Source organism: Pseudomonas sp. DR48, assembly GCF_019823085.1.
Taxonomy (GTDB): Bacteria; Pseudomonadota; Gammaproteobacteria; order Pseudomonadales; family Pseudomonadaceae; genus Aquipseudomonas.
Genome location: NZ_CP081946.1, coordinates 6221548 through 6278586, shown reverse-complemented (window position 1 = coordinate 6278586; position 57039 = coordinate 6221548). Strand labels below are relative to the sequence as shown.

Below are 57039 nucleotides of genomic sequence, written 5' to 3'. Positions count from 1 at the left end.
CGACACCCAGCAACAGGCTCAGCGATAGCGCGGCAAGGGCAGGGCGCAGCAGGCGACGTCGGGCACGCGGCATGGGGTCGATCCTTATAGTTATGACCCCATTACATGCCAGTCCAGGCGCATTGGGAATGCGACGATAGACAGGTAAACCAGTACTAAAGTAGTAATTTTGCCCTGTTCAACGAAGATCAACTGTGGGAGCGGGCTTGCTCGCGAAAGCGTCAGTTCAGTCACAACGATGTATTTGACACGCCGCTTTCGCGAGCAAGCCCGCTCCCACAGGGAAGATGTGCTGTCAGGTGGCTTTGCGCAGGGCCGCGTGTTGCGGGTTGAAGGTGAGGACCGCGAGCAGGGCGAATATCAGTGTCAGCGCCATGCACACCGACAGAGCCAACAAGTTGAAGCGTTCGTACAAGGCAAACCGCACCAGCTCCACCGCATGGGTGAACGGGTTCAGCGCGCACAGCCAGTACAACCACTCGCTGGACTCGCGCATCTTCCACAACGGATACAACGCCGACGACAGGAAAAACAACGGGAAGATCACGAAATTCATCACCCCGGCAAAGTTCTCCAGCTGGCGGATCGCGTTGGACAATAACAATCCCAGTGCACTGAGCATCAACGCCACCAGCAACAGCGCCGGCAAGGCGATCAACAGGCCCATGGCTGGCGGCTGCACGCCATACAGCCAGGCAATGGCCAGGAAGGCGTACACCTGCAACAGCGAAATCAGCGACGTAGCCAACAGTTTGCTGCACAGCAGAAAGGTCCGGGGCAGAGGGCTGGTCAGCAGCACACGCATGCTGCCCATCTCCCGGTCGTACACCATCGACAGTGAACCTTGCATGCCGTTGAACAACAGGATCATGCAAGCCAGGCCCGGGATGATGTAGACCTCGTACGGAATGTAAGTGTCATACGGCTCGATGATCGCGATCCCGAGTGCCGCGCGAAAACCGGCGGCAAACACCAGCAGCCATAACAGCGGTCGTACCAGGGCGCTGAGAAACCGCGTGCGTTGCAGCACAAAGCGCAGCCATTCGCGCAGCACGATGCCGCTGAAACATTGCCAATAAGCGTTCATCAGGCAGCTCCTGAAGTAGTCAGGCGAGTAAAGGCCGAACCGAGGTCGCCGCCATGTTCCAGGCTCAGCGCATCCGCTTGCCCGCTGGCCACCAGTCGGCCCTGATGGAGAATCAGCAGGTCGTCGCTCGGTTGCACTTCGTCCAGCAAATGGGTGGTCCAGAGCACGCTGATGCCGTGCTCGCGACACAGACTGCGGATGTGTTGATTGAGCGCCAGGCGGCTGGCCGGGTCGAGGCCGACGCTGGCCTCGTCGAGCAGCAACAACCGTGGCTGATGCAGCAAGGCGCGGGCGATTTCCACCCGGCGACGGTGGCCGCCGTTGAGTTCACGCACCCGCTCCCGACGTCGTTCGGTCAGCGCCTGACGCGCCAGCTCGGCCTCGACCCGCAATCCGGTCTGACGCCGGGACAGGCCGTGCAGCGCGGCGTGATAACGCAGGTTTTGTTCGACGCTGAGGTCCAGGTCCAGCGTGCTTTGCTGGAACACCACGCCCAATTGCTTGAGTGCCGCACGCGGCGTCTTGCGCAAGGAACAGCCGCCCACCTGGATCTCGCCGCGTTGCAGATCATAGAGCCGGGTGAGCAAGGCAATCAGCGTCGATTTGCCTGCGCCGTTCGGCCCCAGCAACGCCGCAAACCGCCCTGGCATCAGGCTGAAACTCACCTGCCGCAAGGCTTCGCGCGCACCGTAGGCAAAGCTCACTTCGCTGACATCGAGTGCGTTCATGGCGTCACCACCACGCCCCACGGATAGCGCCCGACCTTCACCGATTTGATGACTTTGAGGCTGTCGACATCAATCACCGACACATCGCCGCTGACGCCGTTGGTGGCCAGCAGCTGTTTTTGATCCGGGGTGAATGACATCTGCCACACGCGGCGGCCCACCAGCAGGTAATCGAGGATTTCGAAGGTCTTGGCATCAACCACCGCGACATGGTTGGCCGGGCCGAGGGCGACGAAACCGTACTTGCCGTCGGCGCTGAGTTTGATGCCCACCGGCTGGACCTTGTCCGGGTGGACGCCCTTGATCTGGAAGGTCAGGGTCTTGAGGATCTTGCGCGTCGCCACATCGAGAATCGTCACCGTGCCGCCGATCTCTGCCGAAGCCCAGAGCTTGGAGCCGTCAGGGGCAAACTCGACGAACCGTGGCCGCTGATCGACCAGGGTGCTGTCGGCCAGGGTCTGGGTGCTGGTGTCGATCCAGTGCAGCATGTTGGTGGTTTCGCTGGTGTTCACGGCCCACTTGCCATCGGGGCTGACGGCCATGCCTTCGGGCTCGACACCGACATTGATCTGGCTTAGCACCTTGGAGGTTTCGGTGTCGATCACTGTCACCAGCGCATCGTCTTCGTTGGAAACGTACAGCCAGCGATTGTTCGGGTGCAGGGCGAATTGCTCGGGGTCTTTGCCCGACGGCAGTTCCTTGATGATCTTGCGCGTGGCCACGTCCATCACCTGAACCCGGTCCGAATCGCTGGCGCAGATGTACAGCAGCTTGTTGTCGTGGGACAGCAGCAAGCCGCGCGGGCGCTGGCCGACGGGCAGGGTGTCGGTCACTTGCAGGGTCTGCATGTCGATCAGGCTCAGGTTGTTGTCCTTTTCGTTGGAGACCCAGGCGGTGCTGGCCACGGCGTGCCCGGCGGCAAGCAGCAGGGCGCAAGAGAGCAGGGTGCGGCGCATGGCGGATTCCTTTTTGTTGTCGTTGTTGTGAAGTGCCACATCAGGGAAAGCGGCAAGTGACCTCGGGCTTGTCGTAGCCCAGGCTGTCCATTTCGTTGAAAGGGTGGAGGAAACCGTCCTGAGGCGAGGTGCTGACCAGCGCCCGGGGTTGCACGATCGGGATGGGTTGGCGCAACTGGCCGTTCCACGGGCGATAGCTGAGCTTGCGGCCCTTGAAACCGTCGAGGGGCAATTGATCGCTGATTTCCAGGTTACGGATCGCCATTGGATCGACCTGGCGCAACTTGCTCACTGCGCTGGCGATGCTGCGCACGGCCATCCAGGCGGCGAAATCGCGGTCATTCATCCAGCGGCCGGTCAAGGCCTCAAAGCGTTTTTGCAGTTGGGCGGCGCCATAGGTTTCGACGGTTTTGTGCCAACCCACCGGGGTCAGGCCCTGAGTGCCGGCGACCGGTCTTGGGTACCAGGTCTGGTAGGGCACGTACTCACCGAAATCGCCGCGCTCATCCGCCACCAGCACCACGTCGTACTCGGCGGTCTGGGTGAACAGCGGCATGTCGGCCTGGGCGCTGCGGCGTTGGTCGTTATCAAAACTCCAGGCTTTTTCCGCCACCAGTTTCAGGCCGAAACGTTTGGCGGCGCGGCGCAGGGCGGCGGCGTAGGCCTGGTCGTCCGGCGTCGGGCCGACGATCAGCAGCGCCCGTTGCCATTTGCGCACCACCAGAAATTGCGCCAGCGCATCGGCCAGCATCGCCCGGCTGGGCAGGCTGTGCAGCACGTTCGGCAGGCAGTCGGTGGTGCGCAGGCTGTCGTCGGGGCTGCCGGCGTTGAACAGCAAACTGTCGGGCAGCACGGCGCTGAGTCGGCGCAGGGTTTCCACCGGCGCATTCACCACAAACAAGCGAAGGCCCTGTTCGTGCTGTGCCTTGGCCGCTTCGACCAATGCATCCGGACTGTCGGCATTCGCGCTGACCAGGCTGTAGCTGTGGTTGAGAAAACGCCCGGTGCTGTTGCTGTCGGTGATCGCCAGTTCGGCGCCACGAAGTCCGGCATCGACCGGTTCGGGAATGACGTTCGACAGCAGCGGGCCGGTGTCGGGGCGATAGCCCAGGTAACCGATTTGTACCTGTAGCGGCGCGTCGGCGGCCTGGCTCTGGGTCGCCAGCCCGGCGGCGCAGGCGATGGCCAGCAGGTAGATCAGGGCGTAAGGGGCAAGCTGGCGCATAAGGCACTCCATTACAGGTAGCGTCAGCATAGGAAGCCTGCGGGGCAGAATGAAATATGCAGAAAGTACCAGTGAGCCAGTACCAAGGTCGTAGCTCGCCCGGCAGAGGGCGGTTTCAACCTGGGGCGACGGTATTCGGGTTTGCGCCACAAAGCCTACTACCAAGGGACTAGAAGGCGGCCACCAAAGCAGCATGGGGATTGCGCGGGACGGTTCCTAAGATGGGTGCCATAGCCTCTTCCAAGAGGTTTTGCGTGCAATCCAGAGGGCATAACAATGACAACAAAACGCAGCGCCTTACTCGTTGCCGGACTGCTGGCCGGCTTTATCAGTGCAGGTTCCGTCTGGGCTCACGGCAACGTGGTGCCGCAGGCGGTCGCCACTCCGGGCCTGACCCCGATCAAGGATGCCGGCGTACCGGTCGATGCCGATGGCTGGGCCTCGGTGAACCCTTACCGCACGTCCCCGGAACACGACAAGGCCGTGGAAATCGGCTCCTCGGCGTACAACCAGAACTGCGCCGCGTGTCATGGCCTGGAAGCCAAATCCGGCGGCATCGCCCCCGATCTGCGCTTGCTCGATGTCGGCGACGCCGGTGATGAATGGTTCGTCGAGCGCGTGCGCCATGGCGCCGTGCGTGACGGTCGGGTGTACATGCCGAAGATGGCCGACTACCTGAGTCAGGAAGCCTTGTGGGCGGTGCGCTCCTACCTGGACAGCGTGCACGTCGAGGAGTAAGCCATGCGCCTGCTCACTGTGTTGATCAGCGCCGTGTTGCTGTGTTGCCAGGCTGCGCAGGCGCAAGTGCGTACCTTTGACGAGATGATTGCCGCCGGCGAGCTGAAAGTCGCGGTCTACAAGGACTTCGCACCTTACAGTTTTGAGCAGGCCGGACAGCCTCGCGGGGTGGATGTGGAACTCGCCGAAGCGCTGGCCAAATCCCTGGGCGTGCGCCTGACGCTGATCTGGGCGCCTGCCGGCGAGAAGCTCGATGACGACCTGCGCGATTACATCTGGCGCGCCAGTCAGTTGCACGATCTGCAGCTGGCCGACCTGATGATGCGGGTGCCGTACGACCGCGACTACGCGCAAAAACGCAATGAACTGGGTGAGCTGGAAAACGGCCATGTGGTGATGTTCGGCCCATATCAGACCGAGCAATGGCAAGTCGCTTATGACCGCCGCCGACTGGACAACGTCGCCAGCGTCGCGGTGTTCGAGCAGCACCCGATCGGTGTCGAAGTCGACAGCGTGCCGTCGTTTTACCTGACCTCGGTGTTCAACGGCATGCTCGCCGCCAAGACCCATCACTACCCCGGCGTGCCCCAGGCGTTCGCGGCCATGAAGGCCGGCGAAGTCGACGCAGTGATGGCCATGCGCGGCGAGATCGACTGGCAAGTGCATGAAGCGGCCGATCCGCAAGTGGCCCTGGCAGAAAACGCCTACCCGAACATGGGCAAGCAACTCTGGGAAATCGGCATGGCGGTGCATGAAAGCAACCACCAACTGGCCTATGCCGTGGAAGAGGCGCTGGAAACTCTGATTCGCGAGGGCGCGGTCAAGACCATTTATGAGCATTACGGCCTGCGTTATGACGTGCCCGAGATGTATCAATGAACTGGCGAGCGAGTTGCCTGTTGGCCTGCTGGCTACCTTTGGCGGCACAGGCTGCGGACATTGTTCCGGGCAAAGACCCGGTGCCGTCGGTGATGTGGGATTTCTACCACAAGCAAATGCTCGGCGACGCGCCGTTCGTGTTCGACGAGCGGGTCAAGCTGCTGGGGCCGCCATTCGCCGAAGACGCCCGGCAAGTGCCGCTGGAAATCGATGCCCGGGCGTTCAAGGGCGAGGTGGTGAAAATCCTCGCCTGGGCCGAGCTTAACCCGCTGCCGAAAATCGTCGACTTTCAACCGCTGGACCGCGTATTGCCGTGGCTGTCGATCCGCATCCGCATCGAGCAGGCCACGCCGTTGCGCGCGGCGGTGCTGACCCGCGACGGGCTGTGGCATGTCGGTTCGACCTTGATCGACGCTGCGGGCGGTGGCTGTACCGCGCCCAGCGTCGTGCGTACCCAGGCCGGATGGGAAGAACACATCGGCGAGGTGGTGGGCGGTCGATACCCGCGCGATGCATTCAGCCGTGTGCGCTTGCAGGTAGCGCACCCGATGGACAACGGCATGGTCAGCGGCATTCCGGAATTTTTCATCAACCATGCCGAGCTGCGCGATCAAAAGGATCAACTGTTGGCCCGTCTCGAACTGTTCCCGGCGGTCAGCGAAAACCCCAACCTGGCCTTTGATATTGAGGGGGCAGGGCAGACGCGCTTGTTACTGCGCGACAACAGCGGCAATCAATTCGATGCGGCCATACCCTGAGCCCAAGGAGCGTCTCATGCGCTGGATGCTGCTGTTGTTGATGGGCTTGGGTCTGCCGGCCCTGGCGGACCTCGACTACGCACTCAAGCCTCGGCAGATCGCCCAGGACACCTGGCTGCTGGAAGGCAGTACCGACAATTTCGCCCAGGCCAACGGCGGCAATATCGTCAATACCGGGTTCATCGTTACCGAGCGCGGGGTGGTGGTGATCGACACCGGGCCGTCGAAACGCTACGGCGAGGCGATGCGCAAGGCAATTGCCGCGACCACCGATAAACCGGTGATTCAGGTGCTGTTGACCCACCATCACCCGGACCACGTACTGGGCAATCAGGCCTTCAGTGACGTGCCGATCGGTGCGCTGGCCGGCACCGCCGATCTGCTGCATCAGCAGGGCGATGCGATGGCCGAGAACATGTATCGATTGGTGGGTGACTGGATGCGCGGCACCGAGGTGGTGTTGCCGACTCAGGTGCTGACACCCGGCGTGCACAGTTTTGGGAATCACGATCTGCGCCTGCTGAGCCTGGGTGGGCACACCGGCGCGGATCTGGCTATTCTCGACCAGACCACCGGCGTGTTGTTTGCCGGGGACCTGGTGTTTTATCAGCGTGCGTTGACCACGCCTAACAGTCCGGGGCTGTCGGTGTGGCTGGCGGACATCGCCACCCTTCAAGGCTTGCCGTGGACGTTGATCGTGCCGGGCCACGGTCCGGTGGCCATCGACCCGCAACCCTTCGAGCAAATGCGCGACTACCTGACCTGGCTCGACCAGCTCATGCGTGATGGCGCAGCCAATGGCAGCGCCATGACCGAGATGATCCGCAGCCCCATCCCCGAGCGCTTTGCCGGGATCAACCTGAGCCGCTATGAGCTGATTCGCAGTGTCAGTCACTTGTACCCGCGCTATGAACGCGCGCAGATGACCCGAGTCGATTCCGCCACGCCCCAGTGAACAACACAAATCCCTGTGGGAGCGGGCTTGCTCGCGAAGGCGGCGTATCAGTCGACATCATTGTTGAATGTGTCGGCCCCTTCGCGAGCAAGCCCGCTCCCACAGGGATCTTGTGTCGATCAAGAATTTCGGTGTCCATCTCCTCCGACCCTGTACTAAGGAACTAGCAATCTCAGCACTGCGGGCAATTGTTGCAAGGGCGGCGGCGGCCAAGAATCTGCACCAGACCGGGAAAATTTCCCGGGTATAACAAAAACCGCAGAGGTAGCCGTCATGACCCAACCCGCACGTCGCCAACCCTTCGTCTTGAGTGTGCTGCTCAGTGCCATGCTGCTGTCCGGCACCGCGCTGGCCGGTGTCACTGACCAGGACATTCTCCAGGACCCCAAGAACCCGGAGCAGGTCGTCACCAACGGTCTGGGCGTCCAGGGTCAGCGCTACAGTCCGCTGGACACGCTCAATGTCGACAACGTCAAGGATTTGCGTCCGGTCTGGGCGTTCTCCTTCGGCGGTGAGAAACAGCGCGGTCAGCAAGCACAGCCGATGATCAAGGACGGCGTCATGTACATGACCGGTTCCTACTCGCGGGTGTTTGCGGTGGATGCACGCACCGGCAAAAAACTCTGGCAATACGATGCGCGCCTGCCCGATGACATCCGTCCGTGCTGCGACGTGATCAACCGTGGCGTGGCGCTGTACGGCGACCTGGTGTTCTTCGGCACCCTCGACGCCAAATTGGTGGCATTGAACAAAGACACCGGCAAAGTGGTGTGGAGCAAGCAGGTCGCCGACCACAAGGAAGGCTATTCCATCAGTGCCGCACCGTTGGTGGTCAACGGCAAACTGATTACCGGCGTGGCGGGCGGCGAGTTCGGGGTGGTCGGCAAGATCTCCGCCTATGACCCGAAAAACGGTGAGCTGCTGTGGACCCGGCCGACCGTTGAAGGCCACATGGGTTACACCTACAAGGACGGCAAAGCGATAGAGAACGGCATCTCCGGCGGTGAAGCCGGCAAGACCTGGCCCGGCGATCTGTGGAAAACCGGCGGCGCGGCCCCTTGGTTGGGCGGCTACTACGACCCGGAAACCAATCTGCTGCTGTTCGGCACCGGCAACCCGGCGCCATGGAACTCGCACCTGCGTCCTGGCGACAACCTCTACTCCTCGTCGCGCCTGGCGCTCAACCCGGACGACGGCACGATCAAATGGCACTTCCAGAGCACGCCTCACGACGGCTGGGACTATGACGGCGTGAACGAGCTGGTCTCCTTCAACTACACCGAAGGCGGCAAGGAAATCAAAGCGGCGGCCACCGCTGACCGTAACGGTTTCTTCTATGTGCTGGACCGCACCAACGGCAAATTCATCCGTGGCTTCCCGTTCGTGGACAAGATCACCTGGGCCACCGGCCTGGATAAAGACGGCCGGCCGATCTACAACGAAGCCAGCCGACCTGGCGCGCCGGGCACCGAAGCCAAAGGCAGTTCTGTATTCGTAGCCCCGGCATTCCTCGGTGCGAAAAACTGGATGCCGATGGCCTACAACAAGGACACCGGGCTGTTCTACGTGCCGTCCAACGAATGGGGCATGGACATCTGGAACGAAGGCATCGCCTACAAGAAAGGCGCGGCATTCCTCGGCGCCGGCTTCACCATCAAACCGTTGAATGAAGACTACATCGGCGTGTTGCGCGCTATCGACCCGAAAACCGGCAAGGAAGTCTGGCGCCACAAGAACTTCGCGCCGCTGTGGGGCGGGGTGCTGACCACCAAGGGCAACCTGGTGTTCACCGGTACGCCGGAAGGTTTCCTGCAGGCGTTCAACGCCAAGACCGGTGAGAAAGTCTGGGAATTCCAGACCGGATCCGGCGTCCTCGGCTCGCCGATCACCTGGGAAATGGATGGCGAACAGTACGTCTCCGTTCTTTCCGGTTGGGGCGGCGCTGTACCGTTGTGGGGCGGCGAAGTGGCCAAGCGCATCAAGGACTTCAACCAGGGCGGGATGCTCTGGACGTTCAAGTTGCCTAAAGACCTTGTAGTGGCCAAGCACTGATTGCTGCACCTGATCGTTCCCACGCTCTGCGTGGGAATGCCTCAACGGACGCTCCGCGTCCGCTCTGGGACGCAGAGCGTCCCTGGCTGCATTCCCACGCGGAGCGTGGGAACGATCAACGTGGGAACGATCACCTACTACCAAATAACGAGAGTCCCCCTGCCAACGGCGCATTCGTCTGGCGCGCGGGGCTCTCTACTATCGATTCATCGCCTGTTTGCCGACAGGCATCGACCCAGACAGAGGCCCACCATGATCTACGCACAACCTGGAACACCTGGCGCCGTCGTGACTTTCAAGCCGCGCTACGGCAATTTCATCGGCGGCGAATTCGTTGCCCCGGTCAATGGCGAGTATTTCACCAACACCTCGCCGGTCACCGGTGAAGTGATCGCCGAATTCCCGCGGTCCAGCGCCGCTGACATCGACAAAGCCCTCGACGCTGCCCACGCTGCCGCGGATGCCTGGGGCAAGACCTCGGCGCAGGACCGCTCGCTGGTGCTGCTGAAAATCGCCGACCGCATCGAACAAAACCTGGAAATCCTCGCCGTCACCGAAACCTGGGACAACGGCAAGGCCGTGCGCGAAACCCTCAACGCCGACGTGCCGCTGGCCGCCGACCATTTCCGTTACTTCGCCGGTTGCATCCGTGCCCAGGAAGGCGGCGCCGCTGAAATCAACGAACTGACCACCGCCTACCACTTCCACGAGCCATTGGGCGTGGTCGGGCAGATCATTCCGTGGAACTTCCCGCTGCTGATGGCGGCGTGGAAACTCGCCCCGGCCCTGGCCGCCGGCAACTGTGTGGTGCTCAAGCCTGCCGAGCAGACGCCGCTGTCGATCATGGTCTTCGCCGAGCTGATCGCCGACTTGCTGCCTGCTGGCGTGCTGAACATCGTCCAGGGCTTCGGTCGTGAAGCCGGTGAAGCCCTGGCCACCAGCAAACGCATCGCCAAGATTGCGTTCACCGGTTCCACTCCGGTCGGTGCGCACATCATGCATTGCGCCGCCGAGAACATCATTCCAAGCACCGTCGAGTTGGGCGGCAAGTCGCCGAACATTTTCTTCGAAGACATCATGAACGCCGAGCCGCAGTTCATCGAGAAAGCCGCAGAAGGTTTGGTGCTGGCGTTCTTCAACCAGGGTGAAGTCTGCACCTGTCCTTCCCGGGCGCTGGTGCAGGAGTCGATCTACGAACCGTTCATGGCCGAAGTCATGAAGAAGATCGTCAAGATCAAGCGCGGCAACCCGCTGGACACCGAAACCATGGTCGGCGCCCAGGCGTCCGAGCAGCAATACGACAAAATCCTCTCGTACCTCAAAATTGCCCAGGAAGAGGGCGCCGAGCTGCTCACCGGCGGCGCGGCCGAGCGTCTTGAAGGCGACTTGTCCAGCGGCTATTACATCCAGCCGACGCTGCTCAAGGGCCACAACAAAATGCGTGTGTTCCAGGAAGAAATCTTCGGCCCGGTGGTGGGGATCACCACCTTCAAAGACGAAGCCGAAGCCCTGGCGATTGCCAACGACAGCGAGTTCGGCCTCGGTGCCGGCCTGTGGACCCGCGACATCAACCGCGCCTACCGCATGGGTCGGGCGATCAAGGCCGGGCGTGTCTGGACCAACTGCTACCACCTGTACCCGGCCCACGCCGCGTTTGGTGGCTACAAGAAATCCGGTGTCGGCCGTGAAAACCACAAGATGATGCTCGACCACTACCAACAGACCAAAAACCTGCTGGTGAGCTACGACATCAATCCGCTGGGGTTCTTCTAACCCGCAAGCACACCACAAACCAAATGTGGGAGCGGGCTTGCTCGCGAAAGCGGTCTGTCAGTCAACCAATGTGTTGGATGTGACGCCGTCTTCGCGAGCAAGCCCGCTCCCACATTGGTTTTGTGTGTGGTTTAAGGCCTTGCGACACCCCCTACCAACGCACGCCGCCGCCTCGTTCCAAAGTAGCATTCGGTCACTTGGCGCCCCGTGCATTAATGGCTTTACCGGAATTGCCCGGCACAAGAAGAGGATTGACCCATGTGGCATAAACCCGCGTTTACCGATCTGCGCATTGGCTTCGAAGTGACGATGTATTTCGCCAACCGTTGATTGATCACCCGGCCAGCTAATGGGTTGGCCGGGCCTGCTTTCTGGAGCCTGCCATGCACATCCGCGTTCTCGGTTCTGCCGCCGGTGGCGGTTTTCCGCAATGGAACTGCAACTGTCGTCAGTGCGCCGGTGTGCGCAATGGCAGCCTGCGGGCGCAACGGCGCACGCAGTCCTCGATTGCCCTGAGCGACAACGGTGTGGAGTGGGTGCTGTGCAACGCTTCACCGGACATTCGCGCGCAACTTGAAAGTTTTGCGCCCCTGCAACCGGCTCGCCGCTTGCGCGATACGGCGATTGCCGGGGTGGTGCTGATCGACAGTCAGATCGACCATTGCACCGGCCTGTTGAGCCTGCGCGAAGGTTGCCCGCATGACGTGTGGTGCACAGAGCGGGTGCATCAAGACCTGAGCAGCGGTTTTCCCTTGTTCCCCATGCTCAAGCACTGGAACGGTGGCTTGCAGTGGCAACCCATCGGGCTGGATCGCGAACCGTTCACCATCGCGGCCTGTGCACACCTGCAATTTCGTGCGATTCCCTTGGTCAGCAACGCACCGCCGTATTCGCCCAATCGCGGCAATCCGCAGCCGGGCGACACCATTGGTTTATTTATCGAAGACCGGCGCAATGGCGCCAGCGTGTTCTATGCCCCGGGTCTTGGGCAGATTGATGACGAAGTACTGAGCTGGATGCAACGCGCCGATTGCCTGTTGCTGGACGGCACGTTGTGGCGCGACGACGAGATGCGCGTGTGCGAAGTCGGCCAGAGTCTGGGCAGTGAAATGGGCCATCTGCCGCAAAGCGGTCCTGGCGGGATGCTGGAATTGCTTGAGCAATTCCCACGTCAACGCAAGGTGCTGATCCACATCAACAACACCAATCCGATCCTCGATGAAGACTCGGCCGAGCGCGCGTTGCTGGAGCGGCGGGGGATTGAAGTTGCGTTTGATGGCATGAGTATTGAGTTGTAGCGGCCGGCCCCTTCGCGAGCAAGTCCGCTCCCACAGTAGATCTGTTGCGTACACACATTCCCTGTGGGAGCGGGCTTGCTCGCGAAGAGGCCAGACCAAACACCGCAGAACGCTTTGGAGAACCGCAATGACCAACACCCCCATGACCCCCGCCGAATTCGAACAGGCCCTGCGCGCCAAAGGCGCCTACTACCACATCCATCATCCCTTCCACCAAGCCATGTACGCCGGCCGCGCCACTCGTGCGCAGATTCAGGGATGGGTCGCCAATCGCTTCTATTACCAAGTGAACATCCCGCTCAAGGATGCCGCGATCCTCGCCAATTGCCCCGACCGCGACGTGCGCCGTGAATGGCTGCAACGCATCCTCGACCATGACGGCGCGCCCGGCAGTGAAGGCGGCATCGAAGCCTGGCTGCGTCTTGGCGAAGCGGTGGGGTTGGACCGCGAGCAAATCCTCTCTCAGGAGCTGGTGCTGCCTGGCGTGCGGTTCGCCGTGGACGCCTACGTCAATTTCGCCCGTCGCGCGTGTTGGCAGGAAGCCGCCAGCAGCTCACTCACTGAACTGTTCGCGCCGCACATTCACCAGTCCCGCCTCGACGCCTGGCCCACGCACTATCCATGGATCGATCCGGCCGGCTATGACTATTTCCGCACACGCCTGAGTCAGGCGCGGCGCGATGTCGAGCACGGCTTGCGCATCACCCTGGCGCACTACGTCACGGTCGAAGGCCAGCAGCGCATGCTGGAGATTTTGCAGTTCAAGCTCGACGTGCTGTGGAGCATGCTCGACGCGATGAGCATGGCCTACGAGCTGGAACGCCCGCCGTATCACACCGTCACCACCGCGAATGTCTGGCACCGGGGGATCGCGCTGTGAACCCGATCGTGACACCACCCGGTCCGCCGCTCTGGCTGTTGGCAGAGCTGACTTATCGCTGCCCGCTGCAATGCCCGTATTGCTCCAACCCGCTGGATTTCGCCCGGCAGGGTGAAGAATTGAGCACCGAAGAATGGATTCGGGTATTTCGCGAAGCCCGGGAGATGGGCGCCGCGCAGCTGGGGTTTTCCGGCGGCGAGCCGCTGGTGCGCCAGGACCTGGCCGAGCTGATCAAGGCCGCGCGGGACATGGGCTACTACACCAACCTCATCACCTCGGGCATTGGCCTGACGGAACGGAAGGTCCGTGATTTCAAGGTTGCCGGGCTGGACCACATCCAGATCAGCTTTCAGGCCGCCGACGAGCAGGTCAACAACATGCTGGCCGGCTCGCGCAAGGCCTTCGCGCAGAAACTGGCCATGGCCCGGGCGGTGAAAGCCCAGGGCTATCCGATGGTGCTGAACTTCGTCACCCACCGGCACAACATCGACCAGATCGCGCAGATCATCGACCTGTGCCTGGAACTGGAGGCGGACTTCGTCGAATTGGCCACGTGCCAGTTCTACGGCTGGGCCGAGCTCAACCGCGTCGGCCTGCTGCCTACCCGCGAACAATTGCAGCGTGCCGAGCGCATCACCAACGAGTACCGCGAGCGGCTTGAAGCCCAGGGCCACCCCTGCAAGCTGATCTTCGTGACGCCCGATTACTACGAAGAACGCCCCAAGACCTGCATGAATGGCTGGGCCAACCTGTTTCTCGACATCACCCCGGACGGCACGGCGTTGCCGTGCCACAGCGCGCGGCAGTTGCCGGTAGAGTTTCCCAACGTGCGCGAGCACAGCATCTCGCACATCTGGACCGAGTCCTTCGGTTTCAACCGCTTTCGTGGCGATGACTGGATGAAGGAGCCGTGCCGTTCCTGCGATGAAAAACACAAGGACCTGGGCGGCTGCCGTTGCCAGGCGTTCATGCTGACCGGCGACGCCGAAAATGCCGATCCGGTGTGCAGCAAGTCGCCGCACCACGACGTCATCCTCAAGGCCCGCGATGAAGCTGACGCGCCGGGGCAGGGGATGGAACACCTGACGCTGCGCAACGAGAAAGCTTCGCGATTGATCTATCGCGGATAAACCAAACGCCACAATCCCCCTGTGGGAGCGGGCTTGCTCGCGAAAGCGGTGTATCAGGCAACATTGACGTCGACTGAACCACCGCTTTCGCGAGCAAGCCCGCTCCCACAGGGGGATGTGCGTTGAACGGCTATCCATTGGTCTGATTGCATTCGCAGCCGGATGCGTTAGTGTGGCTTTACCTTCCAAAACAATAAAAACAGGCTTTCCAATGAGCCAGAGTCTCAGCCAGCTGCGTAAATTCGTTTCGCCTGAAATCATCTTTGGTGCCGGCTGCCGGCACAACGTCGGCAACTGCGCCAAGACCTTTGGCGCGCGCAAAGTGCTGGTAGTCAGCGACCCCGGTGTAATTGCCGCCGGTTGGGTCGCCGATGTCGAAGCCAGCCTGCAGGCCCAGGGCATTGAATACTTTGTTTATAGCGACGTATCGCCCAATCCTCGGGTCGAAGAAGTCATGCTTGGCGCCGAGCTGTACAAGGAAAACCACTGCGACGTGATCGTCGCCGTCGGTGGCGGCAGTCCGATGGATTGCGGCAAAGGCATCGGCATCGTCGTCGCCCACGGGCGCAGCATCCTTGAGTTCGAGGGAGTCGATACTATCCGCGTGCCCAGCCCGCCGCTGATCCTGATCCCGACCACCGCCGGCACCTCGGCGGATGTCTCGCAATTCGTGATCATTTCCAACCAGCAAGAGCGCATGAAATTCTCGATCGTCAGCAAGGCCGTGGTGCCGGACGTGTCGCTGATCGACCCGGAAACCACCCTGAGCATGGACCCGTTCCTGTCGGCCTGTACCGGCATCGACGCCTTGGTGCACGCCATCGAAGCCTTCGTTTCCACGGGGCACGGGCCGCTGACCGATCCCCATGCGCTGGAAGCGATGCGCCTGATCAACGGCAACCTGGTGCAGATGATCGCCAACCCGGGGGACATCGCCCTGCGCGAGAAAATCATGCTCGGCAGCATGCAGGCCGGGCTGGCGTTCTCCAACGCGATCCTCGGCGCGGTGCATGCCATGTCCCACAGCCTGGGCGGGTTCCTCGATTTGCCCCATGGCTTGTGCAACGCGGTGCTGGTCGAACACGTGGTGGCGTTCAATTACAGCTCGGCGCCGGATCGCTTCAAGGTGATCGCCGAGACGTTTGGCATCGATTGCCGTGGCCTCAATCACCGGCAGATTTGCGGACGTCTGGTCGAGCACCTGATCGCGCTCAAGCACGCCATCGGTTTCCATGAAACCCTGGGCTTGCACGGGGTCAGCACCGCCGACATCCCGTTCCTTTCGCAACACGCCATGGACGACCCGTGCATCCTCACCAACCCGCGTCAATCCAGTCAGCGTGATGTCGAGGTCGTCTATGGCGAAGCCCTCTGACGAGCAGCAACGGGCGCTCGCCGGGTTATTGGGATTAGGCAGCCACTCGGCGCGCAAGAGCCACTACCCGGAACTCGCCGCGCGGCTGGACGAGCTGGAAGCGGAGCGCAATCGCTACAAGTGGCTGTTCGAAAACGCCGTGCACGGCATCTTTCAGGCCAGCCTGCTGCAAGGCATGCGCGCCGCCAACCCGGCGCTGGCGCGGATGCTCGGTTATCAGGACCCGCAAGAGGTGCTGTTTTCCCTGGCGGACCTGGCGAGCAACCTGTTTGTCGGCGGCGCCACGGAGCTTGCCAACATCGGCGAAATCCTCCGCCACCAGGGCAGCCTGCACGGTTATGAAACCCAATTGCGCCGCAAGGACGGCAGCAGCCTCGACGTGCTGATGAACCTGCTGCTCAAACCCGATCAGGAAGGGCTGGTGGAAGGCTTCGTCGCCGACATCACTGAACGCAAACTCGCCCAGCAACGCCTGCAGCAACTCAATGACGAACTGGAGCAGCGCGTCACCGCGCGCACCGACGAATTGCTGGAAGCCAACCGCAACCTGCAACAACAGATCACCCAGCGTAAACAGATCGCAGAAGCCTTGCGCGATGCACGGGACGCCGCCGAGGCCGCCAATCGCAGCAAGGACAAATACCTCGCCGCCGCCAGTCATGACCTGCTGCAACCGCTCAACGCTGCGCGCTTGCTGATCTCGACGTTGCGCGAGCGCAAGTTGCCGGAGGTCGAGCAGGTATTGGTGGAGCGAACGCACCAGGCCCTGGAAGGGGCAGAGGATTTGCTCACCGATTTGCTGGACATTTCCCGGCTCGATCAGGCGGCCGTCAAACCGGATGTCGCGTTGTACCGCCTCGACGAACTGCTCGCGCCGCTGGTCTCGGAGTTTCAGTCGGTGGCTGAGGCTGCCGGCTTGAACCTGCGGGTGCACATGGGCGACTACGCCATTCATACCGACTTGCGCCTGATGACGCGCATCCTGCGCAACTTCCTCAGCAATGCCTGCCGTTATACCGATGAGGGCAGCATTCTGCTGGGTGCCAGACGGCGCGGGGACATGCTGCGCCTGGAAGTCTGGGACACCGGGCGCGGGATCGCGGCGGACCGTATCGATTCGATTTTCCTGGAATTCAATCAACTCGATGTCGGCCGCGCCGCCGACCGCAAAGGCGTCGGGCTGGGGCTGGCCATCGTCGAACGGATCGCCAAGATCCTCGGTTATAAAATCGGCGTTCAATCGCGGCCGGGGCGTGGCTCGATGTTCAGCATCGATGTGCCGATTTCCCATGAGATTCCGTTGCCGATCAGTCTGGCAGCCCCGCAGCCGGGCGCGGGTAATCCGTTGCCGGGTCGGCGCCTGCTGGTGCTGGACAACGAAGTGAGCATCCTTGAAAGCATGAGCGCGTTGCTCGGGCAGTGGGGCTGCGAGGTGGTCACGGCGACGGATGAATCCTCGGCGCTGGCCGCCTTGAAGGGACGGGCGCCGGAGTTGATCCTGGCGGATTACCACCTCGACCACGGGGTGTTTGGCTCTGACGTGGTGCGGCATTTGCGTGAGCATTACAACGAGTCGATTCCGGCGGTGATCATCACGGCCGACCGCACCGACCAGTGCCGGCGCGCGCTGCAACGACTCGATGCGCCGCTGCTGAACAAGCCGGTGAAACCCGGCAAATTGCGCGCGGTGCTGAGTCAGATGCTCGGGTAGTCGAGCGGGCGATAGTGCAGGTTGAAGCCGAGTTCACTGGATTGGCCTTTTTCCAGCAGACGCAAACCTGGCCGCCCGGGCAGGTGGTGCGCGTTGACCGGGTGGCTCACCGGTTCGATGCAGAAAAACCCCAGGCCCGGCGGGCAGTAGAGCAGGTAGGTGTCGCTGCCGCTGGCCTGGCAATCGAGTTCGTAACCCAAGTCGGGTTGCTGGATCAGGCAATGGCCGTCCCATGCGCAGAAACCGTTGTCGACCAGCGTGTCCGGCAGGGCATTGAGTTGATCGAAGTCCCATTCGGCGGGCCGTTCGACCTGCGCTGTCGGCAGTCTCGACCCATCGCATAACCAGACCTGTTCAGCCTTGGCCTGTAGCCGGGTGTTCGCGGTGCGCGGAAAGTAGGGATGCAGCCCGAGTCCATGCCACGCTGGGTTTTCGGCCAGGTGAGTGACTTGCAGGTCGATGCTCAATCGACCCCCGCTCAAGTGAAACCGCTGCCGGGCGCGATAAGCGAATGGCGTCGAGCTGTCGAGTAGCAGCACCACTTCATCTTGCGTCTGCGAGACCACCCGCCACGGTTGTTGCCAGGCGCTGCCGTGAATCGGCAGCGGATCGGTGAGGCTGTTGGGTGCCAGGGCGAGCCAGCCATCGGGGCAGTCGAAGCCCCCTTGGGCGATGCGGTTCGACCACGGCACCAAAGGGTAGCAACCGAGTTTCCCCGGCAGGCCGGTGTTCAGCGCCTGGTCGTCGTTGTGTCGTAACAATGGCTGCCCGGTGCTGCGAATGGTCCAGTTGACGAGGCTGCCACCGAGTTCAGGGGCGAGGGTGAGGCGGGTGAATTCGTCTTCGAGTTCGAGAAGGTCTGGCGTCATATCGGTTGAGCTCTGATGGAAGGACACGGCGGATACGGCAGGTGTGTGCCCCTCGTTTTACCGAGGGGCACCTTTATCACAACACCAGATGCGGCAACCACAGCGACAGTGCCGGAATGTAGGTCACGGCCAGCAGCACCAGGAACAGCACGCCGTAGAACGGCAGCAGCGCTTTCACTGTTTTTTCGATGCTGACTTTACCCACCGCCGACCCCACGAACAGCACCGCGCCCACCGGCGGTGTAATCAAACCAATCCCCAGGTTCACCAGCATGATCATGCCGAACTGCACCGGGTCCACGCCGATGCCGAGAATCACCGGCATCAGGATCGGCGTCAGGATCAGGATCAGCGGCGCCATGTCCATCACGGTGCCGAGCAACAGCAGCATGACGTTGATGCACATCAGGATCACGTAACGGTTGTCCGACAGGGTCAGGAACATCGTGGTGATTTTCGATGGGATCTGCATCAGGGTCATGATGTAGCCGAAGCTCGCCGCGAAGCCGATCAGGATCATCACGATCGAGATGGTTCGCACCGTGCGGTGCATCAGCTTTGGCAGCTCGCTCCACTTGTAGTCGCGGTAGATGAACATGGTCACGAAGAACGACCACAGCACCGCAATCGCCGCCGATTCAGTGGCGGTGAAGATCCCCGACAAAATGCCGCCAAGGATGATCACCATCGCCATCAGGCCCCACATCGCTTCGCCGCAGATCTTCAGGGCTTCGCGCAGGGGAATGACTTCGCCCTTGGGGTAGTTGCGCTTTTTCGCGAAGATCAGGCACAGCACCATCAGGCACGCGCTCATCAACAGGCCCGGCACCACGCCGGCCATGAACAGCGAAGCGATCGACACCGTGCCGCCAGCGGCCAGCGAGTAGAGCACCGAGTTGTGGCTTGGCGGGGTCAGCAGGGCTTGTACCGAGCCGCTGACGGTCACGGCGGTGGCGAACTCCCTTGGATAGCCGCGACGTTCCATTTCCGGAATCAGCACCGAACCGACCGACGCGGTGTCTGCTACCGAGGATCCGGAGATCGCGCCGAAAAATGTCGAGGCCATGATGTTGACCAGCGACAAGCCGCCACGGACAAACCCGACCAGCACCCCGGCGAACGCCACCAACCGACGGGACATGCCGCCCTCGGCCATGATCGCGCCCGCCAGGACGAAGAACGGAATCGCCAACAGCGAGAACTTGTTCACGCCGCCGGCGACCTGAATCATCAGCGCCTGGAACGGGATGTCGATCCACCAGGCACCGATCAGGGCGGAAAGCCCCAGTGCATAGGCGACCGGCATGCCGATCAGGATCAACGCAATAAAACTGCCCAACAGAATCAACGCGTCCATTCAGGCAGCCCCTTCGCTTTCTTCAACCAGGTCGAAACGCACGACCCGACGATTGCTCTGGTCACCGAGCAGGAGTTTTTCCAGCACAAACACCAGCGTCAGCACGCCGCCAATCGGGATCGGCATGTACGTGATGCCGACGCGCAACGTCGGCAGGGCGCTCATGAACTGGTTCCAGGTGGACAGGCACAGCTTGGTGCCCCAGATCGCCATGAACAGGCAAATGGTCGCCATCAACAGTTGGGAAAAAACGCTCAACGCCTTGCGCATTGGCGGTGCCATGCGGTCGGTGAGCATCGCCACCGCCATGTGTGCCCCGGCGCGGTAACTGGCGGCAGCGCCGATGAAGGTGAACAGCATCATCAGCAGGATTGCGGTGGGCTCCGGCCAGCTTGAGCCAGTGCCGAGTACGTAACGGGCGAAGACTCCCCAAGGGATGATTAATGCAATGGCCAGGACGGAGAGCCCGGCGACCCAGATACAGGTCATGTAGAGCTTGTCATTGATGCGCAGCAGCAGATTCTTCATCGGGTTCCACCGTAACCGGGCGCGCGCGGACGTCAACCAACGTCAGCGGCGCCGGGCCTTTCATGAGTGCAGGGAGGGTTACTGAACGGCTTCGATGCGCTTGATCAAGTCAGCGTAAGGCGCGCCGTACTTCTCGCGGATCGAGGCGGTGGCCTCATAGAAAGGTTTCTTGTCGACGGTGATGAACTCGACACCGGCCGCCTTGAGTTTTTCCTCACTGCTGGCCGATTTGGCATCCCACAGGATGCGTTCCTGCGCCTGTGCGGCTTTGGCGGTTTTCTTCACCAGCACTTGCTGCTCGGGGGTGAGTTTGTCCCAGGTGATTTTCGACATCACGATCGGCTCAGGCAGGATCAAATGCCCGGTCAGGCTGTAGAACTTGGCGTTCTGGTAGTGGTTGTGTTCGAGCAGCGTCGGCGGGTTGTTTTCCGCGCCGTCGATCACTCCGGTCTGCAAGGCGCTGAAGATTTCGCCGGTGTCCATCGCAATGCCGTTGCCGCCCATGGCGTTGATGGTCTCGATGAACATCGGGTTGCCTTGGACGCGGATTTTCATGCCCTTGAGGTCTTCGAGTTTGCGTACCGGCTTCTTGGTGTAGATGTTGCGCGTGCCGCCGTCCATCCAGGCCAGGGCGACCAGGTTGAATTCGGAGTTGGTGATCTTGTCGAGGATCTCGTCGCCGACCTCACCGTCGATGACTTTGCGCATGTGCGCCTGATCGCGAAACACGAACGGCATGTTGAACACGTTCACGTCCGGGACCACCGGCCCGACGATGCCGAGGCTGACCCGGGCCATTTGAATGGCGCCGACCTGCGCCTGTTCAATCACCTCCTTTTCCGAGCCGAGCACACCGCCGGCGAACATCTTGAAGGTCAGCTTGCCGTTGCTGTCGGCGACCAGGGTTTTGCCCAGTTGCTCTTCGGCCACGACGGTCGGGTAACCAGCGGGGTGGATATCGGCGAATTTGATTTCCAGTGCCTGGACGGCACTGCTGAGGGAGAAGGCCAGGGGGAGTGCAGCGGCGAGCAAGGTGCGTTTGAAGTCCATGGGGGGGTGTCTCCAGTTTTGTTATTTTTTTTGTATTCAAGGCGCAGCGGTGCAGCACAAGCGGTCAAGGTAAAGCGTTGAAAAGCGGTTCCGGTAAACCTTTGACGCCGGGATCGAGGGCGAACACCCCACCGGCCAGTGATTGGTGATCATGGTCGTCGCCGGGGCGGATCGAGGTCACGAACAGCGTGTCCAGTCGACTGCCACCGAAGGCGCACATGGTGGGTTTTTTTACGGGGACGGCGAGGGAACGGTCCAGTCGGCCATCCGGGGTGAAGCGGTGAACCAGTCCCGCGTCGTTGGCGCAAATCCAATAGCAGCCTTCGGCATCCACTGCGGCGCCGTCGGGGCGTCCGGGAAACTGATTCATGTCGACGAACAGCCGGCGGTTCGACGGCGTGCCGCTGTCGATGTCGTAATCAAAGGCCCAGATCTGCTGGACCAAGGGATGGGAATCGGACAGGTACATCGTGCGGCCATCCGGGCTGAAACCCAGGCCGTTGGGCACGATGAAACCAGAAAGTTGCGGCGCAAGCGGGCCGCGCTGGCCATTGCTATAGCGGTACAGCGTGCCCTCGGCGGCGTTGGCGCCCATGTTCAGCACCATGCTGCCGGCCCAGAATCGGCCCTGACGATCACAGCGTCCGTCGTTCAGACGCATGTCCGTGCGGGCGTGGTCGACGTGCGCCAGCAGTTCACTGTCGAGGCTGCCATCGTTGTGCGGATGCAAATGAAAGAAGCCGCTTTCCATGCCAGCGACCCAGCCGCCGTCGCTGTGACGAGTGATGCAGGCGAGCATTTCCGGCGCGGTCCACGCATGCACATGGCCGCTGTCGGCACTCCAGCGCTGCAGCCCGCCGGCTGGAATATCAACCCAGTACAGGGCATTTTCCTCGGGGACCCAGACCGGGCTTTCACCGACTGCGTTACGGGCATCGACAATCAATTCGGCTTGCATGGCAACTCATTCCCTTGGGCTTTTGTTATAGGGGGCGATGACTCAGTCGCCGAACGGGCCTGATGCCACAAACGCGCCGCCCTGATAAACCCTGGCCGGGTCATCGGCGGCTGGCATCGGCTGGGCCTCGACTTTTTCGCGGAACACTTCGGAGCTGTCCTGAGGCTTGTAGCCCAGGCCAGCGGCGTAACGGTTGTCCCACCAGACGTCATTGTTGTCGGACGCGCCATAGACCACGGTGTGGCCGACGTTCGGTGCGTACAGCGCGCATTCGAGCAAGTGGGTCAGGTCGCCGAAGCTCAGCCAGGTGCTCATCATCCGGCGGTTTTGCGGTTCCGGGAACGAAGAGCCAATGCGGATGCTGACGGTCTCGATGCCGTAGCGATCGAAGTAGAAACTGGCCATGTCTTCGCCGTAGGACTTGGACAAGCCGTAGTAACTGTCGGGGCGGCGAGGGGAGTGGGCGTCGATTATTTCACCCTGCTTGTAGAAGCCGATCACGTGGTTGGAGCTGGCGAAAATCACCCGCTTCACGCCGTGGCGGCGTGCGGCTTCGTAGATGTGGAACACGCCGCAAATGTTGGCGCCGAGGATCTCTTCGAACGAGCGCTCCGTCGATACGCCGCCAAAGTGCAGGATCGCGTCCACGCCTTCGACCAGTTGATGCACGGCTTGCTTGTCCGAGAGGTCGCAGATGACCACTTCTTCACGGTCATCGAGGGCCGGTGCCATGTCGACGATGTCCGACAGGCGAATGACGTTGGCACAGGGGCGCAGCGTTTCGCGCAAGACTTTACCGAGGCCACCGGCGGCGCCGGTCAGCAGCAGGCGATTGAAAGGGGGAGTAGGCGTGGCGGTCATGGAAATCCCTGCGCGCAATTATTGTTGTAGGTTGTCGTATGACTTTGCCAAAGTATCGTTAGGCTTTCCAAGTCTTGTCAACGCGACTTTGGTTGAAAATGACGGAGGGTCATCGGTTAAGCGCCGATCCTCGAATCAGACCAACCTTGTGGGAGCGAGCTTGCTCGCGAAGAGCGAATGTCAGACGACCTGTAGATTGTCTGGCACACCGTTTTCGCGATCAGGCTTGCTCCCGCATTCATTGGGTAAACCGTTACAACAACGAAATCGGATAGCTGATGAAAACGCGGTTTTCATCGAACTCGTTGGTGCTGAAGTTTTTGCGGATGGATGCGTTGCGCCATTTGACGTTGAGGTTTTTCAGCGCGCCGCTTTGCACGGTGTAGGCCAGTTCTGTTTCGCGGCCCCATTCCTTGCCATCGGTGATGGCCCCGGTGTGCACGTTATCGCCGCTGATGTAGCGGTTCATCAAGGTCAGGCCGGGAATGCCGAGTGCCACGAAGTTGTAGTCATGGCGCACCTGCCAGGATTTTTCCCGGGCGTTGTCATAGCTGGAGTTGTAGCTGTCGTTGGCCAGCGTGCCGCCACTGGTGCCGTTGACGCGCATCCAGACCGTGTCGCCCGTCAGCTTTTGCAGGCCGACATAGAAGGTGTTGCCGCCGTATTTGGCCGAGAGCAGGGCGAAGGCGGTTTTGTTGTCGAGGTCGCCGGCCAGGGCGCTGCCATCTTCCTTGCCGATGAAGTAGCCGAGGTTGGCGCCCAGGGTCCAGTCACCCATTGGTTGACTGTGGCTCAGGTTGAAATACTGCTGCTGATAAATGTCGCTGAGTTCGGCGTACCAGACGCCGACCTGAGTGTGCTTGTCGTTGAACGCGTATTCACCGCCGCCGAAGTTGAAGCGGTCCGAGGTGATGGCCGCCGATTTGCCGTTCATGAACATGTCTTCCATGCTCGCATCGTTGCGCGGACTGTTCTGGCGGAACTGGCCGCCGTAGAGCGTCAGGCCGCTGATTTCGCTGGACGTCACCTGACCGCCACGGAAGGTTTGTGGCAGCGAACGACCGTCGTCGGAGCGCAGGATCGGCAACACCGGCATCCATTCACCGACCTTCAATTCGGTTTTCGAGATTTTGCTTTTCAGCGCCACGCCCAGGCGGCCGAAGTTGTCGGCAGGGCGCCCGTCGCTTCCGATCGGCAGCAGTTGGGTACCACCGGTGCCTTTACCGCCGTCGAGTTTTTGCGAGTACAGGCCCAGTACGTCCAAGCCGAAACCGACAGTGCCCTGGGTGTACCCGGACCTGGCGTCGAGGATGAAGTTTTGCGTCCACTCTTCAGCCTTGCCCTGCGGATAGGCCGGGTTGGTGTAGTTGCGGTTGAAGTAGGCGTTGCGCAGGTTGAGCGTGGCCTTGGCGTCATCGGCAAAACCTTCGGCGTGGCTGGTCATGGGCAGCGCGAGGGCGGCCAGGCTGCTGCAACCGATCAGGCTCAGCGTATGACGGCGGATGAAGGTGGCGCGAGGGGTGCAGAAGGAGGAATTGCGGACGAGCTTGCTCACTGTGACGCTCCCTTGTTTCTTGTTGTTTTTATTGTTTGTCATACGTCGTCGTACAACATTGGGGCGATTATTTGCGAGGGATTCAGGGATTGTCAATCAGAAGTTATACGATGACTTGCCGAAACAACGCCAAAATCCTGTGGGAGCGAGCCTGCTCGCGATAGCGATGTGTCAGTCAAAGTTGATGTCGACTGAACCACCGCTATCGCGAGCAGGCTCGCTCCCACAGGAAGACTTGTGTTTAGCCGGCGATCATCGGGGGCATGGTGCCCAGGAGGGATACGGCGGCCACCGCGCCAATACCCAGCAACCATTCAGTGATCACGCTCAATCTCAGCGTTGCCAGGCGTTGTTCGCAATCCTTGACTCGCAGCCGATTGAACAACGCCAGCCCCAGCATGACGGCCACCAGCATCACCTTGATCAGCAGGATCAGAGCGAACCCTGACAGCAACGGCGTCGGCCAAAACTGCCCGGTAAGGACCCGCACGTTGATCAGCCCGGTGATCAGCAATCCTGCCACCAACCCGTAACCGACACCGCTGAAGCGGCGCAAAATCGGATTGATCGCAAGGCCCGTCGGTTGCCGCAGGATCATCACCAACAGCATCAACCCGCCGAGCCAGATGCCGACACAGGTCAGGTGAACGAGTTGGTTGAGGATCAGCAACTGACCCTGGAGGCCATCGAGCATGGCGCCGTGGCCGACCGGGGCCAGGGTTGCCAATAGCAGACTGGCGAGGCCCAGGCGCAGGGGCGCGCAAGAGCGCCAAGGCGTCAGTAGCAGCGCCACCAGCAAGGCATTGAGCAGCAGATGCCAGCGCCACACCTGACCGAAAAACGTGCTGCCCAGCACCAGCCGCAAGGTCGACGGATCGAATGCCGCGTCCCACGCCCCGGCCATGCTGGCGGTGATCAACAGCAACCAGCCGACGCCACTGAGCAGGGCCACTGCCGCGAGCAGGCGGGTCACTCGCAACAGTGGTTGACCGAATGCGTTGCTACGCCCTAAAAGCAGCGGTTTGAACACCCAGGCCCCGAACAGCATCAGCACCACGGTGAAATGCAAAAAGCGGCACAGCACCATCGCGCTCGTCATGAATTACTGGCCGACCTTAAAGCTGTACGCGCCTTCGCTTTTGTGGGTGTCGACCGACACCGCGTGCCATTCGACTTTGTAGGCGCCTGGCGCCAAAGGGGCCGCCGGGGTGACGATCAGGGTTTTCTTGTCACTGCCTTCGTTGGCCAGGCTTTTGACCGGCACATCGGCACCGTCCTTGCTGATCGTGACCTTGGTGAACGTCGCTTCGACGCCTTCGGAAAACACCAGGCGCAGCTCCGAGGGCGCGCTCACGGTGCTGTTCGCCGCCGGGGTCTGGTCTTTCAGATGGGCATGGGCCCATACCGACGAAGCGGCCAGCAGCGAGCCGAGGAGGGCGGCAGTGGTCAGGGCTTTCTTGAACAGCATCGTGAATACCTCTGAGGCAGGGTCGAAGTGGCGGCCAGTTTACCCGCGAGCCGCCGGGTATACGAAGTTTCGTTTTCGCTTGTCGCCGCGGGGTAGAGCGGATGCTAGTCTTGGGCAACGCTGTTGTCAGGGAGCCCTCATGGGCAATCACAAGATCGAAATTCGTCGCAGTAATGTCGAGAAGATTCTGTTGGGAGCCGAAAAGGTTTTCGCCGAAAAGGGTTTCGCTGGCACCGCCATGGCCGACATTGCCGCCGAAGTGCAACTGCCTCGCTCTAATCTCCATTACTACTTCAGCACCAAGAGTGAGTTGTACAGCGCCGTGTTGCTGGGCTTGCTGGACGTGTGGAAGCAGGACGCGCTGTGCTTCGAGATGTTCGACGATCCGCGCGTGGTGCTCAGCAGCTACATCCGCGCCAAGATGAACCATTCCCGCAGCCGGCCTTATGGTTCCAAAGTCTGGGCCAACGAGATCATCCATGGCGCGCCGACCCTGGGCGAGAAGCTGGACGTGAGCCTGTATGACTGGGCCAAGATGAAGGAAGCGAAGATCCGTCAGTGGGTCGACGACAAACGCATCCTGGCGGTGGAGCCTTCAAGCCTGCTGTACATGATCTGGGCCTCGACCCAGCATTACGCCGACTTTGATCATCAGGTGAATATTCTCAACGATCATCAGCCGCTGTCGGACATGCAGTTCGAACGGGCGGTGCAGACGGTGACGAGTGTGATATTGCGCGGGATAGGGTTGGAGCCTTGAGACATTCGGTGTTGCGGCTGGCCTCATCGCGGGCAAGCCCGCTCCCACAGGGATCTCTGGTGTACACCTGACTTGTGTACGACACAAAACACTGTGGGAGCGGGCTTGCCCGCGATGGCGCCCGTTCAGGCGCTGCCGATTTCAAACGGTAACGTGATACGGATTCCTCGGATCATGATTCCAGTCCAGAAACGGCTTGCCGTTGTCCATCGGCACCATCTCGATGCAATCTTCCACCGGGCAGGTGATCTGGCACAGGTTGCAGCCCACGCACTCGTCATCGATCACTTCGTACTTATGCGTCCCATCCGCCTGTTTCAGGCTGGCAATCGCCTGGTGTGACGTGTCTTCACAGGCGATGTGACAGCGCCCACAACCAATGCACGCCTGCTGATCAATCTTGGCGATCACCTGATAATTGATGTCCAGGTACTTCCAGTCCGTGGTGTTGCCCACCGCCCGCCCGGAAAAATCCGCGATGCTGGCGTAGCCCTGACTGTCCATCCAGCGTGACAAGCCGTCCTTCATCTCTTCGACAATGCGAAAGCCATGCAGCATCGCCGCCGTGCACACCTGCACCGAGCCACTGCCCAGGGCGATGAACTCCGCCGCATCCCGCCAGCTGCCAATCCCGCCGATGCCGGAGATTGGCAGGCCTTGGGTCTGTGGGTCGCGGGCGATTTCGGCGACCATGTTCAAGGCGATCGGCTTCACCGCCGAGCCGCAATAACCGCCGTGGGTACTTTGGCTGCCCACGGCTGGATTGGCGACCATGCGCTCCAGGTTGACGCTGGTGATCGAGTTGATGGTGTTGATCAGCGACACCGCATCGGCACCGCCTCGATGGGCTGCTCGAGCTGCGACGCGGATGTCGGTGATGTTCGGCGTGAGCTTGACGATCACCGGCAGCGAGCAATAGGTCTTGCACCAGCGGGTGACCTGCTCGACGTATTCGGGCACCTGGCCGACCGCCGCCCCCATGCCGCGTTCCGGCATGCCGTGCGGGCAACCGAAGTTCAGTTCGATGCCGTCGGCACCGGTGGCTTCCACCAGCGGCAGGATGAATTTCCACGATTCTTCGACGCAGGGCACCATCAGCGAAACGATCAGCGCACGGTCCGGCCAGTCCTTTTTGACCTGGGTGATTTCCCGCAGATTGATCTCCAACGAACGGTCGGTGATCAGCTCGATGTTGTTGAAGCCCACCACTTCACGGTTGGCGCCGAAGTGCGCGGAGTAGCGGGACGACACGTTGACCGCCGCCGGGTCTTCACCCAGGGTTTTCCAGACCACACCACCCCAGCCCGCCTCGAAAGCGCGCACCACGTTGTAGGCCTTGTCGGTCGGCGGCGCGGACGCCAGCCAGAAAGGATTGGGGGCTTTGATGCCGGCGAAGACAATCGAGAGATCGGCCATTTACGCAGCCTCCACGTTGAGCATCAGTTGCGCGTTGATGGCCTCGGCGGCCCGTTTGCCGTGCTGCACGGCTTGCACGGTGAGGTCCTGATCGAGGCTGGTGCAGTCACCACCGGCATACACACGGGGAATGCTGGTACGAAGATTTTCATCCACCTGAATCCGTTCGCCCTGACGTTTGAGTTCGCGGGCCAGCGGGTCGGCGAGGGCGCTGGGGTCGAAGGCCTGGCCGATGGCTTTGAAGATCGCATCAGCGGCCAGTTCGAAGGTTTCTCCAGTGGTTTGCAGGCGACCTTCGATGGCATGTGTACGGGCGAAGCGCATGCCGCGCACGTTGCCGTGGGCATCGAGCAACACTTCTTCAGGCTGGGCCCAGGTCAGCAAACGCACCTGGTTGGCCTTGGCGATGTCCTGTTCGTGGCCAGTGGCGCCCATGTCTGCAAGGCCCCGGCGGTACACCAGATTGACGTCGCGGGCGCCGAGGCGAGCCATTTGCACGGCCATGTCGATGGCCGTGTTGCCGGCGCCGAGCACGATGCAGCGGTCGGCCAGCGGCAGTTGCGTCAGGTCATCGCACTGGCGCAGTTCGCGAATGTAATCGGTGGCGGGGAGCAGACCGGGTGCATGCTCATGGGGCATCCCCAATTGTTTGCTGGCGGCCAGACCGAGGCCGAGGAACACCGCGTCGTATTGCTGATGCAGTTCGCTCAAGGTCAGGTTCTCGCCGAGTTTTTGGCCGTGACGGATTTCGATCCCGCCGATCTGCATCAGGAACTCAAGCTCCTTCTGCGCGTAATCGTCCACCAGTTTGTATTTGGCGATCCCGTACTCGTTGAGTCCGCCAGCTTTTTCCCGCGCTTCGAAAATCACCACGTCATGGCCGTGCATCGCACTGCGATGGGCACAGGACAAACCCGCCGGACCCGCGCCGACCACTGCGATGCGTTTGCCGGTCGCAGCGGCGCGCTGGAACGGGTGTTCGGCGAAGTGTGCGTTGTCGACGGCGTACCGCTGCAACAGGCCGATCAACACTGGCGCGCATTCTTGCTCGTTGTTACGCACGCAGGCTTGCTGGCAAAGAATTTCGGTCGGGCAGACCCGGGCGCAACTGCCGCCGAGGATGTTCGCCGAGAGGATCTTGTGCGCGGCGCCTTGAACGTTTTCCTGATGAATGTTGCGAATGAACGACGGAATATCGATCTCGCTCGGGCAGGCATTCACGCACGGTGCGTCGTAGCAATACAGGCAACGCGAGGCTTCAAGGTGCGCCTGACGAGCGTTCAAGGGGGGCGCCAGATCGGTGAAATGACCGGCGAGGGCGGCCGCATCCTCATGGGGATGCGGGAGGTGGTTCAGGGTCTTGATCACGGTGTTGGCCTCACGGTTATTGAGGTACTGCCTCTGGTGGGCTGATCGTTCCCATGCTCTGCGTGGGAATGCCTCAAGGGACGCTCCGCGTTCCCCTCTGGGACGCAGAGCGTCCCGGGCTGCATTCCTTTGCTGCGCGTGGGAACGATCGGGGGTTCAGCGTTTCACGGCAACGGGCCTGCTCCACTCAGCCCGCTTGCTGAGCAAATCAAACACCGCCGGATACGCCGGCCGTTCGACATACCGTCCGGCCCCGCGCTCGGCGCGCAGATCACCGTCGGCCCAGACCACTCGGCCCTGGCTCACGGTATGACTCGGCACGCCGTGCACGGTCTTGCCTTCAAAGATGTTGAAGTCGACCTGCTGGTGATGGGTCTTGGCCGAGATGGTGCGCGTACCTTGCGGGTCCCACAGCACCAGGTCCGCATCGGAGCCGACGCGAATCGCGCCTTTGCGCGGGTAGAGGTTGAAGATCTTCGCGGTGTTGGTGGAGGTCAGCGCAACGAAATGCTGCATCGACAAGCGCCCGGTGTTCACCCCTTCATCCCACAGCACGGCCATGCGGTCTTCGATACCGGCGGTGCCATTGGGGATTTTGCTGAAGTCATCGCGACCGGCGGCTTTTTGCTCGGCGCAGAAACAGCAATGGTCGGTGGCGGTGGTGTGCAGGTTGCCTGATTGCAACCCATGCCACAGTGCTTCCTGGTGGCCGCGAGGACGGAAGGGCGGGCTCATCACGTAACCGGCAGCGGTCTGCCAGTCCGGGTGCTGATAGACGCTGTCGTCCAGCAGCAGATGCCCGGCCAGGACTTCGCCATAGACTTGCTGGCCCTTGCTGCGGGCGTAGGTGATTTCGTCGAGGGCTTCCTTGGTCGAGACATGCACCAGGTACAGCGGCGTGCCCAGGGTTTCGGCAATGCGGATCGCCCGGCTCGCGGCTTCGCCTTCCACCTGCGACGGTCGTGACAATGGATGCGCTTCTGGTCCGGTGATGCCTTGGGCCATCAACTTGCGTTGCAGGTGATACACCAGTTCGCCGTTTTCCGCGTGCACGGTAGGTACGGCGCCCAGTTCCAGGCAGCGCTCGAAGCTCGCCACCAGGGTGTCATCGGCTGCCATGATCGCGTTCTTGTAGGCCATGAAATGCTTGAAGCTGTTAACGCCGTGCTGGCTTACCAGCTCGGCCATTTCCTCGCGAACCTGTTCGCTCCACCAGGTGATCGCGACGTGGAAACCATAATCCGACGCCGACTTCTCGGCCCAGCCGCGCCACTGGTGAAACGCTTCCAGCAGCGATTGCTGCGGATTGGGAATCACGAAATCGATGATCGAGGTGGTGCCGCCGGCCAGTCCAGCCGCCGTGCCGCTGAAGAAGTCTTCGCTGGCCACCGTGCCCATGAAGGGCAACTGCATGTGCGTGTGCGGATCGATGCCGCCGGGCATCAAGTACTGGCCGCTGCCGTCGAGCACTTCGGCACCCGCCGGAACATCAAGATTCTCGCCGATGGCTTTGATCACGCCGTCGGCGCAATAGACGTCGGCGCGATAACTTTCATCATGGGTAATAACGGTGGCGCCACGGATCAACAGAGACATTCCGAGTTCCTCGCAGGCAATGACCGACTGATGCCGGTTCTAAATGTTTTATATGAAGCGTGCACAAACAGGTGTATTCCTGTCAGTGCTGTCAGGAATAGAAGCTAGTCCGAGTTTATGGAATCAGCAAGAATATTTTTTATAAGCTTATAGCTGTTTTAAGTAATTGATAATTAACGATTAAATAATGAAATCACCAAAATGGTGAGGTCGTTCACCATTTTGACGCACTTGACAGGTTCTAAAAATAGACAAGATTTCTTATGTGAAATCAGCTGCTTGAGTATGGTCTATGGTTGATGCGCAACAGCTGAAAAAAAGTGAGATGCACCACATTGAGTCCTGACTGTTCGGACAACTTGCGTGTCATTCGGCCTGAGTGAACACGCCACCAACCGAGGACTCACTGGGTATATAAATAAAACTGATCAACATCAGTTAGTTGCAACGTTTTTATGGAACTGCCCGATGCGCAAAAGGGGTGCCCGGCACGCTTATTGATGCCCACAGCCCCCGATGAGCAAAAAATAATTCAAAGAACAGTGGAGCGGCCATGCAACAGATCAGATCGCAAGTGACCGAGCGCGACGGCTTGTTCGAGCTCGAAGCCGGCAGCGATGTCCTCGACAGTCCCCGTTACAACCACGACATGGCACCGACCAAGGTGCGCGAACGAACCTGGAACAAATGGCACATCACCGCGCTGTGGGTCGGCATGGCGATCTGCGTTCCGACCTACACCCTAGGTGGCGTGCTCACCGCGTATTTCGGCCTGAGCGTTGGCGAGGCGCTGTTGGCGATTCTGTTTGCCAACATCATCGTGTTGATCCCCCTGACCTTGAACGCCTTTCCCGGCACCAAATACGGTATTCCGTTTCCGGTGTTGCTGCGTTCGTCCTTCGGCGTCCTTGGCTCCAACGTTCCGTGTCTGATTCGCGCCTTGGTGGCGTGTGGCTGGTTCGGCATCCAGACAATGTTCGGCGGCCTGGCGATCCACCTGTTCCTCGGCTCGGTGTTCGAGGGCTGGAAATCCCTGGGCGGCACCGGTGAAGTCATTGGTTTCATGATCTTCTGGGCGCTGAACTTGTGGGTGGTGATACGCGGTGCCGATTCGATCAAGTGGCTTGAAACCCTGTCTGCACCCATATTGGTGCTGGTCGGTGTGGGGCTGCTGGTCTGGGCCATGCCGAACGTGTCGATGACCGAGCTGATGGCCATCCCGGCCAAGCGTCCGGAAGGTGCCAGCGTGGTCAGTTACTTCGCCGCCGGGTTGACCGCCATGGTCGGGTTCTGGGCCACCTTGTCCCTGAACATTCCGGACTTCAGCCGGTACGCGAAAAGCCAAAAGGACCAGATTGTCGGCCAGATCATCGGTCTGCCGCTGACCATGTTCCTGTTCGCCTCGCTGGGCGTGGTGATGACCGCCGCCTCGGTGAAACTGGTGGGGGTGACGGTTTCCGACCCGGTGACGCTGATCGGCCATATCCAGAGCCCGGTCTGGGTCGCGCTGGCGATGGCGTTGATCATCATTGCCACGCTGTCGACCAACACCGCGGCAAACATTGTCTCGCCGACCAACGATTTCCAGAACGTCGCGCCCAAACTCATCAACCGCACGAAAGCGGTGTTGCTGACCGGTTTGGTCGGGCTGTTGCTGATGGGTCATGAGTTGCTGAAAAAGCTTGGGCTGATTGTTTCTGACGTGAGCCTGGAAACGGTGTATTCGAACTGGCTGCTGGGTTATTCAAGCCTGTTGGGGCCCATCGCCGGAATCATGGTGGTCGACTATTTCCTGATCAAGAAACAGCAGTTGGACCTGGCCGGGCTGTATCGCGATGACGTGTACCCGGCCTGGAACTGGTTCGGTTTTATCGCGTTTGGCGTGCCGGTGGCGTTGACGCTGCTGTCGCTGGGCAGCGATGCATTCAGCTGGTTTTACAGCTATGGCTGGTTTACCGGCTCGGCGCTGGGCGGGCTGATTTATTACGGCCTGTGCTCGATGCGGCCCAGTCCATCAGTCGCGAAATCTGCGGTGTAGTGGATGGCCTCTTCGCGGGCAAGCCCGCTCCCACAGGGATTGAGGTCGTACACAAATGCTGTGTACACCCGATTCACTGTGGGAGCGGGCTTGCCCGCGAAGACGGCCTCGAATTCACCGATGAAATACCTGAAGAAATCCATAAGAACTGCCTGAGGAGATCACCATGAACGCAGCGGTAGACGTTCTGCAATCCACCCATCAGCACATCAATCGCGACCGTTTATGGCAGTCGCTCATGGAACTCGCCAAGCTCGGTGCGACGGTCAAGGGCGGCGTCTGTCGACTCGCCCTGACTGACCTCGACCGCCAGGCCCGGGATATTTTCGTGCGCTGGTGCGAAGAGGCGGGCTGCACCGTCAGCATCGATGCCGTCGGCAACATCTTCGCTCGCCGCCCGGGCCGTAACCCGAACCTGCCACCGGTGATGACCGGCAGCCACATCGACACTCAGCCCACCGGCGGCAAGTTCGACGGGTGTTTCGGCGTCCTGGCCGGCGTTGAAGTGCTGCGCACCCTCAACGACCTTGGCGTGGAAACCGAAGCGCCGCTGGAAGTGGTGGTCTGGACCAACGAAGAAGGCTCGCGTTTCGCTCCATGCATGATGGGCTCCGGCGTATTCGCGGAAAAATTTACCCTGGAAGAAACCCTGGCCAAGGTCGATGCCGATGGCGTCACGGTCGGTGAGGCGCTGAACGCCATCGGCTACGCAGGCCCACGCCCGGTCAGTGGCCATGCCGTCGGCGCTTATTTCGAAGCCCACATCGAGCAGGGGCCGATCCTTGAAGACGAACGCAAGACCATCGGCGTGGTGATGGGCGCCCTGGGCCAGAAATGGTTCGACCTGAAACTGCGTGGCGTCGAAGCGCATGCCGGCCCGACCCCGATGCACCTGCGCAAAGACGCCCTGGTTGGCGCCTCGGTGATCGTCGGCGCCGTCAACCGTGCCGCCCTCGGCCATCAACCCCATGCCTGCGGCACCGTCGGTTGCCTGCAAGCCTATCCCGGCTCACGTAACGTCATTCCCGGCGAAGTGCGCATGACCCTGGATTTCCGTCATCTGGAACCGGCACGCCTGGATTCGATGATCGCCGAAGTCCGCGAAGTCATCGAAACCACCTGCGAGGAACACGGCCTGACCTACGAACTGACCCCAACCGCCGATTTTCCGCCGCTGTACTTCGACAAGGGCTGCGTCGAAGCCGTACGCAATGCGGCGCAAGGCTTGGGGTTGTCGAACATGGACATCGTCAGCGGAGCAGGGCACGACGCGATCTTCCTCGCCGAGCTCGGCCCGGCCGGAATGATCTTCGTGCCGTGCGAAGGCGGCATCAGCCACAACGAAATCGAAAATGCTGCGCCGGATGATCTGGCGGCGGGGTGTGCGGTGTTGTTGCGGGCGATGCTGGCGGCATCGGCGGCGATTGCCAGCGGACACATAGTGGCCTGAGCGCCGCAACGATCGTAGCTTTCTGCAAGGCCTGCGCCGCGAAAGCTACGGTCTCTCCAGGGTTAAGCTTGCTCTGACTTAACGGCGCGCCTGCAATGCCTTGAAGATCAACATGCCCGCCAGCATGGCGATCACGAACACCCATGCCCGCCAGCATGGCGATCACGAACACCCATGCTTGCCAGTGCCCGGTCGGCAACAACACCAGCGCAGGCCCGGGGCAGATGCCGGCAATGCCCCAACCAACCCCGAACAACAGACTGCCTCCGATCAACCGTCGATCCAGTTCACGACTGACCGGCAATTGCATCGGCGCCCCCAGCAACGACGTGGGGTGTTTCATCGCCCAATGGAACGGCATCCAGGCCACTGCAATGGCCGCGACCATCACCAGCGCCAGTGACGGATCCCACGCACCGGCGATATCGAGAAATCCCAAAACCTTGGCCGGATTGGCCATGCCTGCCAGCAACAGGCCGATGCCGAACAACAGCCCGGCGACAAAAGCCGTCAGTTTTTTCATGCTCCAAACCCCAACAAATGACGCAGCACAAACACCGTCACAAACCCTGCGAACATGAAACACAACGTCGCGACGATAGAGCGCGGTGACAGCCGGGAAATGCCACACACACCATGGCCGCTGGTGCATCCCGAGCCATAGCGGGTGCCGATCCCGACGCACAATCCAGCAACGACCAGCCCCACGGCACCGGTCTTGAATTCAATGGCCGGCCACGCCTGAAACAACGCCCACACCAGTGGCGCGGCGAGCAGCCCGAGGATGAACAAGGCTTTTTCACCACGACCCGAATCCGTCGGGGACATCAGGCTGCCGAGCAAACCGCTGATCCCGGCCACCCGTCCATTGGCCACCACCAGCAGGCTGGCCGCCAAGCCGATCAACGCGCCGCCCGCCAACGCGGACCACGGGGTGAAATGCATCGTATCCAGCATCACGGCAACTCTCCTGACAGGTCATAAAGCGTATTAAAACACTTTGTTGTTTGAGCAGGGGCTGACTTGGCGGGTGTGTCACGCGCTATGGCGCAAGGCGGGAATTGTTCGCTGCACTATCCCATCACCGTGCGGTCGTAATCTTCACAGACTGGCGCGAATGCGCCGCCGCAAGCGTGGAGATCCAATGAGCCAGGACGTCCTGACCACCGAAACCAATCGCCGACAGTTGCAGCAAATCATCGCCGGGTTGTCCGACGGGGTGATTCTGCTGGAACTCGACCAGACCATCCTTTGGGCCAATGACGCCGCGCTGGCCATGCACGGCGTCAGTCGGATCGGCGAGTTGGGAGAGAATGCCAAGGCGTATGCGAAGCGTTTCGCCTTGCGCTATCGCAACAATCACCCGGTGCCGCCGGAAAACTACCCGATCAGCCGCGTCGCCAAGGGCGAGACCTTCAGTGATGTGCTGGTAGAAGTGACGCCGGTCGACGACGAAGAGCGCACCTGGGTGCACAACGTGCGCAGCATGGTGTTGGCCGACAGCGCCGGGGAACCGGAGTCGCTGGTGCTGATCATGGATGACGTCACCGAATGGGCCAGCGCCGAGCAGCGGTTCGAAAAGACCTTCAACGCCAATCCCGCGCCGGCAGTGATCTGTCGTCTCAGTGACTTGCGTTACATCAAGGTCAATTCCGGTTTTCTGGAGATGACCGGCTATACCCGTGATCAGGTGATCGGCGTATCGACGTATGAACTGGACATCCTGGAAGGTGCCGAAAAGAAAGACCTGGCAATTCAACGACTGCGCGAGCACGCCACGATTCCGCAGATGCAAGCCGAGCTGAAAGTCGCGGGAGGTGGCAGCAAGCAGGTGATCGTCGCCGGGCAACCGCTGGAGCTGCACGAAGAAGACTGCATGCTGTTTTCCTTCGTCGACATGGACCCACGGCATAAGGTCGAAATTGCCTTGCGTCAGAGTGAGGAGCGCTTTGCCAAAGCGTTTCGCTTGATGCCGGTGCCGACCCTGGTCTGCAACGCACAGGACCAGGTGGTGATTGATGTCAACGAAGCCTTCCTGGATACCCTCGTGTACAGCAGTGAAGATGTCCTCGGCAAAACCGTCGCGGAGATCGATTTTATCGATGACAAGGCCGCTCGCTCCCGGCTGTTTGCGGTGCTGGAGAAGACCGGAAGCCTGGACCGGGTCGATGTCAGGATCCGCAGGAAAGACACGCAATTGCTCGACTGCGCGGTGTCGGCCGACATGGTCAACATTCAGGACAATCCCTGCTACCTATTGGTGTTGATGGACATCACCGAACGTAAACGCACTGAACTTGAGTTGGTGGCGGCGATTGAAGAGGTGATGAAAGACGCCTCCTGGTTCAGCCGGACACTCATTGAAAAGCTGGCCAATGTGAAGAGCGTCAACTCGCCGCAGTTGCCCAACGTGTCCTTCACCGACCTGACCGCCCGGGAGCGCGATGTACTCGAGCTGATCTGCGAAGGCCTGGCCGACAAGGAAATCGCCGCGCGCCTGAAACTGGCACCCAATACTGTGCGTAATCATGTGTCGACGGTGTATTCCAAACTCGACGTGCACAGCCGCAGCGAGGCAATTGTGTGGGCGCGGGAACGGGGATTGTTCGCCAGCGAATGGCGATCCAAGCCCCAGCGATAAGGTGCAAATGCACTAGGTCGGACGGTGCAAATGAATGTTTTGGCGAGCGCCGGGTATTCTTAATCTGTGAGGGTGCGACATGGGCTTTTTTTGACCTGTGCCGCATCTTCTATGAGACAGATAAAGGAACAGTCGCATGCTTCCCCAATACCACACCATTGCAGTCGACGGGATAGTCAGCCAACCCAAGGGTGAGTCGTAATGATTCATATAGCGCAACTGCGCGCGCAACTGGAGCAGCAGTTTTCTCCTCGGGCCTGTGAGTGCAGTGTTTCGGGCGATAACTCGGTGACGGTGAAGCTTTATCATCCCGTCTCGGGGCAGGTCGACCTCGTGGTCAGCGGACTGAAGGTCACGAACCTTGGAACACCCCAGGCGATTCAGGCGTTGGTTGAAGAATTGCGCTATGAACTTGAAAGTAACAGCTTGCATCGCTCGGACAGGGGGTAATGGAGACTGTCGTTTTTGTGCTTTGAATAGGGCCAACGTGGCTTATTTGCTGGCATTGACGGGTGACTGGGCTATAAGAAATGCGAGGGTATAATTTTCTGTGACCGGTCCGCGGGTTCGCGGTGTTGTCGTCGGGTCGCGGAAAGTGTCGATTACTGACCGCGAGTCCACCTATGAACAGTTTTGGGAAATGTGTTTTTTCGCCTCTGTCGCTCGCCTTCTGCGTGGCGATTCTCGGCGGTTGCGCCAGTCCGCCGCCTCCACCGCCAGCCGCTCCGCCGCCGATTCCACAACGCACCTGTGAAACCACGGATAAAACCGATGTACAAGGCGATGCACGGGTTGATGCACAAGTCACCCGCACGACCACGCTGACCCGTTGCGTCACCCAGTAAGACCCCGGCGAAAGCCTCTTTCAAGCCATGGGCGACGGATCGCCCGTGGCGTGCCTCAAACTTCTTCTATTGCGACCCACCTTGACTCGTTCGCAGCCAAGCGAATCGCTGTCGCCAGTCGTTCGACTTCCCAGGCTTGCTCAAAGTCAGTGCCCCCTTGGGAAAGGCCGGCAAGGGCCAACACCAGGTCATGCACTTCCAGGGTCTTCAATTCGTTGTAACCCAGTTGGTGACCCGCCGCCGGGCTGAATGCTGCGTAACCTGGCAGGTCAGGCCCTGCCAGCAAACGCTGGAAACCGTCCTGGCCGCTGCGATACAGGCGTAATTCGTTCAAGCGCTCCTGATCGAATGCCAGCGTGCCTGCGGTACCGCTGATCTCGAAACTCAGGTGATTCTTGTAGCCTTGCTTAAGCCAACTGCTGCTGAACGTCCCTTGTGCGCCATTGGCGAATCGCAGCAGCGCATGGACGTGGTCATCGACCGCAATGGACCGTTGTTCCTGACTGCCGGCCGTAGCAGGGCGCTGCCGGTGCACGGTTTGAGTGCTCGCACAAACTGCCTCGACGTCACCCACCAGATAACGCGCCATCGCCAGCAAATGGCTGCCCAGGTCCGCCAGCGCGCCGCCCGCATGACCGGCATCGCAACGCCACGACCAGGGTGAAGCGGGGTCAGCCATGAAATCCTCGCTGAACTCTCCCTCAAAACTGATGATCTGCCCCAGCTTGCCGCTGTCGATCAACGATCGCGCCAGCTCGATGATCGGGTTGTGCTGATAGTTGTAACCCACCCGCGTCACCACTCCTGCCGCTTTGGCCGCCTGGCGCATGGCGGCGGCTTGCTCCAGATTCACCGCCAAAGGCTTTTCGCAATACACCGCTTTGCCGGCGGCGAGGGCGGCCATGGCCATGGGGTAGTGGAGATGATTGGGCGTGGTGATGGCGACGAGATTGACCTTCGGGTCATCGATCAACTGTTGCCAGTCGGAGTGAGCCGTTTCAAAGCCCCAGGCCTGCGCACAGTTCCGGGCGCGCTGCGGATCGGCATCGGCGAGGGCTGCAAGCCTGAGCTTCAGGGGAAGTTCGAAGACGGCGCTGACGTTACGAAACGCCAAGGCGTGGGCACGGCCCATGAAACCTGTGCCGATGAGTCCGATACCGAGTTCGCGCATAGCTGGGGCCTTCTGGATCTTATTTTCGAGAAGGCTATTTATGGAATATAAATTCTCATAATGCAAATAATAGAACAAAAATACTTTTGTCATCCTCCTGTAGGAGCTGTCGAGTGAAACGAGGCTGCAATCTTTTGATCTTGATCTTCTGACGACTTCAGACCGCCGAAGAGCAAAAGATCGCAGCCTCGTTTCACTCGACAGCTCCTACATTGGGGGGTGTAGGTCCGCGGGAAATAGAAAAGGCAGCCAAGGCTGCCTTTTGTTCATCCGGTGAAACGGATCAGGACAAGAACCCGCCATCCACATTCAGCGAAACCCCGGTGGTGTAGCTGGACGCATCGCTTGCCAGGTACAACACGGCGCCGGCCATTTCGCTCGGATCCGCCACACGCTTGAGCGGGATCTGCTGCAGCGCGGTGTTCAAGATGGCTTCGTTCTTCACCAGCGCCGAAGCGAACTTGGTGTCAGTCAGACCAGGCAGCAGCGCGTTGCAGCGAATGCCGAATTGCGCGCATTCCTTGGCGAACACTTTGGTCATGTTGATCACTGCCGCTTTGGTCACCGAGTAGATGCCCTGGAAGATGCCCGGCGAGATGCCGTTGATCGACGCGACGTTGATGATGCTGCCGCCGCCATGTTCGCGCATCAGTTTGCCGGCTTCGACCGACATGAAGAAGTAACCGCGAATGTTCACGTCGACGGTTTTCTGGAAGGCACTGAGGTCGGTGTCCAGTACGTTGCAGAACTGCGGGTTGGTTGCCGCGTTGTTGACCAGGATGTCCAGGCGCCCGAACTGTTCGCGGATGCCGGCAAAGACCTGGCTGATCTGTTCCATTTCACCAATGTGGCAGGCCACTGCGGTGGCTTTGCCGCCGGCGGCGATGATGGCGTCGGCCACGTGTTGGCAGCCGTCGAGTTTGCGGCTCGAGACGATGACGTGGGCGCCTTGCTGGGCCAGGAGCTTGGCGATGGCTTCACCGATGCCACGGCTGGCGCCGGAGACGAAAGCGATCTTGCCGTCGAGGTCGAACAACTGAGTCTTGGACATGGGATTCTCTTATGAAAAGTCTTGTTATTGGGCCAGGCGCGTAATCAAAGGCTGGATTTCTGGATGACTTGCAGGCTCATTTGCTCCAGCAGTTTGTTCATGTGAATGAACTGCGCGAAGCGTTTGTCCTGGGTCTGACCATGGAAGAAGCGGTAGTAGATCTGTTGCACGATGCCGGCGAGGCGGAACAGGCCATAGGTGTAGTAGAAATCGAAGTTGTCGATCTGGATGCCTGAACGCTCGGCGTAGTAATCAACGAACTCGCGTCGGGTCAGCATGCCCGGGGCGTGGCTGGGCTGGCGTCGCATCAGTTGCACCGGTGCCGGGTCGTCGGCTTCGATCCAGTAGGCGAGGGTGTTGCCCAGGTCCATCAGCGGGTCGCCAAGGGTGGTCAGTTCCCAATCGAGCACGCCGATGATCTGCATCGGGTTGTTCGGGTCGAGGATCACGTTGTCGAAGCGATAGTCGTTATGGACGATGCTTGAGGTCGGGTGATCGGCCGGCATTTTGTCGTTCAGCCACGCCTTGACCGCTTCCCACTTTGGCGCGTCCGGGGTCAGCGCTTTTTCGTAGCGATCGCTCCAGCCCTTGATTTGCCGTGCCACGTAGCCTTCGGGCCTGCCGAGGTCGCCCAGGCCATAGGCGTTGTAATCGACGCGGTGCAGTTCAACGAACTTGTCGATGAAGCTCTTGCACAAGGCTTCGGTTTTCGCCGAATCCAGGCCCAGTTCCGGAGGCAGTTCGGAGCGCAGGATGATCCCCTTGACTCGCTCCATCACATAGAATTCGGCGCCGATCACCGATTCGTCGGTGCAATGCACATAGGCTTTCGGGCAATACGGAAAGCCGTCGCGCAGTTGATTGAGGATGCGGAATTCACGGCCCATATCATGGGCGGATTTGGCTTTGTGGCCAAACGGCGGGCGGCGCAGGACGAACTCCTGTTCCGGGTATTCCAGCAAGTAGGTCAGGTTCGACGCGCCGCCGGGGAACTGGCTGATCCGGGGTAAACCGCTCAGACCCGGAATGTGGGCCTTGAGGTACGGATCGATCAGGCTGGCATCAAGTTCTTCGCCGGAGCGGATACGGGTGGACTGGTCAGTAAGCGCCATGCTTATCCCTTCTGCTTATTCTGGAGGCCTGCGATTATTGGCTAATCTAATGCGCGCACCCGGCCCCCACAACCATCATCGGGCCTTATAGGTGAGCGTGTTGCCGGGCAATCATTGTATTTGATACACCCGTTTGAATGGCTTCAAAGCTCCAAGCTGCTCAATGCTGACGGCAAGGTAATGGGCGTCAGCACCGGATGACCGGAGAAGAAGGCCACCAGGTTTTTCCCCACCAGTTCAACAGTCCCTTGAGTCGCCTCCGGGGACAATCCCGCGACGTGGGGCGTCAGGATCACATTAGCCAGCGTTTTCAAGGCATCGGGCACTTGCGGCTCGGCATCGAACACATCCAGTGCGGCACCGGCGATGCGTCGTTGTTCCAGTGCGCTGATCAGGTCGGCGGTGGCGATCACGGAGGCCCGGGCAATGTTCACGACAAAGCCTTTGGGGCCCAGGGCGTCGAGTACTTGCTTGTTGATCAAGTGTTTGGTGCCCAACCCGCCGGGTGTGGCGACGATCAGAAAGTCCGAGGCGCGCGCCAGTTCGGTTGGCGTCGAGCAGAAGGCATAGGGAACGTCGCTGCGATGCTGGCGATTGTGGTAACTGACGGTCATGTCGAAGCCGGCGCTGGCACGCTTGGCGATGGCCATGCCCACGGCGCCCAGGCCGAGAATTCCCAGGCGCTTGCCGGCCAGGGACGGGCGCATGATCTTCGGCCACTCCCCACGGCGCACGGCAGCGTCGCAACGGGGAATGTCGCGCACCAGCGAGAGCAACATCGCCATGGCATGGTCGGCAACCGAGGAGGCATTGACGCCGGCGCCATTGGTTACGGTGATGTCCCGGTCGGCGGCGGCTTGCAGGTCGACGTGTTCGTAACCGGCGCCGATCACGCAGATGATCTTGAGGTTGGGTAGCGCGGCGATTTCATCGGCATACAGGCCCAAGGGGCCGCGGGTCAGCACGGCATCGATCTGACCGCTATGCCGAGTGATAGCTTCTGCACGTTCGGCAGGTGTCGGGGCGAGGATCAGGTGGAAACCCTGATGCTCGAGAATCGGCAGATAATCGTTGATGGTTTCAACCAGTACCAGAACGGTTGCAGGCATGCTGGGCTCCTGTAGGCATCGGAATGTCGGTTCTAGAATGTTGCTTCAGATTGCTGATTCCAGAGGAGTTTAGCAACGGCCGGGGATTGCACACGCGATTGATGGCACCGTTGATCCTTGCGATGTCAAAAATGTCCGGGCTGCGTCGAGAATTTCATCGGGCGACGCGTCTGCGCGGGTGGTGCTGGAGCAGGGTCAGCGCGTCGACAATCGATCAATAGCGCGCTTCGCAGCATTAGTCGGGGCTGCGATTGGTTTCTTCGCGCTCGATTGCAGGACGTAAACGCCACCCAGGATCAGCAGCATTGCCAGCAAATCGAGGAGTTCGATCGGTTCGCCCACCAGCAACGTGCCGATCAGCAAGGCAACCACCGGCGGAATGTACGTGACACCCGAAGCGGCGAGGGCGCCCAAGCGTTGCACGATGTAGTAATAAAGGATGTAGGCCACGCCGGTTCCGGCCAGTCCAAGGCCCAGGATTACCCCGGCCAGCGCCACGGGATCGAGTGAAATGTGCGCGATGCCGTGCATGTCGGTGATGAGCGTGATGAGCACCAGGGCGAAACCGATCTGATAGGTCGATAGCGCCAGCGGTGACAGCCCCAGGGGTGTGATGAATCGTCGGGCATAGACGAACGAGCAGCCGACGCTCAGCGAGCCGGCGATCATGTACAGCACGCCGCTGGCATCGACGCCGGCCGCCAGGCTGTTCCAGGGACGTGCAATCAGTATCACGCCGATAAAACCAAGCAAAATGCCGAAAGCAGTGCGGGCGTTCAGGGGCTCGGCACGCAGGAAAAGCCACGCCGTGATGAACGAAAACAGAGGGATCGCGCCGCTGAGCATCCCGGCCACGCTGGACAGCAATAACGAGGTGCCTTTGGCAAAAGCGTAGTAGTAGATCGATGTCGCCAGCAAACTCATCACCAGGAAGTGATGGCTATAGCGCAGGTGCGACCAGCTCAAGCTGCGACGTGCGAGGGCAAAGGCCAGGATTGGCAAGAACCCGAACAGCACGCGCAGGAACACGATTTGCGTGGGAGTAATCCATTCGGCTGCCCACTTCATGAAAATGAAGTTGGTGCCCCAGATCAGGCCGAGCAGAGCGAACGCGATATACGCGGCCTGTTTCATGGAAGTGCTCCCTGGGTCGGTAAAGGTCAATCATTCGACCACTCAAATGGCGTATTGAGCGATTCCGTTGCCAAAAGACCAGTTTTCTTTTTTGACCTCCACCAGATTGATGAAGACATCTTCCAGGCGTATCGCCAGTTCCGTATTCAGGCTTTCGGCGATGGTTTTGTAGAGCAGCTTTTTCTGTTCGACGGTGCGGCCTTCGCTCAGGGTGATCTGAATCACCACCAGCGCGTCGGTGCGCTTGATGCCTAAATAGCCGGGATCGAAGATGAAATGCTGTTCGTCGTGCTCGGCAAGAATCTGGAAATTATCGTTTTCCGGTACACCAATGGCGCTGTGCATGGCAGCGTAGATCAACTGCCCGACACGCTTGGCGAAAGTGGGGTCCTGATGTTGTTTGATATCGACGCGAACGAGTGGCATGGGGGCGCTCCGTGATGTGCGGCTGCCGGTCGGCAGTCAGGCTTGAAAGTTACATGAGGCCGATCTTTTGTTGGATAGATTTTTTACATATCCATTCAATGGCGTGCTTCACGAATCTGATCCGTACCACCACTCCTCAGCTAAGTCTTTGCTTCTGTTCATTAATCCCGGACAATCGCGCCCCTGTTTCGGCCAGGGCGCTGCCCGTCGGTTTTTTCCGACTCGTCCTGACCGGGTAGCAAATGACCGGAATGCGGAGATCCCACCGGATGAATGATCAGGCCAATAGCGTCGACGAACGCTATGTAGCGGCGGCACCAGCGACCCTCACAAGCTGGAATCGCCATGACACCACCTGGATGCTGGGCCTGTTTGGCACGGCCATCGGCGCGGGTACCCTGTTTTTGCCGATCAACGCAGGTCTGGGCGGCTTCTGGCCGCTGCTGATTCTGGCGCTGTTGGCGTTTCCCATGACCTTTTATGCGCACCGTGGCCTGACACGCTTCGTGTTGTCCGGCCGCGAGGGCGCCGACATCACCGAAGTGGTGGAAGAACACTTCGGTATCAAGGCCGGCGCGCTGATCACCTTGCTGTATTTCTTTGCGATCTTCCCGATCCTGCTGATTTACAGCGTGGCCCTGACCAATACCGTCGGCAGTTTCCTTGAGCATCAACTGCACATCACGCCGCCGCCACGCGTCGTGCTGTCGCTGGTGTTGATCCTCGGCCTGCTGGCCGTGGTGCGCTGTGGCGAACAGGCGATCGTCAAGGCCATGAGCTTGATGGTGTACCCGTTTATTGTGGCGTTGCTGTTCCTCGCGGTGTTCCTGATTCCGCACTGGAACGGTGGCATCCTGACCACGGCGTCGACCCTGCCCGAGCCGTCGGCACTGCTGCATACGTTGTGGCTGGCGATTCCGGTGATGGTGTTCTCGTTCAACCACTCGCCGATCATCTCGGCGTTCGCGGTGGACCAGAAGCGTCGCTACGGTGAACACGCCGAGGAGCGCAGCTCGCAGATCCTGTCTCGCGCCCACGCCTTGATGGTGGTGATGGTGCTGTTTTTCGTCTTCAGTTGCGTACTGACCCTGTCCCCGGCGCAACTGGCCGAAGCCAAGGCACAGAACCTGTCGATCCTGTCGTACCTGGCCAACCACTTCAGCAACCCGACCATTGCTTTCGCCGCACCGTTGATTGCGTTCGTGGCGATTTCCAAGTCATTCCTGGGTCACTACATCGGCGCCAGCGAAGGTCTTAAAGGCCTGATCGTGAAAAGCGGCAAGCGTCCGGCGCCGAAGACGCTCGACCGTCTGACCGCCGCCTTCATGCTGGTGGTGTGCTGGGTGGTGGCCACGCTGAACCCGAGCATCCTGGGCATGATCGAAACCCTCGGCGGCCCGGTCATCGCGGCGATTCTGTTCCTGATGCCGATGTACGCAATCCGCAAGGTGCCGGCAATGGCCCGTTATCGCGGCCAGGCGTCCAATGTCTTCGTGACAGCGGTAGGGCTGGTGGCGATTTCGGCGTTGATCTATTCGTTGACTGCCTGACGCATGATCGTTCCCGCTTGAGCGTGGGAATGATCAACGATCAACACAAAAAAACGCGGCTCCTTGCAAAAGGGCCGCGTTTTTTATGGCCTGTGCCATGACCCAAAGCACACGCCCAACCGGATTAACGGTTAACCTAAGAACCATCATTGGCGCGTCGTAGACGGCTTGTTGATCTTTCTCTGGAGACGCTCCATGGCTCGTGTTCAAGGCGTATCGGTGCAACCCCTTGCCGATTCCCCCAACCGTTGGCGAGACCTTTTGGCCGGGCTGTCGATTGCCGGTTTGCTGTTGCCGGAGGCGGTGGCCTATTCGAGCATCGCCGCAGTGCCGCCCCAGGCCGGGGTCATCGCATTGTTCGCCGGTTTGCTGTGCTACGCGTTGTTGGGCACCAGTCGCTTTGCGATTGTTTCGGCGACCTCGTCTTCGGCGGCGGTTCTGGCTGCGGCCACTGCCACATTGGCTAATGGCGATTCAGGTTTGCGCATGACGCTGGCGATCGGTCTTGTATTGGTCACCGGCGGATTCTTTGTGCTGGCCGGGCTGTTCAAGCTCGGCAGCGTCACCTCGTTTATCGCCAAACCGGTACTGCGCGGCTTTGCCTTGGGGCTGGCGTTGACCATCATCCTCAAGCAGTTCGCGAGCATCGTTGACGTGCACCCGAGCAACGGCAACCTGATCCATTTTGTCCCGCAATTGCTGGAGCAGTGGTCGCAATGGAATCGCGTTGGTTTGCTGGTCGCGGCGGTCGCGCTGCTGGTGTTGGGGCTGTGCGCGCGGTTGCGGCATGTCCCGGGCGGTTTACTGGTGGTGGCGCTCGGCGTCGCCGCCGGTCAGTGGCTGAACTTGCCGGCTTATGGGGTGGATCTGATCGGGGTGATAGACCTGAGCCTTGAAGTGCCAAGGCTGCCGGTGTTGCCATTTGCCGATTGGCTGCGCCTGGGGGAGTTGGCGTTTGCCATGGTGATGATTCTGTACGCCGAATCCTACGGATCGATTACCTCTTTTGCGCTCAAGCATAACGACCGGGTTTCGTCGAACCGTGACCTGCTGGCCCTGGGTGCGGCAAATCTGCTGTCTGGCCTGTTCCATGGCATGCCGGCGGGTGCCGGTTATTCTGCGACGTCGGCGAATGAGGCGGCGGGTGCCGGTTCACGGCTCTCCGGGGTGGTCGCGGCGGCGGTGGTGTTGTTGATCGTTTTGACGGTATTGCCTTACATCGCCTTGACGCCTGAGCCGGTGTTGGCCGCCATCGTTATTTATGCCTTGGCGCGGGGTTTGAGTCTTCAGCCATTGGGCCGCTATTTCATCTGGCGTCGTGATCGTCTGCTGGTGATTTGTGCGGTGGCGGCGGTGTTGGTGTTGGGCGTGCTGGATGGTTTGCTTGTGGCGGTGGCGATCAGTGTGGTGCTGATGCTCAAGCAGATGTCGTCGGCGGATATTCAGGTGTTGGGGCAGATGGGCGGCGGTCATGATTATGTTGATGTGCAGCGTCATCCGGATGCGCATGTCATCCCTGGCGTGCTGATTGTGCGGCCTAGCGAGGCGCTGTTTTTCGCTAACGTGGAGCGTATTTTGGGTGGTGCGTTGCGTCTGGCGCGGCATGCGCAGCCGCCGGTGCATACGATTATTCTTAGTCTGGAGGAGTCGCCGGATCTGGATGGCACGAGTATCGAGGCGCTGGAGGTATTCTTTTTGCAGGTGCGGGCGTTGGATATGTTGTTGATTCTGGCGCGGCTTAAGCATGAGGCGAAGGCGGTGCTTTCGATGTTGCCGACGCAGGAGTTGGAGCAGGTGTTTCTTAGTGGGTTGAGTGTTGATGATGCTGTGCGGCAGGCTCTCAAGCCTTCTCTTTAGTGGCGGCCTTTGGGCCGACCATGTTTTGGGTTGATCGGGTACATATCCGTTGCTGCGGTAACGGCGGCTTAGGGTTTCGCCCTGACGGCGACTCCCTTTGGCAAACGCCCCAAAGGAAGCAAAGGTCTTTGCCCCGGCGTCCGGCCCCTCGCTTAGGCTCGGTGTTCCTTCGTTCCGGCATTCATCTGGGGGCATCGCCTCCGGTCTGCTTCGCGACGACCTCCTCTCGATGTGTGCGGCTTCGCCGCACGGCGCTACGCGCCTGCCCCCCAGATGAACGCCTCCACTCAGCCTGCCGAAGGGGCGGGTAGATCAAAATCAAAAGCAGGCGAGCTACCGCTCGGCCTATTGAGTGGTTAAGAGCGAAGCGTGTACGCCGATCTATTGTGGGAGCTGGCCTGCCAGCGATGGCGGCCTGACAGCCGACCAATCTCCTGCAGATGTACACCGAACCCAGTGGGAGCTGGCCTGCCAGCGATGACGGCCTGACAGCCAACCAATCTCTCCCAGATGCACCCAATCCAACTGTGGGAGCTGGCCTGCCAGCGAAGACGGCCCGCCAGCCAACCAGTCTCTTGCAGATGTACACCAAACCCTGTGGGAGCAGGCCTGCCAGCGATGGCGCCCTGCCAGCCGACCAGTCTCTTGCAGATGTACACCAAACCCTGTGGGAGCTGGCCTGCCAGCGATGACGGCCTGCCAGCCGACCAGTCTCTTGCAGATGTACACCAAACCCTGTGGGAGCTGGCCTGCCAGCGATGGCGGCCCGCCAGCCGACCAGTCTCTTGCAGATGTACACCAAACCCTGTGGGAGCTGGCCTGCCAGCGATGGCCGCCTGCCAGCCGACCAGTCTCTTGCAGATGTACACCAAACCCTGTGGGAGCTGGCCTGCCAGCGATGGCGGCCTGCCAGCCGACCAGTCTCTTGCAGATGTACACCAAACCCTGTGGGAGCTGGCCTGCCAGCGATGGCGGCCTGACAGCCGACCATTCTCTTCCAGCTACCCCACTGATCGTTCCCTACGCTCCGCGTGGGAATGCAGCCAGGGACGCTCCGCGTTCCGATGGTGCGGGTTGATCAAGATCAAAAGCTGCAGGCGAGCTACCGCTCGGCCTGTTGAGTGGTGAGGAGCGGAGCGTGTACGCCGATCCGTTGTGTGGGGTTACTGCAAATCTGCAGGCATAAAAAAACGCCGCTCATCTCTCGATGGGCGGCGTTTTTTATTGCGTTGTAGCGTTAGGCTTGAACGACCGGGATGTTGGCGTTCGCAGCAGCTTCACGGAACTCGGCGATCTGGTCGAAGGACAGGTAGCGGTAGACATCGGCCGCCATGCTGTCGATCTTGCCAGCGTATTCCATGTATTCCTCGACGGTCGGCAGGCGACCCAGGATGGAAGCAACGGACGCCAGTTCGGCCGAGGCCAGGTAGACGTTCGCGCCGTCACCCAGACGGTTCGGGAAGTTACGGGTCGAAGTCGACACTACAGTCGAGTTCGGCTCTACGCGTGCCTGGTTACCCATGCACAGCGAGCAGCCTGGCATTTCCATGCGTGCGCCGGCTTTGCCGTAGATGCCGTAGTAGCCTTCTTCGGTCAGCTGGTGAGCGTCCATCTTGGTCGGAGGCGACAGCCACAGACGGGTTGGAAGCTGACCCTTGACCTGATCCAGCAGTTTACCGGCAGCGCGGAAGTGACCGATGTTGGTCATGCACGAACCGATGAACACTTCGTCGATCTTCTCGCCAGCAACGCTGGACAGCAGACGGGCGTCGTCCGGATCGTTTGGCGCGCAGAGCACAGGCTCTTTGATGTCGGCCAAGTCGATTTCGATGATTTCAGCGTATTCGGCGTCAGCATCGGCAACCATCAGCTCAGGGTTGGCAACCCAGGCTTCCATCGCTTGAGCACGACGTTCCAGGGTGCGCACGTCACCATAGCCTTCGCCGATCATCCAGCGCAGCAGGGTGATGTTGGAGTTCAGGTACTCGGTGATCGACTCTTTCGACAGCTTGATGGTGCAACCGGCAGCCGAACGTTCAGCCGAAGCGTCGGACAGCTCGAAAGCTTGCTCGATGCTCAGGTTGTCCAGGCCTTCGATTTCCAGGATGCGGCCGGAGAAGGCGTTCTTCTTGCCTTTCTTCTCGACGGTCAGCAGGCCAGCCTGGATCGCGAAGTAAGGAATGGCGTGAACCAGGTCGCGCAGGGTGACGCCCGGTTGCATTTTGCCTTTGAAGCGCACCAGGATCGATTCCGGCATGTCCAGCGGCATGACGCCGGTGGCTGCGGCGAACGCAACCAGACCGGAACCGGCCGGGAACGAGATGCCCATTGGGAAACGGGTGTGCGAGTCACCACCGGTACCGACGGTGTCCGGCAGCAGCATGCGGTTCAGCCAGCTGTGGATGATGCCGTCGCCCGGACGCAGGGAAACGCCGCCACGGGTCATGATGAAGTCAGGCAGGGTGTGGTGGGTGGTCACGTCGATCGGCTTAGGGTAAGCCGCGGTGTGGCAGAACGACTGCATGACCAGATCGGCCGAGAAGCCCAGGCACGCCAGGTCTTTCAGTTCGTCACGGGTCATAGGACCGGTGGTGTCCTGGGAACCCACGGTGGTCATTTTCGGTTCGCAGTAGGTGCCAGGACGAACGCCTTTGCCTTCTGGCAGACCGCACGCCTTGCCGACCATTTTCTGCGCCAGGGTGTAGCCCTTGGAGCTTTCAGCCGGAACTTCCGGCAGTTTGAACAGGGTCGAAGGTGGCAGGCCCAGTTCGGCACGTGCCTTCTCGGTCAGGCCACGGCCGATGATCAGCGGAATACGACCGCCGGCACGGACTTCGTCCAACAGCACCGGAGTCTTCATTTCGAAGGTGGTCAGGACTTCGTCAGTGCCGTGTTTGCAGACTTTGCCAGCATGCGGATACAGGTCGATCACGTCGCCCATGTTCATGTTGGTGACGTCGAATTCGATCGGCAGTGCGCCAGCATCTTCCATGGTGTTGTAGAAGATCGGAGCGATCTTGCTGCCGAAGCAGAAACCGCCGGCACGCTTGTTCGGGACGTAAGGAACGTCGTCGCCGAAGAACCACAGCACCGAGTTGGTGGCGGATTTACGCGAAGAACCGGTACCGACCACGTCGCCGACGTAGGCGATCGGGAAGCCTTGGCCGCGCATTTCTTCGATCTGTTTCATCGGGCCGGTAACGCCTTGGACGTCAGGCACGATGCCTTCACGGGCCATTTTCAGCATGGCCAGGGCGTGCAGCGGGATGTCCGGGCGGGACCAGGCATCAGGGGCAGGGGACAGGTCGTCGGTGTTGGTTTCGCCGGTGACCTTGAATACACGCAGGCTGATCTTGTCGGCCAGGACAGGGCGGTTCTTGAACCACTCGCCGTCAGCCCAGGATTGCAGCACGCCTTTGGCGTGAACGTTGCCTTTTTTGGCGCGTTCTGCGACGTCGTGGAAGGCGTCGAACATCAGCAGGGTGTGCTTGAGTTCTTCGGCTGCGACTGGCGCCAGTTCGGCGTCGTCCAGCAGGTTGACCAGGGTGACGATGTTGTAGCCGCCTTGCATGGTGCCGAGCAGTTCAACAGCGCGTTTCTTGTCGATCAGAGGGGAGGTTGCTTCGCCTTTGGCGAGGGCAGAGAGGAAACCGGCCTTTACATAGGCTGCTTCGTCCACTCCAGGTGGTACGCGATTGGTGATCAGGTCAACGAGGAAAGCTTCTTCGCCAGCCGGGGGATTTTTCAGCAGCTCGACCAGGCCTGCAGTTTGTTCGGCGTTAAGCGGCTGGGGAACGATACCCAGTGCTGCGCGCTCTTCGATATGTTTGCGGTAGGCTTCAAGCACAGTTATTACCCTCATCAGTGGTCCCAAATGGGTGTCCGGGACGCTCATCCCGAAATTGCCGTACTCATGCGCTGCGTGGCGTTGTGGGCCACTTAGCCAGAATTACCGACAATTCCTTACAGAAGCTGCTTTCAAAGTTTTACGCCTGCAGAACGGGGAGCTGATGAGGGTTGGCGTAGAGCTTTTCCCCGCTGGAAAAACCCTTCGCCAACTCCGCTCTGAAGGAACGACTGTGCTCGTGACGCTTTGAAAACAGCTTCTAACGGACATTGGCGCCTTAAAAGGCTGGCTGATTCTACGGCAAAAAAAAATTAAAGGTAAGTTAGCCCCCGAATTTTGAGGGGTGATCAATGTTAGACAAAGGGCTAACATGCCGGTCTGTTCTGCTTTCCCGTGTTTTGCCTACCTATGCCCAATCAGACCATCAAAACTCCCTGCGTCGGCCTCTGCTCCACTGTTTACGGTGATCTGGTGTGCCGTGGCTGCAAGCGTTTCCACCATGAAGTGATCAACTGGAATGGTTACAACGAGGAAGAAAAGCGTGCGGTGTGGCTGCGTCTGGAGCTGTTGCTGTCGCAGGTGATGGCCAGCAAGCTGGAAGTGTTCGATCCCCAGCGCCTGCGTCTGCAGCTGGAGCAGCGCAAGATTCGCTTCGTGCCGCACCAGTCCGAGTATTGCTGGGCGTATCAGCTGATCGCCCGTGGCGCGCGGGTGATCAACAATCTGGAAGCCTACGGGATGGTGTTGATGCCGGAGTTTCGCGACTGGAACCTGCCGGAACTGCGCGATGCCATTGATCGGGAGTTCTTTCTGCTGTCCGAGGCGCATTACCAGCGCTACATCGCGCCGGGCTTTCTCAAGGACGCCTTCGGCGGGTAATCCTTGCCCGCGAAGGCGATCTGCTTGACGCCGAACATCTCAATGCTGGCTCACGATCTCTTCCAGATGATCCATGATCTCTTCGGGCTTGAGCACCAGCACATCGCTCTCCACCGCATCGAGCACCACTTCGGCGGTATTGCCGATCAACGCCCCTGATAACCCGGACCGCGCGACCGTGCCAATCACTGTCACCGCAGCCTGAAGCTTGTGCACCATGTACGGGATCAACACATCCGCAGGGCCTTCGGCGATATGCAGGTGCTCGTCATCAATGTCGAACTCGGCCTGAAACGCCTTGCACTGCTCGCGATAACGAGCCTCGATGGTTTCGCTGAGCTGTAACGTTGGATCGGACGCCGACAGCATCGGCGACGGATGGGCGCTGATCACATGCAGCTTGGCCTTCGCCAGGCTGGCAATGTCATAGCCGTAATCAATGATGGTGTTGTGCAAATGGCGGTGTTCGTCATCGGTATTGCCGACATCGATTGCCGCCAGAATCACCTTGTCCTTCCAGGAGCCGACGGTTTTTACCAGCAGCACCGGTGCCGGGCAGTTGCGCAATATCTTCCAGTCCTCGGGCGTCAGCAGCGCCTTTTTCAGCGGGCTGTCGGGGTAATGCTGTTTGATCACCAGCCCGCAACCTTCCGCCTGCTGCACATCGATGATGGTTTCATGCAGGCTCTCGTTCCAGGCCTGTTCGGTGGTGACGCTGTAGCCGTCCGCCACCAGCGCCGCCTTGAGCACGCCCAACATGGCGCTATGGTCATGCTTGCGGTCGCAAACCAGCAGGTGCAGATGGGCCTGGGTTACGCCAGCAATCAATTTGGCCCGCTTGAGCGCCAGGCTTTCCGAGTGTTCGGGTTCAATGACCACCAGAATGCTGCGAATGGCTTGCATGATCGGGACCTCCATTAACGATAAAAAGGCATGGCGTTGGACAACTATAGTTGCTGGTCGCCGGCCAGGTACTTGATGCATATCAACTGTAGCGACTGGTGGTCTGCCGGCAGGCCGGTATAATCGGCGCCCTTCGTTTTGAACCTTTTTATCCGTGAGCCCCATGATCCTTCCCGAAATTCACGAGTTCCTCGGCTGCCGCACCCCCGATGGCTGGGTCCAGGCCGCGCTCGCCGATCAGGAAACCCTGCTGATCGACCACAAGAACTGTGAGTTCAAGGCGGCCAGCACGGCGTTGAGCCTGATCGCCAAATATCACTCTCATGTCGACTTGATCAACCTGATGTCGCGCCTGGCCCGGGAAGAGCTGGTTCACCACGAACAAGTCATGCGTTTGATGAAAAAACGCAAGATCGAGCTGCGTCAGCTCTCCGCCGGGCGTTACGCCTCGGGGTTGCGCAAAGTGGTGCGCAGCCACGAGCCGGTCAAACTGGTGGATACCCTGGTGGTGGGCGCGTTTATCGAGGCCCGCAGCTGCGAGCGTTTCGAGGCGCTGGTGCCGCATCTGGACGAAGAACTGGGCAAGTTCTATTTCGGCCTGCTGAAAAGCGAGGCTCGGCATTTCCAGGGTTATCTGAAACTGGCTTACCAGTACGGTGATGCCAAGGACATTGCTCAGGTCATCGACAAGGTTCGCGCCGCCGAACAGGAACTGATCGAATCGCCGGACGTGGAATTTCGCTTCCACAGCGGCGTCCCGGTCGCGGCGTAAAGGTCAAGGGATCGCATTTCGATGTAGGAGCTGTCGAGTGAAACGAGGCTGCGATCTTTTGATCTTGAATTGTTAAAAACTCTTAATTGTATGAAACATCGCCAAAAACCGGCTCTCAAGGCCGGTTTTTGCTGCCTGCGATAACCGTCCCGTCATCGATTGGCGCCATAATGCCGCCCACTTCACACAAGGGTTGGCAGACGGTCGTTATGGATAGCCTGGGTTTTGGCAAAGTATTGCTGGTGGAAGACGACGAAAAACTGGCCGGATTGATCGCGTATTTCCTGTCCCAACACGGCTTTGAAGTCCGGCAGGTGCACCGCGGTGACCTGGCGTTGGCTGCGTTCCTCGAGTTCAAACCGAAAATGGTCGTGCTCGACCTGATGCTACCGGGCCAGAGCGGCCTGCAGGTATGCCGCGAAATTCGCAGTGTGTCCGATACGCCGATCGTCATCCTGACCGCCAAGGAAGACGACCTCGATCATATTCTCGGACTCGAGTCCGGTGCCGACGACTACGTCATCAAGCCGATCAAACCGCCAGTGCTGCTCGCACGCCTGAGGGCCTTGCAACGCCGTCAGACGCCCGAGAGCAGCGTGTGCAGCGCCCTGGAGTTCGGCCACCTGAGCATCGACCGCAGCTGTCGCGAAGTCAGGCTCGCGGACGACGTCATCGACATGACCACCATGGAATTCGAACTGCTGTGGTTGCTCGCCAGCGCCGCCGGCAAGATCCTGTCCCGCGACGACATCCTCAACCGCATGCGCGGCATTGCCTTCGATGGCCTCAACCGCAGCGTTGACGTCTACATCAGCAAGTTGCGCGGCAAGCTCAAGGACAATCCGCGCGAACCGATGTGCATCAAGACCGTTTGGGGCAAGGGCTACCTGTTCAATCCGTTCGCGTGGGAGCTGTAGATGCTGCGGTTATTTCTGGGGTTGTACGTCGTACTGGCGGTGGGGTTGGTGCTGGCATTACAGACGGTCGAGCATACGTTCAATGTGCTGCTCGATGGGCAGATGCAGGCCTATAACCGCGAGGCGGTTCGGGGGCAGGCGTATTCGCTGGTCGAGCAATTGCGCGGGCTGGAAGGCTCGCAACGCGAGCAGCAACTGGACACGCTACGCCAGCACTACGGACTGGGGCTGAGCCTGATCGAGTCCGATCATCTGGCCCTCGACGATGATGAGAAAGCCTTGCTGGCCGAAGGCAAACTGGTGATTCGCGAGAAGTACACCCAGTTCATTTCGTCGATCGATGGCGGTTCCCAGCTATTGAGCATCAAGCTGCCGCCCGAGCCGAGCCTGATGCCGTTCTACATCACGGCGGCCTATTTGATGCTGGCCGTGCTGATCGGCATCGTGCTGTTTTTCTGGGTCCGACCGCATTGGCGCGATCTGGAAAAGCTGCGCCTGGCGGCCGAGCGCTTTGGCGATAACGACTTGTCGTCACGCATTCAGCTGTCCAAGCGCTCGAACATTCGCGACCTGGCCGAACACTTCAACCTGATGGCGGCTCGCATCGAAGGCTTGATCGCCAACCAGCGCGAACTGACCAACGCGGTGTCCCACGAGCTGCGCACGCCCATTGCCCGGCTGTCGTTTGAGCTCGATCAGCTCAAGCAGCAACCCGATCCGACCCAGAGCGGTGAGCTGATCGCCGACATGTACGCCGACCTCGGCGAGCTGGAGGAAATGGTCTCCGAGTTGCTGACCTACGCCAGCCTGGAGCGCGGCGCCACGGTGATCAACCGAGAGAATATTCAGGCCATCAGTTGGCTGGACAGCGTGGTGGGCAGCGTGGCGCTGGAAGCCGAAGCCGCCGGGGTGCAGTTGGTGATCGTTGAGTGCCAGGTCGATGAAGTGCGCATCGAACCGCGCTTTATGGCGCGAGCAGTGATCAACCTGCTGCGCAACGCCATTCGCTACGCCGATGAGCGGGTAGAGGTGTCGTTGGTGCGTACCGGTGATCATTATGAAGTGCAGGTCAACGATGATGGGCCGGGCGTGCCGGTTGACGGGCGGGAGAAAATCTTCGAACCGTTCTCGCGACTGGACGCCAGCCGCGACCGTCGCACCGGTGGTTTTGGTCTGGGATTGGCCCTGGTGCGCCGGGTGTCGCAATCCCATGGCGGGCAAGTGGAAGTGACGGATTCGCCATGGGGTGGGGCGTCGTTTCGCATGACCTGGGCGCATCTGGATTAGGTTGGGGTTGCTTTCACTGACGCCATCGCGAGCAGGCTCGCTCCCACATTGGGTCTGTGTCGTTCACAAATCCCCTGTGGGAGCGAGCCTGCTCGCGATGGCGTCATCAGCAACACCGCATCCTCAAAAACTGTACACCACCTGCCCAGCCAACGAGGTCTGTATCCTTCTCAGCGGCACAAACCCAATCGTTCATGCCAGTCGGCGATGGATTCTTCGGGATAGACGTCGAACTGCTGGTCCCCGGGGCGTAGGCTAACCTCGACCCACGGCGCCTTGGAACCGAGCATCAAGTGCGTGTGTTCCGGCGGCACCGGCAACGGGGTGTCGATGGCGGATGCAAACGGATGAATCAGCTCCGGCCATTCAGGGCTGAACAGCCATAATCCGGAACCGCACAAAGAACAGAAATGCCGCTTGGCGGTGCTGCGTCGGGCGCGCTTATCGCCTTCGTCCTTGAGACGCGCATGGTAAATCGAGATGTACTTGCGGCCGCGCACGGTGAGGCTTTGGGCATCGCCACCGAGGTTGATCGCATACCCGCCACCGCCCTGGGTCTTGCGGCAGATCGAGCAGTAGCAACGCTGATAAGGGTAGGGGTGAGCGCTGGTCAAACTGAACGACACGGCACCGCAATGGCAGGAACCTTCTAGCTGCATGACATCCTCCAACAGGTCTGGGACTGACCCGATACAGCCTAGACCGTCAGCGCCTCTCGA

52 protein-coding genes (1 of these 52 only partly in view) are annotated in these 57039 nt (G+C 60.3%); 24 read left to right on the top strand and 28 right to left on the bottom strand.

What is annotated here, in order from left to right:
• The 5 genes from K5K95_RS28275 to K5K95_RS28255 all read right to left on the bottom strand — a co-directional run.
• On the bottom strand, positions 1-73 hold the 5' portion of the coding sequence (locus K5K95_RS28275; RefSeq protein ID WP_222587142.1) for a PQQ-dependent catabolism-associated CXXCW motif protein. Its footprint begins 485 nt before the window's first position; only the first 73 of its 558 coding nucleotides appear in the window; its start codon is at positions 71-73; its stop codon lies off the left edge, out of view.
• 222 nt (positions 74-295) lie between these two features.
• The gene (locus K5K95_RS28270; protein ID WP_222587141.1) at positions 296-1087 is read right to left on the bottom strand and encodes an ABC transporter permease; all 792 of its coding nucleotides are present in this window, start codon (positions 1085-1087) and stop codon (positions 296-298) included.
• Entirely contained in the window at positions 1087-1815 is a 729-nt protein-coding gene (locus tag K5K95_RS28265; protein WP_222587140.1) for an ABC transporter ATP-binding protein, read from the bottom strand. Before K5K95_RS28265 ends, K5K95_RS28270 begins: the two co-directional genes overlap by 1 nt.
• Positions 1812-2771: a YVTN family beta-propeller repeat protein gene (locus K5K95_RS28260; RefSeq protein ID WP_222587139.1), complete on the bottom strand. Its 960-nt coding sequence runs from the start codon at positions 2769-2771 to the stop codon at positions 1812-1814. Before K5K95_RS28260 ends, K5K95_RS28265 begins: the two co-directional genes overlap by 4 nt.
• A 40-nt stretch (positions 2772-2811) precedes the next feature.
• Entirely contained in the window at positions 2812-3996 is a 1185-nt protein-coding gene (locus tag K5K95_RS28255; protein ID WP_222587138.1) for an ABC transporter substrate-binding protein, read from the bottom strand.
• A 276-nt stretch (positions 3997-4272) separates the two neighbouring features.
• Between K5K95_RS28255 and pedF the strand changes: the two genes are divergently transcribed.
• From pedF to K5K95_RS28195, 12 genes are all read left to right on the top strand, one after another.
• Entirely contained in the window at positions 4273-4734 is a 462-nt protein-coding gene (pedF, locus tag K5K95_RS28250) for a cytochrome c-550 PedF (protein ID WP_090184819.1), read from the top strand.
• Positions 4735-4737: 3 nt separating this feature from the next.
• Positions 4738-5613, top strand: coding sequence for a substrate-binding periplasmic protein (locus tag K5K95_RS28245; protein ID WP_222587137.1), 876 nt, complete (start codon positions 4738-4740; stop codon positions 5611-5613).
• Positions 5610-6371: a quinoprotein dehydrogenase-associated SoxYZ-like carrier gene (locus K5K95_RS28240; RefSeq protein WP_222587136.1), complete on the top strand. Its 762-nt coding sequence runs from the start codon at positions 5610-5612 to the stop codon at positions 6369-6371. The genes K5K95_RS28245 and K5K95_RS28240 overlap by 4 nt, the downstream gene beginning before the upstream one ends.
• Positions 6372-6387: 16 nt before the next feature.
• The gene (locus tag K5K95_RS28235; protein ID WP_222587135.1) at positions 6388-7326 is read left to right on the top strand and encodes a quinoprotein relay system zinc metallohydrolase 1; all 939 of its coding nucleotides are present in this window, start codon (positions 6388-6390) and stop codon (positions 7324-7326) included.
• A 273-nt stretch (positions 7327-7599) separates the two neighbouring features.
• Positions 7600-9378 (top strand): PQQ-dependent methanol/ethanol family dehydrogenase, encoded by a 1779-nt coding sequence (locus tag K5K95_RS28230; protein ID WP_222587134.1) that lies wholly within the window; start codon positions 7600-7602, stop codon positions 9376-9378.
• Positions 9379-9630: 252 nt separating this feature from the next.
• Complete coding sequence (locus tag K5K95_RS28225; protein ID WP_222587133.1) at positions 9631-11151, top strand: aldehyde dehydrogenase family protein; 1521 nt, start codon at positions 9631-9633, stop codon at positions 11149-11151.
• Positions 11152-11409: 258 nt separating this feature from the next.
• The gene (pqqA, locus tag K5K95_RS28220; protein ID WP_081499480.1) at positions 11410-11481 is read left to right on the top strand and encodes a pyrroloquinoline quinone precursor peptide PqqA; all 72 of its coding nucleotides are present in this window, start codon (positions 11410-11412) and stop codon (positions 11479-11481) included.
• Between the two features lie 53 nt (positions 11482-11534).
• Entirely contained in the window at positions 11535-12449 is a 915-nt protein-coding gene (gene pqqB / locus K5K95_RS28215; RefSeq protein WP_222587132.1) for a pyrroloquinoline quinone biosynthesis protein PqqB, read from the top strand.
• A 127-nt stretch (positions 12450-12576) separates the two neighbouring features.
• The gene (gene pqqC / locus K5K95_RS28210; RefSeq protein WP_222587131.1) at positions 12577-13329 is read left to right on the top strand and encodes a pyrroloquinoline-quinone synthase PqqC; all 753 of its coding nucleotides are present in this window, start codon (positions 12577-12579) and stop codon (positions 13327-13329) included.
• Positions 13326-14459: a pyrroloquinoline quinone biosynthesis protein PqqE gene (gene pqqE / locus K5K95_RS28205; protein ID WP_222587130.1), complete on the top strand. Its 1134-nt coding sequence runs from the start codon at positions 13326-13328 to the stop codon at positions 14457-14459. Before pqqC ends, pqqE begins: the two co-directional genes overlap by 4 nt.
• A gap of 211 nt (positions 14460-14670) precedes the next feature.
• Entirely contained in the window at positions 14671-15834 is a 1164-nt protein-coding gene (gene ercA / locus K5K95_RS28200; RefSeq protein WP_222587129.1) for an alcohol dehydrogenase-like regulatory protein ErcA, read from the top strand.
• Positions 15818-17545 (top strand): NahK/ErcS family hybrid sensor histidine kinase/response regulator, encoded by a 1728-nt coding sequence (locus K5K95_RS28195; RefSeq protein WP_222587128.1) that lies wholly within the window; start codon positions 15818-15820, stop codon positions 17543-17545. The genes ercA and K5K95_RS28195 overlap by 17 nt, the downstream gene beginning before the upstream one ends.
• On the opposite strand, the gene K5K95_RS28190 is transcribed toward K5K95_RS28195, so the two are convergent.
• From K5K95_RS28190 to copC, 9 genes are all read right to left on the bottom strand, one after another.
• On the bottom strand, positions 17530-18414 hold the full coding sequence (locus K5K95_RS28190; RefSeq protein ID WP_222587127.1) for an aldose 1-epimerase: 885 nt from the start codon (positions 18412-18414) through the stop codon (positions 17530-17532). The genes K5K95_RS28195 and K5K95_RS28190 overlap by 16 nt on opposite strands.
• Positions 18415-18490: 76 nt before the next feature.
• On the bottom strand, positions 18491-19771 hold the full coding sequence (locus tag K5K95_RS28185; RefSeq protein ID WP_090184782.1) for a TRAP transporter large permease: 1281 nt from the start codon (positions 19769-19771) through the stop codon (positions 18491-18493).
• Complete coding sequence (locus K5K95_RS28180) at positions 19772-20299, bottom strand: TRAP transporter small permease (RefSeq protein WP_222587126.1); 528 nt, start codon at positions 20297-20299, stop codon at positions 19772-19774. It abuts the gene before it with no gap.
• Between the two features lie 78 nt (positions 20300-20377).
• On the bottom strand, positions 20378-21349 hold the full coding sequence (locus K5K95_RS28175; protein ID WP_222587125.1) for a TRAP transporter substrate-binding protein: 972 nt from the start codon (positions 21347-21349) through the stop codon (positions 20378-20380).
• Between the two features lie 64 nt (positions 21350-21413).
• Positions 21414-22307, bottom strand: coding sequence for an SMP-30/gluconolactonase/LRE family protein (locus K5K95_RS28170; RefSeq protein ID WP_222587124.1), 894 nt, complete (start codon positions 22305-22307; stop codon positions 21414-21416).
• Positions 22308-22349: 42 nt separating this feature from the next.
• Entirely contained in the window at positions 22350-23168 is an 819-nt protein-coding gene (locus K5K95_RS28165; RefSeq protein ID WP_222587123.1) for an NAD-dependent epimerase/dehydratase family protein, read from the bottom strand.
• A 253-nt stretch (positions 23169-23421) separates the two neighbouring features.
• A complete protein-coding gene (locus K5K95_RS28160; protein WP_222587122.1) occupies positions 23422-24723 on the bottom strand; it encodes an OprD family porin in 1302 nt (433 codons plus the stop codon).
• A gap of 241 nt (positions 24724-24964) precedes the next feature.
• Positions 24965-25822, bottom strand: coding sequence for a copper homeostasis membrane protein CopD (gene copD / locus K5K95_RS28155; protein WP_222587121.1), 858 nt, complete (start codon positions 25820-25822; stop codon positions 24965-24967).
• Positions 25823-25825: 3 nt separating this feature from the next.
• A complete protein-coding gene (gene copC, locus K5K95_RS28150) occupies positions 25826-26191 on the bottom strand; it encodes a copper homeostasis periplasmic binding protein CopC (protein WP_222587120.1) in 366 nt (121 codons plus the stop codon).
• A 139-nt stretch (positions 26192-26330) separates the two neighbouring features.
• On the opposite strand from copC, the gene K5K95_RS28145 reads away from it, so the two are divergent.
• On the top strand, positions 26331-26951 hold the full coding sequence (locus K5K95_RS28145; protein WP_222587119.1) for a TetR/AcrR family transcriptional regulator: 621 nt from the start codon (positions 26331-26333) through the stop codon (positions 26949-26951).
• Positions 26952-27092: 141 nt separating this feature from the next.
• Here K5K95_RS28145 and preA read toward each other — a convergent pair whose 3' ends face one another.
• The 3 genes from preA to hydA all read right to left on the bottom strand — a co-directional run bounded on the left by preA (position 27093) and on the right by hydA (position 31331).
• Positions 27093-28367, bottom strand: a complete 1275-nt coding sequence (gene preA, locus K5K95_RS28140) for an NAD-dependent dihydropyrimidine dehydrogenase subunit PreA (protein WP_222587118.1) — start codon at positions 28365-28367, stop codon at positions 27093-27095.
• Entirely contained in the window at positions 28368-29735 is a 1368-nt protein-coding gene (locus tag K5K95_RS28135; protein ID WP_222587117.1) for an NAD(P)-dependent oxidoreductase, read from the bottom strand.
• Between the two features lie 156 nt (positions 29736-29891).
• The gene (hydA, locus tag K5K95_RS28130) at positions 29892-31331 is read right to left on the bottom strand and encodes a dihydropyrimidinase (RefSeq protein ID WP_222587116.1); all 1440 of its coding nucleotides are present in this window, start codon (positions 31329-31331) and stop codon (positions 29892-29894) included.
• A gap of 553 nt (positions 31332-31884) precedes the next feature.
• Between hydA and K5K95_RS28125 the strand changes: the two genes are divergently transcribed.
• Positions 31885-33369: an NCS1 family nucleobase:cation symporter-1 gene (locus K5K95_RS28125; protein ID WP_222587115.1), complete on the top strand. Its 1485-nt coding sequence runs from the start codon at positions 31885-31887 to the stop codon at positions 33367-33369.
• A gap of 166 nt (positions 33370-33535) precedes the next feature.
• Positions 33536-34819 (top strand): Zn-dependent hydrolase, encoded by a 1284-nt coding sequence (locus tag K5K95_RS28120; RefSeq protein WP_222587114.1) that lies wholly within the window; start codon positions 33536-33538, stop codon positions 34817-34819.
• Here the strand turns inward: K5K95_RS28120 and K5K95_RS33295 are convergent.
• Positions 34701-35342: a DUF6691 family protein gene (locus tag K5K95_RS33295; RefSeq protein ID WP_261398090.1), complete on the bottom strand. Its 642-nt coding sequence runs from the start codon at positions 35340-35342 to the stop codon at positions 34701-34703. The genes K5K95_RS28120 and K5K95_RS33295 overlap by 119 nt on opposite strands.
• Positions 35339-35776 (bottom strand): YeeE/YedE family protein, encoded by a 438-nt coding sequence (locus K5K95_RS28110; protein WP_409999742.1) that lies wholly within the window; start codon positions 35774-35776, stop codon positions 35339-35341. Before K5K95_RS28110 ends, K5K95_RS33295 begins: the two co-directional genes overlap by 4 nt.
• 187 nt (positions 35777-35963) lie before the next feature.
• Between K5K95_RS28110 and K5K95_RS28105 the strand changes: the two genes are divergently transcribed.
• From K5K95_RS28105 to K5K95_RS28095, 3 genes are all read left to right on the top strand, one after another.
• On the top strand, positions 35964-37460 hold the full coding sequence (locus K5K95_RS28105) for a helix-turn-helix transcriptional regulator (RefSeq protein WP_222587112.1): 1497 nt from the start codon (positions 35964-35966) through the stop codon (positions 37458-37460).
• Between the two features lie 201 nt (positions 37461-37661).
• A complete protein-coding gene (locus tag K5K95_RS28100) occupies positions 37662-37910 on the top strand; it encodes a DUF1652 domain-containing protein (RefSeq protein WP_222587111.1) in 249 nt (82 codons plus the stop codon).
• Positions 37911-38083: 173 nt separating this feature from the next.
• On the top strand, positions 38084-38305 hold the full coding sequence (locus K5K95_RS28095; protein ID WP_222587110.1) for a hypothetical protein: 222 nt from the start codon (positions 38084-38086) through the stop codon (positions 38303-38305).
• Between the two features lie 55 nt (positions 38306-38360).
• On the opposite strand, the gene K5K95_RS28090 is transcribed toward K5K95_RS28095, so the two are convergent.
• The 6 genes from K5K95_RS28090 to K5K95_RS28065 form a co-directional block, all read right to left on the bottom strand.
• Positions 38361-39476, bottom strand: a complete 1116-nt coding sequence (locus K5K95_RS28090; protein ID WP_222587109.1) for a Gfo/Idh/MocA family protein — start codon at positions 39474-39476, stop codon at positions 38361-38363.
• Positions 39477-39759: 283 nt separating this feature from the next.
• On the bottom strand, positions 39760-40527 hold the full coding sequence (locus K5K95_RS28085) for an SDR family oxidoreductase (protein WP_090184721.1): 768 nt from the start codon (positions 40525-40527) through the stop codon (positions 39760-39762).
• Between the two features lie 44 nt (positions 40528-40571).
• Positions 40572-41639 carry a phosphotransferase family protein gene (locus tag K5K95_RS28080; protein ID WP_222587108.1) on the bottom strand — a complete coding sequence of 356 codons (1068 nt, stop codon included), beginning with the start codon at positions 41637-41639 and terminating at the stop codon, positions 40572-40574.
• Positions 41640-41782: 143 nt separating this feature from the next.
• The gene (locus K5K95_RS28075) at positions 41783-42748 is read right to left on the bottom strand and encodes a 2-hydroxyacid dehydrogenase (protein WP_222587107.1); all 966 of its coding nucleotides are present in this window, start codon (positions 42746-42748) and stop codon (positions 41783-41785) included.
• A gap of 195 nt (positions 42749-42943) precedes the next feature.
• Positions 42944-43882 (bottom strand): DMT family transporter, encoded by a 939-nt coding sequence (locus tag K5K95_RS28070; protein ID WP_222587106.1) that lies wholly within the window; start codon positions 43880-43882, stop codon positions 42944-42946.
• A gap of 42 nt (positions 43883-43924) precedes the next feature.
• Complete coding sequence (locus tag K5K95_RS28065; protein WP_090184707.1) at positions 43925-44308, bottom strand: tautomerase family protein; 384 nt, start codon at positions 44306-44308, stop codon at positions 43925-43927.
• 269 nt (positions 44309-44577) lie between these two features.
• On the opposite strand from K5K95_RS28065, the gene K5K95_RS28060 reads away from it, so the two are divergent.
• Positions 44578-45858, top strand: coding sequence for a serine/threonine transporter (locus K5K95_RS28060; protein WP_222587105.1), 1281 nt, complete (start codon positions 44578-44580; stop codon positions 45856-45858).
• 195 nt (positions 45859-46053) lie between these two features.
• Positions 46054-47715: a SulP family inorganic anion transporter gene (locus tag K5K95_RS28055; RefSeq protein ID WP_222587104.1), complete on the top strand. Its 1662-nt coding sequence runs from the start codon at positions 46054-46056 to the stop codon at positions 47713-47715.
• Between the two features lie 1237 nt (positions 47716-48952).
• Here the strand turns inward: K5K95_RS28055 and acnB are convergent.
• On the bottom strand, positions 48953-51562 hold the full coding sequence (gene acnB / locus K5K95_RS28050; protein WP_222590453.1) for a bifunctional aconitate hydratase 2/2-methylisocitrate dehydratase: 2610 nt from the start codon (positions 51560-51562) through the stop codon (positions 48953-48955).
• Between the two features lie 408 nt (positions 51563-51970).
• Between acnB and K5K95_RS28045 the strand changes: the two genes are divergently transcribed.
• Complete coding sequence (locus tag K5K95_RS28045; protein WP_008149863.1) at positions 51971-52441, top strand: DUF1289 domain-containing protein; 471 nt, start codon at positions 51971-51973, stop codon at positions 52439-52441.
• Positions 52442-52480: 39 nt separating this feature from the next.
• Here the strand turns inward: K5K95_RS28045 and K5K95_RS28040 are convergent, their stop codons facing one another.
• Entirely contained in the window at positions 52481-53344 is an 864-nt protein-coding gene (locus K5K95_RS28040) for a universal stress protein (RefSeq protein ID WP_222587103.1), read from the bottom strand.
• A 163-nt stretch (positions 53345-53507) separates the two neighbouring features.
• On the opposite strand from K5K95_RS28040, the gene K5K95_RS28035 reads away from it, so the two are divergent.
• The 3 genes from K5K95_RS28035 to K5K95_RS28025 all read left to right on the top strand — a co-directional run bounded on the left by K5K95_RS28035 (position 53508) and on the right by K5K95_RS28025 (position 56320).
• Positions 53508-54116 (top strand): tRNA-(ms[2]io[6]A)-hydroxylase, encoded by a 609-nt coding sequence (locus K5K95_RS28035; protein ID WP_007944531.1) that lies wholly within the window; start codon positions 53508-53510, stop codon positions 54114-54116.
• A 209-nt stretch (positions 54117-54325) separates the two neighbouring features.
• On the top strand, positions 54326-55033 hold the full coding sequence (locus tag K5K95_RS28030; RefSeq protein ID WP_222590452.1) for a response regulator: 708 nt from the start codon (positions 54326-54328) through the stop codon (positions 55031-55033).
• Positions 55034-56320 carry an ATP-binding protein gene (locus tag K5K95_RS28025; RefSeq protein ID WP_222587102.1) on the top strand — a complete coding sequence of 429 codons (1287 nt, stop codon included), beginning with the start codon at positions 55034-55036 and terminating at the stop codon, positions 56318-56320.
• 170 nt (positions 56321-56490) lie between these two features.
• On the opposite strand, the gene K5K95_RS28020 is transcribed toward K5K95_RS28025, so the two are convergent.
• Positions 56491-56979 carry a GFA family protein gene (locus K5K95_RS28020; RefSeq protein WP_222587101.1) on the bottom strand — a complete coding sequence of 163 codons (489 nt, stop codon included), beginning with the start codon at positions 56977-56979 and terminating at the stop codon, positions 56491-56493.
• Positions 56980-57039 lie beyond the last annotated feature (60 nt).

Excerpts from the sequence above, each read along its gene's own strand:
- K5K95_RS28090 (WP_222587109.1), bottom strand. The coding sequence starts at position 39,476 with ATGCGCGAACTCGGTATCGGACTCATCGGCACAGGTTTCATGGGCCGT.
- K5K95_RS28265 (WP_222587140.1), bottom strand. The coding sequence starts at position 1,815 with ATGAACGCACTCGATGTCAGCGAAGTGAGCTTTGCCTACGGTGCGCGC.
- K5K95_RS28180 (WP_222587126.1), bottom strand. The coding sequence starts at position 20,299 with ATGAAGAATCTGCTGCTGCGCATCAATGACAAGCTCTACATGACCTGT.
- K5K95_RS28060 (WP_222587105.1), top strand. The coding sequence starts at position 44,578 with ATGAATGATCAGGCCAATAGCGTCGACGAACGCTATGTAGCGGCGGCA.
- K5K95_RS28245 (WP_222587137.1), top strand. The coding sequence starts at position 4,738 with ATGCGCCTGCTCACTGTGTTGATCAGCGCCGTGTTGCTGTGTTGCCAG.
- K5K95_RS28255 (WP_222587138.1), bottom strand. The coding sequence starts at position 3,996 with ATGCGCCAGCTTGCCCCTTACGCCCTGATCTACCTGCTGGCCATCGCC.
- K5K95_RS28045 (WP_008149863.1), top strand. The coding sequence starts at position 51,971 with ATGCCCAATCAGACCATCAAAACTCCCTGCGTCGGCCTCTGCTCCACT.
- K5K95_RS28080 (WP_222587108.1), bottom strand. The coding sequence starts at position 41,639 with ATGGCGCTTACTGACCAGTCCACCCGTATCCGCTCCGGCGAAGAACTT.
- K5K95_RS28260 (WP_222587139.1), bottom strand. The coding sequence starts at position 2,771 with ATGCGCCGCACCCTGCTCTCTTGCGCCCTGCTGCTTGCCGCCGGGCAC.
- K5K95_RS28190 (WP_222587127.1), bottom strand. The coding sequence starts at position 18,414 with ATGACGCCAGACCTTCTCGAACTCGAAGACGAATTCACCCGCCTCACC.
- K5K95_RS28055 (WP_222587104.1), top strand. The coding sequence starts at position 46,054 with ATGGCTCGTGTTCAAGGCGTATCGGTGCAACCCCTTGCCGATTCCCCC.
- K5K95_RS28240 (WP_222587136.1), top strand. The coding sequence starts at position 5,610 with ATGAACTGGCGAGCGAGTTGCCTGTTGGCCTGCTGGCTACCTTTGGCG.
- K5K95_RS28235 (WP_222587135.1), top strand. The coding sequence starts at position 6,388 with ATGCGCTGGATGCTGCTGTTGTTGATGGGCTTGGGTCTGCCGGCCCTG.
- ercA (WP_222587129.1), top strand. The coding sequence starts at position 14,671 with ATGAGCCAGAGTCTCAGCCAGCTGCGTAAATTCGTTTCGCCTGAAATC.
- K5K95_RS33295 (WP_261398090.1), bottom strand. The coding sequence starts at position 35,342 with ATGAAAAAACTGACGGCTTTTGTCGCCGGGCTGTTGTTCGGCATCGGC.
- K5K95_RS28065 (WP_090184707.1), bottom strand. The coding sequence starts at position 44,308 with ATGCCACTCGTTCGCGTCGATATCAAACAACATCAGGACCCCACTTTC.
- K5K95_RS28170 (WP_222587124.1), bottom strand. The coding sequence starts at position 22,307 with ATGCAAGCCGAATTGATTGTCGATGCCCGTAACGCAGTCGGTGAAAGC.
- K5K95_RS28035 (WP_007944531.1), top strand. The coding sequence starts at position 53,508 with ATGATCCTTCCCGAAATTCACGAGTTCCTCGGCTGCCGCACCCCCGAT.
- K5K95_RS28145 (WP_222587119.1), top strand. The coding sequence starts at position 26,331 with ATGGGCAATCACAAGATCGAAATTCGTCGCAGTAATGTCGAGAAGATT.
- K5K95_RS28225 (WP_222587133.1), top strand. The coding sequence starts at position 9,631 with ATGATCTACGCACAACCTGGAACACCTGGCGCCGTCGTGACTTTCAAG.
- K5K95_RS28195 (WP_222587128.1), top strand. The coding sequence starts at position 15,818 with ATGGCGAAGCCCTCTGACGAGCAGCAACGGGCGCTCGCCGGGTTATTG.
- K5K95_RS28270 (WP_222587141.1), bottom strand. The coding sequence starts at position 1,087 with ATGAACGCTTATTGGCAATGTTTCAGCGGCATCGTGCTGCGCGAATGG.
- K5K95_RS28030 (WP_222590452.1), top strand. The coding sequence starts at position 54,326 with ATGGATAGCCTGGGTTTTGGCAAAGTATTGCTGGTGGAAGACGACGAA.
- K5K95_RS28100 (WP_222587111.1), top strand. The coding sequence starts at position 37,662 with ATGATTCATATAGCGCAACTGCGCGCGCAACTGGAGCAGCAGTTTTCT.
- K5K95_RS28075 (WP_222587107.1), bottom strand. The coding sequence starts at position 42,748 with ATGCCTGCAACCGTTCTGGTACTGGTTGAAACCATCAACGATTATCTG.
- K5K95_RS28165 (WP_222587123.1), bottom strand. The coding sequence starts at position 23,168 with ATGACCGCCACGCCTACTCCCCCTTTCAATCGCCTGCTGCTGACCGGC.
- K5K95_RS28125 (WP_222587115.1), top strand. The coding sequence starts at position 31,885 with ATGCAACAGATCAGATCGCAAGTGACCGAGCGCGACGGCTTGTTCGAG.
- K5K95_RS28230 (WP_222587134.1), top strand. The coding sequence starts at position 7,600 with ATGACCCAACCCGCACGTCGCCAACCCTTCGTCTTGAGTGTGCTGCTC.
- K5K95_RS28110 (WP_409999742.1), bottom strand. The coding sequence starts at position 35,776 with ATGCTGGATACGATGCATTTCACCCCGTGGTCCGCGTTGGCGGGCGGC.
- K5K95_RS28095 (WP_222587110.1), top strand. The coding sequence starts at position 38,084 with ATGAACAGTTTTGGGAAATGTGTTTTTTCGCCTCTGTCGCTCGCCTTC.
- K5K95_RS28175 (WP_222587125.1), bottom strand. The coding sequence starts at position 21,349 with ATGGACTTCAAACGCACCTTGCTCGCCGCTGCACTCCCCCTGGCCTTC.
- pqqC (WP_222587131.1), top strand. The coding sequence starts at position 12,577 with ATGACCAACACCCCCATGACCCCCGCCGAATTCGAACAGGCCCTGCGC.
- K5K95_RS28040 (WP_222587103.1), bottom strand. The coding sequence starts at position 53,344 with ATGCAAGCCATTCGCAGCATTCTGGTGGTCATTGAACCCGAACACTCG.
- K5K95_RS28120 (WP_222587114.1), top strand. The coding sequence starts at position 33,536 with ATGAACGCAGCGGTAGACGTTCTGCAATCCACCCATCAGCACATCAAT.
- K5K95_RS28185 (WP_090184782.1), bottom strand. The coding sequence starts at position 19,771 with ATGGACGCGTTGATTCTGTTGGGCAGTTTTATTGCGTTGATCCTGATC.
- copC (WP_222587120.1), bottom strand. The coding sequence starts at position 26,191 with ATGCTGTTCAAGAAAGCCCTGACCACTGCCGCCCTCCTCGGCTCGCTG.
- pedF (WP_090184819.1), top strand. The coding sequence starts at position 4,273 with ATGACAACAAAACGCAGCGCCTTACTCGTTGCCGGACTGCTGGCCGGC.
- copD (WP_222587121.1), bottom strand. The coding sequence starts at position 25,822 with ATGACGAGCGCGATGGTGCTGTGCCGCTTTTTGCATTTCACCGTGGTG.
- K5K95_RS28020 (WP_222587101.1), bottom strand. The coding sequence starts at position 56,979 with ATGCAGCTAGAAGGTTCCTGCCATTGCGGTGCCGTGTCGTTCAGTTTG.
- preA (WP_222587118.1), bottom strand. The coding sequence starts at position 28,367 with ATGGCCGATCTCTCGATTGTCTTCGCCGGCATCAAAGCCCCCAATCCT.
- pqqB (WP_222587132.1), top strand. The coding sequence starts at position 11,535 with ATGCACATCCGCGTTCTCGGTTCTGCCGCCGGTGGCGGTTTTCCGCAA.
- K5K95_RS28025 (WP_222587102.1), top strand. The coding sequence starts at position 55,034 with ATGCTGCGGTTATTTCTGGGGTTGTACGTCGTACTGGCGGTGGGGTTG.
- K5K95_RS28070 (WP_222587106.1), bottom strand. The coding sequence starts at position 43,882 with ATGAAACAGGCCGCGTATATCGCGTTCGCTCTGCTCGGCCTGATCTGG.
- K5K95_RS28105 (WP_222587112.1), top strand. The coding sequence starts at position 35,964 with ATGAGCCAGGACGTCCTGACCACCGAAACCAATCGCCGACAGTTGCAG.
- hydA (WP_222587116.1), bottom strand. The coding sequence starts at position 31,331 with ATGTCTCTGTTGATCCGTGGCGCCACCGTTATTACCCATGATGAAAGT.
- K5K95_RS28085 (WP_090184721.1), bottom strand. The coding sequence starts at position 40,527 with ATGTCCAAGACTCAGTTGTTCGACCTCGACGGCAAGATCGCTTTCGTC.